At 69.5% G+C, this 57671-nt stretch carries 44 protein-coding genes, 2 tRNA genes and 2 pseudogenes (2 of these 48 cut by a window edge); 24 read left to right on the forward strand and 24 right to left on the reverse strand.

Annotated features, from left to right (window positions below; translation table 11 throughout):
• Positions 1 to 572, forward strand: partial view of a L,D-transpeptidase gene (locus tag V5F61_RS04365; protein WP_393989558.1) — the 3' portion only. 88 nt of this gene lie to the left of the window's left edge; only the last 572 of its 660 coding nucleotides appear in the window; its start codon lies beyond the left edge, outside the window; the stop codon is at positions 570 to 572.
• A 123-nt stretch (positions 573 to 695) separates the two neighbouring features.
• Positions 696 to 2225 carry a histidine--tRNA ligase gene (hisS, locus tag V5F61_RS04370; protein WP_393989559.1) on the forward strand — a complete coding sequence of 510 codons (1530 nt, stop codon included), beginning with the start codon at positions 696 to 698 and terminating at the stop codon, positions 2223 to 2225.
• A gap of 364 nt (positions 2226 to 2589) precedes the next feature.
• Here hisS and V5F61_RS04375 read toward each other — a convergent pair.
• Positions 2590 to 2679 (reverse strand) — tRNA-Ser (locus V5F61_RS04375).
• Positions 2680 to 3085: 406 nt separating this feature from the next.
• On the opposite strand from V5F61_RS04375, the gene V5F61_RS04380 reads away from it, so the two are divergent.
• From V5F61_RS04380 to V5F61_RS04400, 5 genes are all read left to right on the forward strand, one after another.
• Complete coding sequence (locus V5F61_RS04380) at positions 3086 to 3754, forward strand: GntR family transcriptional regulator (RefSeq protein WP_393989560.1); 669 nt, start codon at positions 3086 to 3088, stop codon at positions 3752 to 3754.
• Between the two features lie 167 nt (positions 3755 to 3921).
• On the forward strand, positions 3922 to 5535 hold the full coding sequence (locus V5F61_RS04385; RefSeq protein ID WP_393989561.1) for an ABC transporter substrate-binding protein: 1614 nt from the start codon (positions 3922 to 3924) through the stop codon (positions 5533 to 5535).
• 160 nt (positions 5536 to 5695) lie between these two features.
• A complete protein-coding gene (locus V5F61_RS04390) occupies positions 5696 to 6721 on the forward strand; it encodes an ABC transporter permease (protein ID WP_393989562.1) in 1026 nt (341 codons plus the stop codon).
• 23 nt (positions 6722 to 6744) lie between these two features.
• Entirely contained in the window at positions 6745 to 7611 is an 867-nt protein-coding gene (locus V5F61_RS04395; RefSeq protein WP_393989563.1) for an ABC transporter permease, read from the forward strand.
• A gap of 11 nt (positions 7612 to 7622) precedes the next feature.
• Positions 7623 to 9290: a dipeptide ABC transporter ATP-binding protein gene (locus V5F61_RS04400; protein ID WP_393989564.1), complete on the forward strand. Its 1668-nt coding sequence runs from the start codon at positions 7623 to 7625 to the stop codon at positions 9288 to 9290.
• A gap of 39 nt (positions 9291 to 9329) precedes the next feature.
• Here the strand turns inward: V5F61_RS04400 and V5F61_RS04405 are convergent, their stop codons facing one another.
• From V5F61_RS04405 to V5F61_RS04420, 4 genes are all read right to left on the reverse strand, one after another.
• On the reverse strand, positions 9330 to 11177 hold the full coding sequence (locus tag V5F61_RS04405; protein WP_393989565.1) for an aminopeptidase P family protein: 1848 nt from the start codon (positions 11175 to 11177) through the stop codon (positions 9330 to 9332).
• 360 nt (positions 11178 to 11537) lie between these two features.
• The gene (gene purH, locus V5F61_RS04410) at positions 11538 to 13127 is read right to left on the reverse strand and encodes a bifunctional phosphoribosylaminoimidazolecarboxamide formyltransferase/IMP cyclohydrolase (RefSeq protein WP_393989566.1); all 1590 of its coding nucleotides are present in this window, start codon (positions 13125 to 13127) and stop codon (positions 11538 to 11540) included.
• A gap of 112 nt (positions 13128 to 13239) precedes the next feature.
• Positions 13240 to 15000, reverse strand: a complete 1761-nt coding sequence (locus tag V5F61_RS04415; RefSeq protein ID WP_393989567.1) for a heparinase II/III family protein — start codon at positions 14998 to 15000, stop codon at positions 13240 to 13242.
• A 227-nt stretch (positions 15001 to 15227) separates the two neighbouring features.
• Entirely contained in the window at positions 15228 to 16589 is a 1362-nt protein-coding gene (locus V5F61_RS04420; protein WP_393989568.1) for an RsmB/NOP family class I SAM-dependent RNA methyltransferase, read from the reverse strand.
• A 212-nt stretch (positions 16590 to 16801) separates the two neighbouring features.
• Here V5F61_RS04420 and V5F61_RS04425 point away from each other — a divergent pair, with 212 nt between their 5' ends.
• Both V5F61_RS04425 and V5F61_RS04430 read left to right on the forward strand, forming a co-directional pair.
• On the forward strand, positions 16802 to 18094 hold the full coding sequence (locus V5F61_RS04425; protein ID WP_393989569.1) for an adenylosuccinate synthase: 1293 nt from the start codon (positions 16802 to 16804) through the stop codon (positions 18092 to 18094).
• A 38-nt stretch (positions 18095 to 18132) separates the two neighbouring features.
• Positions 18133 to 19470 carry a hypothetical protein gene (locus tag V5F61_RS04430; protein ID WP_393989570.1) on the forward strand — a complete coding sequence of 446 codons (1338 nt, stop codon included), beginning with the start codon at positions 18133 to 18135 and terminating at the stop codon, positions 19468 to 19470.
• Between the two features lie 547 nt (positions 19471 to 20017).
• Here V5F61_RS04430 and V5F61_RS04435 read toward each other — a convergent pair.
• From V5F61_RS04435 to hisB, 8 genes and pseudogenes are all read right to left on the reverse strand, one after another.
• Positions 20018 to 20775: pseudogene (locus V5F61_RS04435) on the reverse strand (IS5 family transposase).
• 60 nt (positions 20776 to 20835) lie between these two features.
• Positions 20836 to 21807 (reverse strand): type I pantothenate kinase, encoded by a 972-nt coding sequence (gene coaA, locus V5F61_RS04440; RefSeq protein WP_393989571.1) that lies wholly within the window; start codon positions 21805 to 21807, stop codon positions 20836 to 20838.
• Between the two features lie 52 nt (positions 21808 to 21859).
• A complete protein-coding gene (locus tag V5F61_RS04445; RefSeq protein WP_393989572.1) occupies positions 21860 to 22201 on the reverse strand; it encodes a phosphoribosyl-ATP diphosphatase in 342 nt (113 codons plus the stop codon).
• Between the two features lie 95 nt (positions 22202 to 22296).
• Positions 22297 to 23073, reverse strand: a complete 777-nt coding sequence (hisF, locus tag V5F61_RS04450; protein WP_393989573.1) for an imidazole glycerol phosphate synthase subunit HisF — start codon at positions 23071 to 23073, stop codon at positions 22297 to 22299.
• A gap of 7 nt (positions 23074 to 23080) precedes the next feature.
• On the reverse strand, positions 23081 to 23809 hold the full coding sequence (hisA, locus tag V5F61_RS04455) for a 1-(5-phosphoribosyl)-5-[(5-phosphoribosylamino)methylideneamino]imidazole-4-carboxamide isomerase (RefSeq protein ID WP_393989574.1): 729 nt from the start codon (positions 23807 to 23809) through the stop codon (positions 23081 to 23083).
• Entirely contained in the window at positions 23806 to 24453 is a 648-nt protein-coding gene (gene hisH, locus V5F61_RS04460) for an imidazole glycerol phosphate synthase subunit HisH (protein WP_393989575.1), read from the reverse strand. Before hisH ends, hisA begins: the two co-directional genes overlap by 4 nt.
• A gap of 6 nt (positions 24454 to 24459) precedes the next feature.
• Entirely contained in the window at positions 24460 to 24942 is a 483-nt protein-coding gene (locus tag V5F61_RS04465; protein WP_393989576.1) for a DUF2628 domain-containing protein, read from the reverse strand.
• A gap of 23 nt (positions 24943 to 24965) precedes the next feature.
• Complete coding sequence (gene hisB / locus V5F61_RS04470; RefSeq protein WP_393989577.1) at positions 24966 to 25559, reverse strand: imidazoleglycerol-phosphate dehydratase HisB; 594 nt, start codon at positions 25557 to 25559, stop codon at positions 24966 to 24968.
• A 150-nt stretch (positions 25560 to 25709) separates the two neighbouring features.
• Here hisB and V5F61_RS04475 point away from each other — a divergent pair, with 150 nt between their 5' ends.
• From V5F61_RS04475 to hslU, 3 genes are all read left to right on the forward strand, one after another.
• Positions 25710 to 26507 (forward strand): alpha/beta fold hydrolase, encoded by a 798-nt coding sequence (locus V5F61_RS04475; RefSeq protein ID WP_393989578.1) that lies wholly within the window; start codon positions 25710 to 25712, stop codon positions 26505 to 26507.
• A gap of 148 nt (positions 26508 to 26655) precedes the next feature.
• Positions 26656 to 27204 carry an ATP-dependent protease subunit HslV gene (hslV, locus tag V5F61_RS04480; protein ID WP_393989579.1) on the forward strand — a complete coding sequence of 183 codons (549 nt, stop codon included), beginning with the start codon at positions 26656 to 26658 and terminating at the stop codon, positions 27202 to 27204.
• Positions 27205 to 27254: 50 nt separating this feature from the next.
• Positions 27255 to 28565 (forward strand): ATP-dependent protease ATPase subunit HslU, encoded by a 1311-nt coding sequence (hslU, locus tag V5F61_RS04485; protein WP_393989580.1) that lies wholly within the window; start codon positions 27255 to 27257, stop codon positions 28563 to 28565.
• A gap of 52 nt (positions 28566 to 28617) precedes the next feature.
• Here hslU and V5F61_RS04490 read toward each other — a convergent pair whose 3' ends face one another.
• The 3 genes from V5F61_RS04490 to V5F61_RS04500 all read right to left on the reverse strand — a co-directional run bounded on the left by V5F61_RS04490 (position 28618) and on the right by V5F61_RS04500 (position 31709).
• Positions 28618 to 29751: a hypothetical protein gene (locus V5F61_RS04490; RefSeq protein WP_393989581.1), complete on the reverse strand. Its 1134-nt coding sequence runs from the start codon at positions 29749 to 29751 to the stop codon at positions 28618 to 28620.
• A 9-nt stretch (positions 29752 to 29760) separates the two neighbouring features.
• Positions 29761 to 30138 carry a hypothetical protein gene (locus tag V5F61_RS04495; protein ID WP_393989582.1) on the reverse strand — a complete coding sequence of 126 codons (378 nt, stop codon included), beginning with the start codon at positions 30136 to 30138 and terminating at the stop codon, positions 29761 to 29763.
• A gap of 233 nt (positions 30139 to 30371) precedes the next feature.
• Positions 30372 to 31709 carry a lytic murein transglycosylase gene (locus V5F61_RS04500; protein WP_393989583.1) on the reverse strand — a complete coding sequence of 446 codons (1338 nt, stop codon included), beginning with the start codon at positions 31707 to 31709 and terminating at the stop codon, positions 30372 to 30374.
• Positions 31710 to 32034: 325 nt separating this feature from the next.
• Between V5F61_RS04500 and galU the strand changes: the two genes are divergently transcribed.
• The 5 genes and pseudogenes from galU to V5F61_RS04525 all read left to right on the forward strand — a co-directional run bounded on the left by galU (position 32035) and on the right by V5F61_RS04525 (position 35844).
• Entirely contained in the window at positions 32035 to 32919 is an 885-nt protein-coding gene (gene galU / locus V5F61_RS04505) for a UTP--glucose-1-phosphate uridylyltransferase GalU (protein ID WP_393989584.1), read from the forward strand.
• 166 nt (positions 32920 to 33085) lie between these two features.
• Positions 33086 to 33724 (forward strand): DUF1007 family protein, encoded by a 639-nt coding sequence (locus V5F61_RS04510; protein WP_393989585.1) that lies wholly within the window; start codon positions 33086 to 33088, stop codon positions 33722 to 33724.
• Entirely contained in the window at positions 33721 to 34779 is a 1059-nt protein-coding gene (locus V5F61_RS04515) for a nickel/cobalt transporter (protein ID WP_393989586.1), read from the forward strand. The genes V5F61_RS04510 and V5F61_RS04515 overlap by 4 nt, the downstream gene beginning before the upstream one ends.
• Positions 34780 to 35153: 374 nt before the next feature.
• Positions 35154 to 35444, forward strand: a pseudogene (locus V5F61_RS04520) (class I SAM-dependent methyltransferase); the annotation flags it as partial.
• 133 nt (positions 35445 to 35577) lie between these two features.
• Positions 35578 to 35844, forward strand: a complete 267-nt coding sequence (locus V5F61_RS04525) for a hypothetical protein (protein WP_393989606.1) — start codon at positions 35578 to 35580, stop codon at positions 35842 to 35844.
• A gap of 110 nt (positions 35845 to 35954) precedes the next feature.
• Here the strand turns inward: V5F61_RS04525 and V5F61_RS04530 are convergent, their stop codons facing one another.
• Positions 35955 to 39491, reverse strand: coding sequence for a glycosyltransferase (locus tag V5F61_RS04530; RefSeq protein ID WP_393989587.1), 3537 nt, complete (start codon positions 39489 to 39491; stop codon positions 35955 to 35957).
• Between the two features lie 618 nt (positions 39492 to 40109).
• On the opposite strand from V5F61_RS04530, the gene V5F61_RS04535 reads away from it, so the two are divergent.
• Both V5F61_RS04535 and V5F61_RS04540 read left to right on the forward strand, forming a co-directional pair.
• Entirely contained in the window at positions 40110 to 43589 is a 3480-nt protein-coding gene (locus V5F61_RS04535; RefSeq protein WP_393989588.1) for an indolepyruvate ferredoxin oxidoreductase family protein, read from the forward strand.
• Positions 43590 to 44026: 437 nt separating this feature from the next.
• Positions 44027 to 45256: an ArgE/DapE family deacylase gene (locus tag V5F61_RS04540; RefSeq protein WP_393989589.1), complete on the forward strand. Its 1230-nt coding sequence runs from the start codon at positions 44027 to 44029 to the stop codon at positions 45254 to 45256.
• Between the two features lie 391 nt (positions 45257 to 45647).
• Here V5F61_RS04540 and V5F61_RS04545 read toward each other — a convergent pair.
• A tRNA-Lys gene (locus V5F61_RS04545) sits at positions 45648 to 45723 on the reverse strand.
• 146 nt (positions 45724 to 45869) lie between these two features.
• Positions 45870 to 46634, reverse strand: a complete 765-nt coding sequence (locus tag V5F61_RS04550) for an SDR family NAD(P)-dependent oxidoreductase (RefSeq protein ID WP_393989590.1) — start codon at positions 46632 to 46634, stop codon at positions 45870 to 45872.
• 318 nt (positions 46635 to 46952) lie between these two features.
• Here V5F61_RS04550 and fabI point away from each other — a divergent pair, with 318 nt between their 5' ends.
• From fabI to V5F61_RS04575, 5 genes are all read left to right on the forward strand, one after another.
• Positions 46953 to 47717, forward strand: a complete 765-nt coding sequence (gene fabI / locus V5F61_RS04555) for an enoyl-ACP reductase FabI (protein ID WP_393989591.1) — start codon at positions 46953 to 46955, stop codon at positions 47715 to 47717.
• 97 nt (positions 47718 to 47814) lie between these two features.
• The gene (locus tag V5F61_RS04560; RefSeq protein WP_445329455.1) at positions 47815 to 49224 is read left to right on the forward strand and encodes a bifunctional enoyl-CoA hydratase/phosphate acetyltransferase; all 1410 of its coding nucleotides are present in this window, start codon (positions 47815 to 47817) and stop codon (positions 49222 to 49224) included.
• A gap of 1 nt (position 49225) precedes the next feature.
• On the forward strand, positions 49226 to 50437 hold the full coding sequence (locus tag V5F61_RS04565) for an acetate/propionate family kinase (RefSeq protein WP_393989593.1): 1212 nt from the start codon (positions 49226 to 49228) through the stop codon (positions 50435 to 50437).
• A gap of 117 nt (positions 50438 to 50554) precedes the next feature.
• A complete protein-coding gene (locus V5F61_RS04570; RefSeq protein ID WP_393989594.1) occupies positions 50555 to 51208 on the forward strand; it encodes a CoA transferase subunit A in 654 nt (217 codons plus the stop codon).
• Positions 51208 to 51906 carry a 3-oxoacid CoA-transferase subunit B gene (locus tag V5F61_RS04575; RefSeq protein ID WP_393989595.1) on the forward strand — a complete coding sequence of 233 codons (699 nt, stop codon included), beginning with the start codon at positions 51208 to 51210 and terminating at the stop codon, positions 51904 to 51906. The genes V5F61_RS04570 and V5F61_RS04575 overlap by 1 nt, the downstream gene beginning before the upstream one ends.
• A gap of 106 nt (positions 51907 to 52012) precedes the next feature.
• Here the strand turns inward: V5F61_RS04575 and V5F61_RS04580 are convergent, their stop codons facing one another.
• From V5F61_RS04580 to V5F61_RS04600, 5 genes are all read right to left on the reverse strand, one after another.
• The gene (locus tag V5F61_RS04580) at positions 52013 to 52327 is read right to left on the reverse strand and encodes a hypothetical protein (protein WP_393989596.1); all 315 of its coding nucleotides are present in this window, start codon (positions 52325 to 52327) and stop codon (positions 52013 to 52015) included.
• A gap of 341 nt (positions 52328 to 52668) precedes the next feature.
• Positions 52669 to 54468 (reverse strand): BatD family protein, encoded by a 1800-nt coding sequence (locus V5F61_RS04585; RefSeq protein WP_393989597.1) that lies wholly within the window; start codon positions 54466 to 54468, stop codon positions 52669 to 52671.
• A gap of 64 nt (positions 54469 to 54532) precedes the next feature.
• Positions 54533 to 56629: a VWA domain-containing protein gene (locus V5F61_RS04590; protein WP_393989598.1), complete on the reverse strand. Its 2097-nt coding sequence runs from the start codon at positions 56627 to 56629 to the stop codon at positions 54533 to 54535.
• The gene (locus tag V5F61_RS04595; RefSeq protein ID WP_393989599.1) at positions 56626 to 57651 is read right to left on the reverse strand and encodes a vWA domain-containing protein; all 1026 of its coding nucleotides are present in this window, start codon (positions 57649 to 57651) and stop codon (positions 56626 to 56628) included. Before V5F61_RS04595 ends, V5F61_RS04590 begins: the two co-directional genes overlap by 4 nt.
• Positions 57648 to 57671 carry the final stretch of a DUF4381 domain-containing protein gene (locus V5F61_RS04600; protein ID WP_393989600.1) on the reverse strand. Its footprint extends 489 nt past the window's final position, so only the last 24 of its 513 coding nucleotides appear in the window; its start codon lies off the right edge, out of view; it ends in the stop codon at positions 57648 to 57650. The genes V5F61_RS04595 and V5F61_RS04600 overlap by 4 nt, the downstream gene beginning before the upstream one ends.

The raw sequence follows: 57671 nt of genomic DNA on the forward strand, positions 1-57671 counted from the left end.
GCTCGCCGCCGCCGGTGAGCCCCATGGCGCGCATGTACGGCCCCATCGACAGCGAGCCGCACCCGGTGGACGCCACCGACATCAGCGAAGTGGACCCGAAGTTCCTGCGCCAGGAGGTGGCCTATCCGCGCCACCTGCCCCCGGTCGCGCCCGGCACCATCGTGGTCGACATCAACGAGAAGTACCTCTACCTCGTCCAGAAGGACGGCAAGGCGCTGCGCTACGGCGTGGGCGTGGGCAAGCAGGGCTACTCCTTCAAGGGCTGGGCCGCCATCAAGCGCAAGGAGAAGTGGCCGCACTGGACGCCCACGGCCAACATGATCAAGCTCCAGCCCCAGCGCTACGGCCCCTATGCCGCCGGCCTGCCGGGCGGCGAGGACAACCCGCTCGGCCCGCGCGCGCTCTACCTGTATGACGGCGACCGCGACACCATGTTCCGCATCCACGGCACCATCGAGCCCTGGAGCATCGGCCAGCAGGTGTCCTCCGGCTGCATCCGCCTGCTCAACCAGGACATCATCGACCTCTACGACCGCGTGCCCAGCGGCACCCGCGTCTACGTGGCCGGCTGAGGCGGCAAATCTCCGGCCGGCGCCCGCGCCGGCCCCCTCGGGCGCGGCGCCGCCTTGCCCCGCAAGGCCCCGTCCTCTAAGACCCCGTTCGATTCCCTTTCGAGACGAGCGTTGAAGAGTGTCATGGCGAAAGATCTGAAGCCGAAGGCCCGCCTGCCCCGCGGCCTTGCCGACCGCACCGGCGCGGAGCTTGCCGCCACCCATGCCACGCTGGCGCGGATCCGCGCCGTCTACGCGCTCTACGGCTTCGAGGCGCTGGAAACCCCGGCGATCGAATACACCGATGCGCTCGGCAAGTTCCTGCCCGACCAGGACCGCCCCAACGCGGGCGTGTTCTCCTTCCAAGACGACGACGAGCAGTGGCTCTCCCTGCGCTATGACCTCACGGCGCCCCTCGCCCGCCACGTGGCCGAGCACTACGACGCTTTGCCCAAGCCCTTCCGCTCGCACCGCGCCGGCTACGTGTTCCGCAATGAGAAGCCCGGCCCCGGCCGCTTCCGCCAGTTCATGCAGTGCGACGCCGATATCGTGGGCGCGCCGTCCGTCGCCGCCGATGCCGAGATCTGCATGATGGCGGCCGACGCGCTGGAGGCGGTGGGCGTGCCGCGCGGCGACTATGTGATCCGCGTCAACAACCGTAAGGTGCTCGACGGCGTCATGGAGGCCATCGGCCTCGGCGGCGAGGAGAATGCCGCGCGCCGGCTCACCGTGCTGCGCGCCATCGACAAGTTCGACAAGTTCGGCGTCGAGGGCGTGCGCCTGCTGCTCGGCACCGGCCGCAAGGATGAAAGCGGCGACTTCACCAAGGGCGCTGGGCTCGATGAGCGCCAGAGCGCCGTCGTGCTCGCCATGCTCACCGGCGAGGGCGTGTCCGCCGATGCCGACGGCGTGAAGGTGGAGCTTTCCGGGGACGTGGCGCTCGCGGCCGCCCTCGCCAGCAACGCCGCCTTCCTCACGGGCATGGAGGAGCTGAACCTGATCCGCGCCCTGGTGGCCGCTGCCGGCTACCAGGACCGCGTGAAGATCGACCCCTCCGTGGTGCGCGGGCTCGAATACTACACCGGCCCCGTCTACGAGGCGGAGCTGACCTTCGAGATCAAGGACGAGGACGGCCGCCCCGTGCGCTTCGGCTCGGTGGCCGGCGGCGGGCGCTATGACGGCCTCGTGGCCCGCTTCCGCGGCGAGACGGTGCCGGCCACCGGCTTTTCCATCGGCGTATCGCGCCTGCTCTCCGCCCTCGCCTTCCTCGGCAAGATGGACGGCGAGGCGGAGCTCGGCCCGGTGGTGGTGCTGGTGATGGACAAGGAGCCGGCGCGCATCGCCGACTACATGAAGATGGTGTCGGACCTGCGCGCCAACGGCATCCGCGCCGAGATGTACCAGGGCGGCGGCGGCATGAAGGCGCAGATGAAATATGCCGACAAGCGCGGCGCCCCGGCGGTGGTGATCCAGGGCTCCAACGAGAAGGCGGCGGGCGAGATCCAGATCAAGGACCTGGTGGAGGGGGCGCGAATCGCCGCCTCCATCGCCGACAATGCCGAATACCGCGCCGCCCGCCCCGCCCAGCTCGCTGTGAAGGAAACGGAGCTGGTGGCCACCATCCGCGACATCCTGGAACGCCGCGCCGCCCCGAGCCTCGGCCTCGACGACTGAGTCTGGCCTCCGCCACCGCGAATCGTGAGCGGGCGGGCAGAGATCCCGGACAGAGCCGCCGGCGCCACGGGCGCCGGCCGGCACGCATGCTGACAAAGCCGTGCGCAGGCCCATGCCGGAACCATCACCCGCCGGCCTCTGACAGGCAGCCGCAGGAGTGAACGATAGACGCGCCCGCTCCTTGGCATGAGCATGCGCGGTGCTACCTCGGCGCTATTGCAGATCGGGGCCGAGCAGGAAACCCGCCGCCCAGCCCCCTCGGGGCCATTCCTGCGAAGCGACCGCATTCGAAATGCAAGACAATGCCCTGCGGCTCCTCAAGCGATCAGCCCTGAAAGCTCATTGACTATTGAAAGCAGGGATCTGGCGGAGAGGGGGGGATTCGAACCCCCGATAGACTTGCGCCTATGCCGCATTTCGAGTGCGGTGCATTCGACCACTCTGCCACCTCTCCGCAGAGGTGCGCACGCCGGCAGAAGGCCGGCTGAACGCCGTGAGTGGATCGCGCGCTTCTAGCGGACCGGGGCGTCGCGTTCAAGGTCCTTCATGCGCTCCTCCCCGACCTTTCTCCTCCCCAGCCTCAAAAAGGCGCCCGGCGGCACGGCGATCTCCCGGAGATGACCGTGCCGCCTCGTGCTCCCCCACGTCCATCGTCCCGAAGGGCGAACTCGCGCGGGATCACCAGGCGTCGGGCATCGACACCGGCGGACGCCTTCCGCCGGGCGAGCGCCAACGGGCCTATTGCGCCGGCGCGGCGGGCTCCTTCATCATGGAGCATGTTGCGCGCGCCGCCACCGGCGCGCGCCTTGGGTTTTCGGTCCGGATATTCGGTGATGTCGCAGGCGCCACGGGCGGCAAAAATGGATGAAAAGCGCGAGTTGATCGTGGATCAGCTCCGGCGGGTCCTCTCGGAGGAGATCGTCACCGGCGTGCTCGGCCCGGGCGTGAAGCTGGACGAGCAGGCGTTGGCGGATCGCTTCCAGGTGTCGCGCACCCCGGTGCGGGAGGTACTGAGCCAGCTCTCGGTGCTCGGCTTGGTCGAACGCCGGCCCCATCGCGGTGTGGTGGTCCTGCAGCAGTCCCAGGAGCGGCTCCTGCAGCTGTTCGAGGTGATGGCGGAACTGGAGGGCGCCTGCGCCCGCTTCGCGGCCGAGCGTATGTCGCCGGAGGAGAAAGCGCTGCTGGCGGCGGTGCACGCCGAGGCGGCGGCGCTGGCAGCGGCGGAGGACGCGGCCGGCTACGATGCCCTCAACAGCCATTTCCACCAGATCGTCTATGACGGCACCCACAATCCCGCGCTGGTGGAGCTGGCGCTGGACGCGCGGCGGCGGGTCTTCCACTTCCGCCACGCACAGTTCCGCATCGCCAACCGGGTCCGCAGTTCGCACCAGGAGCACTGCCGGGTGGTGGATGCCATCCTGGCGGGCGACGGCGGGGCGGCCTATGAGGCCATGAAGGCCCACATCCTGACGGTGAAGGACGTCTCCGCCGCCATGGTGGCGCGGCGGCCATTGCGCAGCGTGTCCTGAGCGACGATTCTGCTGATTATTCGGGCGACTGCACCGGAGATGGGCAGCGATTCCATTCGCCCGCCCCGCAGAAGGCGTGTCATCGTCGCTTTCAAGTGGCCCGAACCTTGCTTCATAAGATTGCATGTAATCTTGCATCCAATCCAGATGCCGCAAGGAGGCTGGCCATGCAGCGCCGGGAGTTCCTGAAGTCCACGCTCGCCGTCGCGCTCGGCGCCGGGGTCCTGCCGCTGGCGCGGGTGCTCCCCGCTGCGGCCGCGCCGGCCGACACGATCGTGGTGGCCACCGGCGCCACCGTCAACTCGCTGGACCTGCACCGCCAGGGCACCAACCGCGCCAGCTACCAGGTGGCGGTGAACGCCTACGACCGGCTCGTGAAGTTCGGCACCAAGACCCTGCCGGACGGCAGCGTCAGCTACGATTCCAGCGTCATCGAGCCGGACCTCGCCGAGAGCTGGACCGCGAGCGATGACGGCCGCACCATCACCTTCAAGCTGCGTCCGAACGCCGTGTTCGCCGACGGCACGCCGGTGACGGCGCAGGACGTGAAATGGTCCCTCGACCGCGCGGTGAGCCTGGGCGGCTTCCCCACCACCCAGATGAAGGCGGGCCTGCTGGAGAAGCCCGCCCAGTTCGAGGCGGTGGACGACAAGACCTTCCGCATCACCCTGCCGCGCGCCTCCAAGCTGACGCTGCCGGACCTCGCGGTGCCCGTGCCGTTCATCATCAACTCCAAGGTGGCCAAGGCCCATGCCACGGCGGAGGACCCCTGGGCGACGGAATATCTCCACCGCAACACTGCCGGCTCCGGCGCCTTCGTGGTGGAGCGGTGGGACCCCGGCCAGCAGCTCGTCTATGCCAGCAACGATAAGTGGACCTCCGGCAAGCTGCCCCAGGCCAAGCGCGTCATCATGCGTGAGATTCCCTCGGCCGCCACGCGGCGCGCGCTGATCGAGCGCGGGGACGTGGACCTCGTGTTCAACATCCCCGACAAGGATGCCAACGAGCTGAAGGCCTCCGGCAAGGCCAAGGTAGTCTCCACCCCTATCGAGAACTGCCTCTACGTGCTCGCGCTGAACGAGAATTTCGAGCCCTTCAAGAACAAGAAGGTGCGCCAGGCCATCGCTTATGCGGTGCCCTACGAGGCCATCTTCAAGACCGCCGCCTACGAGGCGGGGGTACCCATGTGGGGCGGCACGCAGAAGGCCGAGAGCATCGCCTGGCCCCAGCCCTCGCCCTACAAGCTCGACCTGGAGAAGGCGAAGGCGCTGCTGGCCGAGGCCGGCTACAAGGACGGCTTCACGGTGCCGTTCTACATCAATCTCGACCTCGCCTCGTGGATGGAGCCCACCGCGCTGCTGATCCAGGAGAGCCTGGCCAAGATCGGCATCAAGGCGCCCATCGAGAAGATCCCCGGCGCCAACTGGCGCACCGCCGCCTCGGTGGAAAAGCGCCTGCCCATGCACCTCGACGATTTCGGCGGCTGGCTGAACTATCCCGATTACTATTTCTTCTGGGCCTACACCCCCGGCACCATCTTCAACTCCTCCAACTACGACAATCCGGAGGTGGTGAAGCTGGTGAACGAGACCCTCGACACGCCGGTGACAGACCCCGCCTACGCGCCCAAGATCCGGCAGATCATCGACATCGTCTATGACGACGTGCCGCGCATCCCGCTCTACCAGCCGGCCCTCTCCTCGGCCATGACACCGAAAATCGGCGGCTATGAATACTGGTTCCACCGCCAGCCGGACGCCCGGCCCCTCACCAAGTCCTGACCGTTTCCGGGCGGGCCGCTCCCGGCCCGCCCGAAGCGTTTTCGAGCGAAGTGGACACCGGTTCGGGTGAGGAAAGCACGTTAAATCAAACTGTTATCGCGCGTCAGCGTTTCCCCGGAAACGACGACGCGCGATAACGCCACGGGAAAGGAGCGCGGCGATGGCATCGTCCCGGATCGTGATCGTCCTCAAGCGCCTCGCGCAGGCGGTGCCGACGCTGTTCGGCGTCGTGGTCGTCACCTTCATCCTCACGCGGGCGCTGCCGGGCGATCCGGCGGCCTATTTCGCGGGCCCGGCGGCGACGCCGGAATCCATTGCCCAGGTGCGTGCGGCGCTGGGGCTCGACAAGCCGCTCCCCGCCCAGTTCGTGCGCTACCTCCAGGATCTGGCCACCGGCAATCTCGGCCAGTCCATCTCCACCGGCCAGAGCGTACTCTCCGATATCGCCTCCCGCCTGCCGGCCTCCCTGGAGCTGACCCTTTCGGCGCTCGCGCTCTCGCTCGCCATCGCCGTGCCGCTCGGCATCCTCGCGGCCACGCGGCCGGGCAGCCTCGTCGACCATGCCTGCCGGGTGGTGGTGACGGCCGGCGTCTCGCTGCCGGTGTTCTTCACTGGCCTCGCCCTGGTCTATGTGTTCTACTACCAGCTCGGGATCGCGCCGGCGCCCGTGGGCCGGCTCGACTTCGCCTATCTCCCGCCGCCCACCGTCACCGGCTTCTTCGTGGCGGACGCGCTCCTCGCGGGGGATGCGGAAACGGCTGGGGCGGCCTTCGGCCAGCTCGTGCTGCCGGCGGTGACGCTGGCCATCTTCACCCTGGCGCCGCTGGCGCGCATGACGCGGGCGGCGATGCTCCAGGTGCTGGCGGCGGATTTCGTGCGCACCGCGCGGGCGGCGGGCCTCTCCCGGCGCAAGGTGCTGCTCGGCTATGCCCTGCGCAACGCGCTGCTGCCCCTCATCACCACCTTCGGCATGGTGTTCTCCTTCGCGCTCGGCGCCAACGTGCTGGTGGAAAAGGTCTTTGCCTGGCCCGGCATCGGCTCCTACGCGGTCGAGGCGCTGGTGGTCTCCGACTATGCCGCCGTGCAGGGCTTCGTGCTGGTGATGGCGATCCTGTTCGTCATCATCAACCTCCTGATCGACCTCTCCTACACGCTGATCGACCCGCGCGTCGGCTTCGACGGATGAGCCGCATGGACGGAGCGCACCACATGACGCCTCTCGCCGCCCGCACCGGGGGCATCGGCCGCCACATGCTCTATGTGCTGCGCGCCAACCCGATGACGCTCATCGCCTTCACCTTTTTGGTGATGCTGGTGCTGGCCGCCCTCGCCGGGCCGCTCCTGGTGCCGCACGATCCGCTCGCCACCGATGCCGCCAACGCCCTGAAGCCGCCCTCGTGGCGCAACTGGTTCGGCACCGACGACCTCGGCCGGGATGTCTTCTCCCGCGTGGTGGTGGCGACGCGGCTTGATCTCGCCATCTCGCTCTCGGCTGTGGCGCTGTCGTTCGCGGCGGGCGCGGTGATGGGGTCGCTGGCGGGCTTCTACGGCGGCTGGACCGACCGCATAATCTCGCGCGTGCTCGATACGCTGATGGCGTTCCCGCTGTTCGTGCTGGCCATGGGCATCGTGGCGGCGCTGGGCAATTCAGTGGGCAACATCGTGCTCGCCACCGCCATCGTGAACCTGCCCTTCTATGCCCGCCTCAGCCGCACCGAGGTGAACATCCGCCGCGAGGCCGGCTTCGTGCAGGCGGCGCGCCTTTCCGGCAACTCGAACCTGCGCATCCTGTTCGGCCAGATCTTCCCCAATGCGCTGCCGCCCATGATGGTGCAGATCTCGCTCAACCTCGGCTGGGCGATCCTGAATGCGGCGGGCCTGTCCTTCATCGGCCTCGGGGTGCGCCCGCCCGCCCCCGAGTGGGGCATCATGGTGGCCGAGGGCGCGCGCTTCATCGTTTCGGGCGAATGGTGGCTGGCCCTGTTCCCCGGCGCGGCGCTGATGCTCGCGGTGTTCACCTTCAACATGCTGGGCGACGGGCTGCGCGACATCGTCGATCCCCGCGCCCGCAGCTGAGGAGGAAAGCCATGGCCACATTCCTGGACGTGCGCGACCTCAGCGTCGATTTCCGCACCCGCAACGGCGTGGTGCACGCGGTGCGCCATGTCAGCTTCACCCTGGAGAAGGGGCGCACGCTGGGCATCGTGGGCGAATCGGGCTCCGGCAAGTCGGTGACCTCCTATTCGCTCCTGCGCATCCTCGACGCGGCGGGCGTGATCGCCGGCGGCGGCATCAGCTTCGACGGGGTCGACATCGCCGCAGCTTCCGAGCGCGCCATGCGCGACATCCGGGGCCGGGAGATCTCCATGATCTTCCAGAACCCGCGCGCGGCCCTCGACCCCATCCGCAAGGTGGGCCACCAGATCGAGGACGTGCTGCGCCAGCACGTGCAGGCCGATGCCTCCAACGCCTACGAGAAGGCCATCGACGCGCTCAAGGCGGTGCGCATCAACAATCCGCAGGAGCGCTACCACGCCTATCCGTTCGAGCTTTCGGGCGGCATGTGCCAGCGGGTGGTGATCGCGCTGGCCCTCGCGTGCCGGCCCCAGCTCCTCATCGCCGACGAGCCCACCACCGGGCTCGACGTGACCACCCAGAAGGCGGTGATGGACCTCGTGGCCGAGCTGACGCGCGCGCGCGGCATGGCCATGATCCTCATCACCCACGATCTCGGCCTCGCCGCCGCCTATTGCGACCACCTCATCGTGATGAAGGACGGGGAGGTGGTGGAATCGGCGCCCGCGCAGGAGCTGTTCCGCCATCCGCGGCATGCCTATACGCGCAGGCTGCTGCGCGCGACGCCCCACGGCTCCGCCAGCGTGCGCGACCTGCTGCCCGAGGACGCGGCTCCGCCGCCCGCCGCCCCTCCCCCACCGGCGGCGAAGGCACCGGCCGAGCCGCTGCTCGTGGTCCGGAACCTGGTGAAGGAATATCCGCTGAAATCGGCGCGTTCGGGCGTGTTCCGCGCGGTGGATGGCATCTCCTTCAGCGTGGGGCGGGGCGAGAGCGTGGGGCTGGTGGGCGAATCGGGCTGCGGCAAGTCCACCACCTCGGCCATGATCATGCGCCTTGCGGACCCCACCTCCGGCAGCATCCTGTTCGACGGGGCGGACGTGGGCGCGGTGCCGGCCGCGCAATTCGCCCGCTCGCCCTGGCGCGGGCGGCTGCAGATGGTGTTCCAAGACGCCACCGACAGCCTCAACCCGCGCTTCACCGCCCGCCGCGCCATCGCCGATCCGCTCCTGCGCCTCGGCGCGCGGGGCGACGGTGCGGCCATGCCAAAGGCGGCGATGGCAGCGCGGGTGGAGGAGCTGGCGGCGCTGTGCGGCCTGCCGGCCCATCTGCTGGACCGCTTCCCGCACCAGCTCTCGGGCGGGCAGAAGGCGCGCGTGGGCATAGCCCGCGCCATCGCGGTCTCGCCCGACCTGCTGGTGCTGGACGAGCCCACGGCGGCGCTCGACGTATCCGTGCAGGCGGTGGTGCTGAACCTGCTGGTGGACCTGAAGGAGAAGCTCGGCATGAGCTATCTCTTCGTGTCCCACGACCTCGCGGTGGTGAGGCTGCTGTGCGACCGCGTCATCGTCATGCAGAGCGGGCGCATCATCGAGGAGGGCGATTGCGCCACGGTGCTCGGCGCCCCGCGCCAGGACTACACGCGCGCCCTCCTCGCCGCCATTCCGCACCCGCCGTTCTGAGCACACCCGCGGCGCCGGCCGTAACCGGCGCCCTTGCCATCACAGGGGCGCGGTGGCGCGGATCAGCCAGGCGAGGGCGTCGCCCTCGAGCAAGGGCGAGAGCGCGTTGCGCACCAGCCGGTGATAGGCGTCGATGGCGCCGCGCTCCGCCACGGTGATGAGGCTGAGGTCGACCAGCCGGCGGTCATAGGGCACCAGCGTGAGCGTGGAGAAGCCGAGGCAGGGCCGCTCCGCCCCCGGCACCGAGCGCGGCTCCACCAGCACCAGATTCTCGATGCGGATGCCGTAGGCGCCTTCCTTGTAGTAGCCCGGCTCGTTGGAGAGGATCATGCCCGCCTGGAGCGGGACGTGGCCGAGCTGGGAAATGCGCGCCGGCCCCTCGTGCACGGACAGGCCCGCGCCCACCCCGTGGCCGGTGCCATGGTCGAAATCGAGCCCCGCCGCCCACAGGAACTGCCGCGCGAAGGGGTCGAGCTGGGCGCCCGTGGTGCCCTTCGGAAACACCGCGTGGGTGAGGGCGAGGTGGCCCTTCAGCACCAGCGTATAGCGGGCCCGCATCTCCTCGGAGGGCATGCCCACCGCGAGGGTGCGCGTCACGTCGGTGGTGCCGTCGGGATACTGGGCGCCGGAATCCAGCAGGAACAGCTCGTGGGGGTGGATGGCCCGGTTGGTGGCCCGCGTCACCCGGTAATGCACGATGGCCCCGTTCTCGCCCGCGCCGGCGATGGTGGGGAAGGAGATGTCGGAGAGCTCGCCGGTCTCGCGCCGGAAGGTCTCCAGCGCCTCCACGGCGTCGATCTCGGTAAGGGTGCCCGAGGGGGCGGCGAATTCGAACCAGGCGAGGAAGCGCGTGAGCGCCACCGCGTCGCGCACATGGGCGGCGCGCATGCCGGCGATCTCCGCCGGATTCTTGCACGCCTTCAGCAGCGCGATGGGGTCGGCGCCCTTGCTCACGGTGCCGCCGGCGCCCTCGATCACCTGGGCGAGGTGCACCGGCGCCGTGGCCTGGTCCACGCGGAAGACGCGCCCCGCGGCGAGCGCGGCAAGGGTGCTCTCCAGGTCGGCGGCCGTATGGATGTGGGCCTGGGCGCCGAGGGTGCCGCGGACCTCGTGGGAGAGCTTGGCATGGTCCACGAACAGGTGCGGTAGCCCGCTCGCCGGCACGATGCACCAGGAGAGCGGCAGCGGCGTGTGGTCCACGTCCGCGCCGCGGATGTTGAACAGCCACGCGGTGCCGTGGGGATCGGAAATGAGCGCGCCGTCGAGCTTCTGCTCCGCCAGCGCCTCCTGGACCCGGCGCAGCTTGGAGGAGGCATCCTCCCCGGCCACCGCGAGGTCGAGCAGGCGGACGGCCGCGCGCGGCGGCTCGGGCCGGTCGTTCCAGATGGCGTCGAAGGGGTCCTCGGGCACGCTCGCCAGGATGCCGCCGGCCGCCGCCACCGCCTTGGCGAAGCGCTCGCGCCCGTCGAGGGTGGTGCGCCACGGGTCGAAGCCCAGGCTTGCGCCCCTGGGCAGGTGGGTTTCCAGCCACGCCTCGGGCTTCAGCTGCGAGAGGGGCACGACGGTGAAGGCGGTGGTGTCCACCTGCGCGGGCGCCTGCAGGGTGTAGCGGCCGTCCACGAACAAAGCGGCCCGGTCCTTCAGGACGATCAGCAGCCCCGCCGAGCCGGTGAAGCCCGTGAGCCAGGACAGGCGCTCCTCGCGGGCCGGCACGTATTCGTTCTGATGGGCGTCGGCGCGGGGCACCACATAGCCGTCGAGGCCGCGGCGGGACAGCTCGGCCCGCAGCGCCGCGAGCCGGCCGGGGCCGGCGGCGCCGTCGGCGAGGTCGTCGAACGACTGGAAGACGGCTTTGAAATGGTCGGGCTTCTGATGATGGACGGTCATGGCAATGGGGGCCTGCAGGGAGATCGACGGCCGATGCTCCAGCCTAGAGCGTTTTCGCGCGAAGTGGAAACCGGTTCGCGTGAAGAAAAGGCGTCAACTCAATGGCCTGGAGCGTTTCCCCGCTTCCGTGAGGCACGGAAGCACTCCTGAGACATTTGAGGCGATGTGGCTCCGGTCGCACGAGACAAGGGAGCGGCCGTCGTCAGGGCAGGAGAGAGAGGCGCGGCACGATGCGCGCCGGCCCGTCCGATGGCCCGCAAGGCAGCGCGGCGTGCGGGCCGCGGCGCGCCGGAAGCGCAACCGCGAGCGTTCTCCACACCCGTCGCCGCTGGGCTCATGCGCCCGCGCCCCGCACGGGCCTCAGTGGCGGAAGTGGCGCACGCCCGTGAAGACCATGGCGAGGCCGGCTTCGTCGGCGGCGGCGATCACCTCCGCGTCGCGCATGGAGCCGCCGGGCTGGATCACCGCCGTGGCGCCCGCCTCCACCGCCGCCAGCAGACCGTCGGCGAAGGGGAAGAAGGCGTCGGAAGCCACCACCGAGCCCTTGGTCAGCGGCACCGCGAGGCCGGCGGCCGCCGCCGCGTCCTCGGCCTTGCGGGCGGCGATGCGGGCGGAATCCACGCGGCTCATCTGGCCGGCGCCGATACCCACGGTCGCGAGGTCCTTGGCATAGATGATGGTGTTGGACTTCACGTGCTTGGCCACGCGGAAGGCGAAGCGCAGGTCGGTGAGCTCGGCCTCGGTGGGCGCGCGCTTCGTCACCACCTTCAGCTCCAGGTCGTCGGCGCTGATGTTGTCGCGGCCCTGCACCAGGAAGCCGCCGGCCACCGTCTTCACCACGAGGCCGGCGGCCCGCACGTCCGGCAGGCCGCCGGTGATGAGCAGGCGCAGGTTCTTCTTGGCGCCCACCACCGCGATGGCCTCCTCGGTGGCGTCGGGGGCGACGATCACCTCGGTGAAGATGTCCACCATGGCGCGGGCAGCCTCGGCATCCAGGGTGCGGTTGACGGCGATGATGCCGCCGAAGGCAGAGACGGGATCACACGCCAGCGCCTTGCGGTAGGCTTCCTCCAGGCTCGCCCCCTCGGCCACGCCGCAGGGGTTGGCGTGCTTCACGATCACCACCGCCGCGGTGCGGGCCGGGTGGAACTCGGCCACCGCCTCGAAGGCGGCGTCGGTGTCGTTGATGTTGTTGTAGGAGAGCTGCTTGCCCTGCACCTGCCGGGCGGTGGCGACGCCGGGGCGGATCTCGTCGGACGCATAGAAGGCGGCGGACTGGTGCGGGTTCTCGCCGTAGCGCAGGGCCTCGATGAGCTTGCCGCCGAGGGCGCGGTAGGCGGGGGCCTCCTCCTTCAGCTCGCGGGCGAACCAGTTGGAGATGGCCGCGTCATAGGCGGCGGTGCGGGCATAGGCCTTCTGGGCGAGGCGGCGGCGCAGGGCCAGCGTGGTGCCGCCGTGCTCGGCAATCTCCTTCAGCACGGCTTCATAGTCGGCGGCGTCCACCACCACCGCCACGTCGTTATGGTTCTTGGCCGCGCCGCGGATCATGGAGGGGCCGCCGATATCGATGTTCTCGATGGTCTCCTCGAAGTCCGCCTTGCGGGCGACGGTAGCCTCGAACGGATAGAGGTTCACCACCACGAGGTCGATGGGGGCGATGGCGTGCTCGGCCATGGCGGCCTGGTGGCCGGCGTCGTCGCGGATGGCGAGGATGCCGCCGTGGACCTTGGGGTGCAGGGTCTTCACCCGGCCGTCCATCATCTCGGGAAAGCCGGTGAGCTCGGAGACGTCCTTCACCTTCAGCCCCGCATCGGCGATGGCCTTGGAGGTGCCGCCGGTGGACACCAGCTCCACCCCGTGCCCGGCGAGGGCGGTGGCGAACGGCACCAGACCCGTCTTGTCCGACACCGAGATCAGGGCACGGGTCACGGGACGGATATCGGCAGGCATGGGGGCGGCTCCGGTGAACGAAAAGTGCCGTTCGCCTAGCACTAATGGGCGCCGCCCGAAAGGGCGCCGCGCGCCGGCCACCCCTGCGGTGGGCTCAACCTTGCCGCCCGCCTCAGCGCGGGCGGGCGGTGCCGCGATTGCCGATATACGTGCCGTTGAGGTTGCCGCTCGGGGCCTCGCGGGTGCGCATGAAGGTCCACACCAGGCGCGGGGTATCCCTCACGTCGCCGATCAGCACCAGCTGCGAGGTGCGGCGCGGGCCGCCGGAGGCGGCGAGGTAGATGCTCTCCTCCACCGCCAGCGGCACATGCGGCGCGGCGAAGGCCCAGGCCTCCCCGTTGGGCAGGCTGAGCAAGGCGGTGTGGGGATCGTCGAAGCGCTCCACCGCCACCTGAGGGTGAAGGTGGAAGCGGACGGCGAAGGCGTGGGAAGAAAGCTGCGCCCCCTCGGCCGCCGCGCGGAACACGTCCTCGCCGTCGAGCCGGTTGCCTTCCAGGGCGAGGCGCCAGGAGCGCTGGTGGATGACGCCGAACTCCGGCGCGTAGCCGTCGTGGCTGGCACGCAGCAAGATGGCCTCGTTGCGGGTGCCGCGCTGCACGTCCACGGTCTTCGGCCCGTCCACGATGGGCAGGCCGACAAGCCGCATGAGGTGGGAGCCCTTGAGGAAGCGGCAGGAAGAGGTGTCGGCGATGACGGCGGTGGAATGGGCCGCGGTGGAGCGCGCCACCTGCCGCCACTGCTCGCGATTGGTGGCGGGCACACCGCAATTGACCACGATGCGGTTGCGCCCGGTGGAGAATTCGAAGGCGAGGCAGCTCGCGTGCGCCTCCCAGCTCACCGACATGGGCGGCGGAGGCCCGGTGTCGGCGATCAGCACGGCGCCCTTGGCGTCGAGCCGCTGGTAGCCGGAATAGGGCGCGTTCGCCACCGGCGCGCCGCGTGCGTCGTCATAGGCGAGAATGGTGGCGAGCTGGTCCGCCGCAGTGAAACCCATGCCGTGGAAATGGGCGAAGGCGCCGTCCCCGTGGCGGAAGAAGCGCAGCATGGGCATCATGCGGTCCACCGCGTTCATCAGCGCGGCCGGGGCCTGATGGTTGCGCGCGGTGAAGGCCTGGCGCAGGGGCAGCAGATCCAGCAGCAGCTCGATGAGCATGCCGGGATTGCGGGTGATGGGCCCGCCGTCGGGCAGGATCTGTCGGTCGAGCTCCTCGCCGAGCCGGCGCTGCGCGGCCTTCAGCAGTCGGCCCTGGTCCGACATGCACAGCCCAGCGAAGGTGAGGGCGACGATGACCAGCAGGCGCGGATAGCCGTCCGGCGCCTCGCTGGCTCCGCGGCGGAGCTGGCGCACCTGCCGGGCCAGGGAGCGCATGAAGCGGCGGTAGAAGTCGAGCTCGGCATCCTGCAGCAGGAAGGTCGCCTGGGTGAGCCAGGAGATGACCCGGCGGGCGGTGACCTCCGGCCGGCCGGCGACGGCGCGGGCGACGCCGGGGTTGCGGACCCAGTCGCCCACCAGGGCGCGGGCATTGGCGCGGGCGATGGTGGTGTTGGCGGCGTGCAGGTGCCGCAGCCAGCCGAAGCCGTGCAGCGCCTCGGCCCAGTCCACCGAGGGCGGCACCACCTCGAACGGGGTGCGCCCGTCGAGCTGCACCGCCTTGCCGGCGAAGGCAAAGCGGCCGGAATAGATCTCGGCCGCGAGGGTGGGGTCGCCGGTGCGCAGGTCGTGGGGGGCGATGAGCAGGCGCTCGGGCACCGGCACCGGCGCGTAGGCGAGGCCAAGCGCGCTTGCGTCGGCGCGCCCCAGCAGCGCGCGCAGCCACTGGCCCGCCACCAGCGTGGCGAGGCGGAGACGCTCGGCGAGGCTGTCTCGGCTCACGTGGGTCCTCCGGCTCCCCGGTCGCACCGTGGAGAGGGACGCCGTGGTATGGAAGCGCCCGGCTAGGCCATGCCACATGACGGTGTCTCTCCCTCGGCACATCAGGCGGCGAATCATCAGGCCGGCGACACGGGGCTCCGTTCCGGGCCGGGCACAGGGGGCGTGCCGCCGCCCCGCGCGGCGGCCACGGCACCCCTGGAACCCTTGTGAAGAAAGGTTTCCCTAGGTCACCCGATGCGCCGGAGACGAGCCGCGAAGAAGCCGTCGAGCCCCGAGCGTTCCTTCTCCCCGCGCATCCATTGACTGGGTAGAGTGCGCACATCCCCTTGAGGAGTTATGAACGGCGCGATGCCTTCCATCTCCAGCGCCGTCACCGGCACGCGCGCCACGTCGCTGCGGGCCGCGAGCAGGCGCTCGACCTGCGCCTCGCCCTCCTCCGGCTCCAGCGAGCAGGTGGAGTAGACGATGAGCCCGCCCGCCTTCACGAGGTCCACCGCGTGGTCGAGCAGCCGGCCCTGCAGGGCGGCGAGGGTGGCGATGTCAGCCGGGCGCTTGGAAAGGGCGATGTCGGGGTGCCGGCGCAGGGTGCCGGTGGCCGAGCACGGGGCGTCCAGCAGAACTGCATCGTAGGGGCCGCCGGCGAACTGGAGGGTGTCGGCCTCCACCACGGACGCCGAGAGCTGCAGGCGGGCGAGGTTCTCCTTCAGCCGGGCGAGGCGGGCCGCCGAGCGGTCCACCGCCGTGACGGTGGCGCCGGAGGCGGCGAGCTGGGCGGTCTTGCCACCCGGCGCGGCGCACAGATCTGCCACCGCGAGGCCCCGCACCTCGCCCAGGAGGCGAGCGGGCAGCGCGGCGGCGGCGTCCTGCACCCACCAGTCGCCCTCGGCGAAGCCGGGCAGGAGGCGCACAGGGCCGGCCTGGAGAACCCGCACCGTGCCGGTGGGCAGCACCTCACCCGCGAGCTTCTCCGCCCACGACGCCGGGTCGGCCTTCACGGTAATGTCGAGGGGCGGCTCCACCGCATGCATGGCGGCGATGGCACGGGCGGCGTCGGCCCCATAGGCGGCGGTCCAGCGCTCGCGCAGCCAGGCCGGGGTGTCGGCGAGGAAGGGGTCGATGCCGTCCAGCGCGCCGTCCTTGTCGCGGGCGATCCGCCGCAGCACGGCATTGACGAGCCCGGCGAAGCCGGCAGTGGCGCGGTCGGCGCGGGCGAGGTCCACGCTGAGACCGACCGCCGCATGGTCCGGCACGTCCATGAACAGGAGCTGGGTCGCGCCCGCAAGCAGCACCGGCTCCAGGCGGGGCGCGGACTTGGGCAGGCCGCGCTCCATCAGCCGGCCGAGCGCGGCACGCAGCGTGCCGATCCGCCGCAGGGCGGTGGCCACGATACGGTAGGCGAGCGCCCGGTCGCGCGGATCGAGCCCCTGGGGCGCGGTCTCGAAGGCATCTTCCAGCGTGGTGCCGTGGTGGAGGATGCGGTCGAGCCCGTCCACGGCGAGGCGGCGGGCGGCGAAGCCGGCGGGCACGGCGGCACGGGGCGGATGGGGCGGATGGGGAGAACGCGAGGGCGCTTTCACGGGCGGTTTCATCGCGCGAGATAGAGCACGAACCCGGCGATCCCGCCAGCGGCGCGCCGCCCGGCGCGGTTCCGGAACACCATTTTACCGCCTGACATGGCGGTACCTTGCCTCGAAAGCCCCGATCCCGTAAGAGACATGGGCAACGCCCCGGACCAAAGCCGGGGCTTTGCTTTGTTCGCGCGGGCCGATGTGACCCGCGCCGCGCGAGGAGGCAATTCAGCGTGGCCAACGTGGTCGTGGTCGGCTCTCAGTGGGGCGACGAAGGCAAGGGTAAGATCGTCGACTGGCTCTCCGAGCAGGCCGACGTGGTCGTGCGGTTCCAGGGCGGGCACAATGCCGGCCATACCCTGGTGGTGAACGGCGTCACCTACAAATTGTCGCTGCTGCCTTCGGGGGTCGTGCGCCCCGGCAAGCTCTCCGTCATCGGCAACGGCGTGGTGCTCGATCCCCAGGCGCTGGTGGATGAGCTGGCCCGCCTCGCGGCCCAGGGCGTGGTGGTCGGCCCCGACCGGCTGCGCATCGCCGAGACGACGCCCCTCATCCTGCCCCTCCACCGCGAGCTCGACGCCCTGCGCGAGGCAGGCGCCGCCGGCACCCGCATCGGCACCACCAAGCGCGGCATCGGCCCCGCCTACGAAGATAAGGTGGGCCGCCGCGCGATCCGCCTCATCGACCTGGTGGACGCCACGACTCTGCCGTCCAAGGTGGACCGCCTGCTCTCCCACCACAACGCCCTGCGCCGCGGCCTCGGCCTCGAGGCGCTGGACGGCGCCGCGCTGGTGAACGAGCTGCTCGCCATCGCGCCCAAGGTGCTGCCCTTCATGGACCGGGTGTGGGAGCTGCTCGACAAGGCGCGCCGCGACGGCAAGCGCATCCTGTTCGAGGGCGCCCAGGGCGCGCTGCTCGACATCGACCACGGCACCTATCCGTTCGTGACCTCATCCAACACGGTGGCGGGCTCGGCCTCCAGCGGCACCGGCATCGGCCCCGGCGCGCTCGACTACGTGCTCGGCATCACCAAGGCCTACACCACCCGCGTGGGCGAGGGCCCCTTCCCCACCGAGCTCACCGACGAGATCGGCAAGACCCTCGGCAGCAAGGGCCGCGAATTCGGCGTGGTCACCGGTCGCGCCCGCCGCTGCGGCTGGTTCGACGCGGTGCTGGTGCGCCAGACCGTGCGCACCTGCGGCATCCACGGCATCGCCCTCACCAAGCTCGACGTGCTGGACGGCTTTACCGAACTGAAAGTCTGCGTGGGCTACAAAGTCGACGGCCAGACCATCGACCACCTCCCGGCGGAAAGCGGAGCCCAGGCACGGGCCGAGCCCATCTACGAGGTGATGGCGGGGTGGCAGGAATCCACGATGGGCGCCCGCTCCTGGGCCGACCTGCCTGCGGAAGCGGTCAAGTATGTGCGGCGGGTCGAGGAATTGATCGGCTGCCCGGTGGCGGTGTTGTCCACGAGCCCGGAGCGGGATGACACGATTCTGGTACACAATCCGTTCCAGGATTGACCGGAATCCTCGAACTCGAAGGCGAAGCTTAGGCGCTGATGGCTGATTACTACCCGCTCCTCGCACGTGCCGTCTCCAGCTTGCCGCAGAACACGGCGGAGGCGCGCAAGGCCGTGTTCGACCGCGCGCGCACCGCGCTGCTGCGGCAGCTGCGGGGCGTGGACCCTCCGCTGCCGGAGGGCGAGATCACGCGGGAGCGCCTCGGCCTCGAGGAGGCGATCCGCCGTCTGGAAGCCGAGCACGCGCCCCAGGACAATGTGAAGGCTGAGGCCGGGCCTCAGGACGTCGCGGCGCCCGCAAGCGTGGAGCCGCAGCGTCCTGGTCCCGCGCCGGAAGACGCGCGCGCGGCCGAGCCCGCCCCGGCCGCCCCCCCTCAGGAGGAGACAGCGCCTGCGGAAACGCCGGCCGCCTCCTCCCAGCCCGCAGAAGAGTCATCAGCCGAGGCCGCTCCCCCCCGCCGCGGCGTCGTGCGCCGGGGCGAGGTGCGCAGCCGCGAGCCGGCGGCGCCGGTGCGCCCCAGCGTGCGCGCGGCCGAGCCCCGCAAGGCCTCTGGGCTGCGCTTCGCCCTTTGGGCGGTGCTGGCGCTGGTGGTGCTGGGCGGCATCGTGGCGGCGGTGGTGGGCCTCGGCCTGTTTTCCTCCGGCACCCAGCAGACCGCGCAGACCCCTCCCGCCGCCGCCCCCGCGGCGCCGGCGGAGCAGCCCAAGAGCGAAGATCGCGTGGCTTCCACCACCGGCGAGGCCGCGCGCCGCGCGCCCGCCCCGACCAGCCGGGCCGTGGGCACCCAGCGTGCCGTGCTGCTGGAGGAGAGCCCGGGTGGCGCAAGCCCGCCGCAGACCTTCGAAGGCACCGTCACCTGGAAGACCGAAACCTTCAACGCCGGTCCCGGCCTGCCGCCCGATATCGGCATCCACGGCGAGATCGTGATTCCCGAGCGGCAGATCTCCGTGGGCTTCGTGCTCCGCCGCAACACGGACCAGACGCTGCCGGCCACCCACACCATCGAGATTTCGTTCAAGCTACCGCAGGATTTCGCCTTCGGCGGCGTCGCCAACGTGCCCGGCGTGCGGGCGAAGCAGAGCCAGCAGGCCCAGGGCGTTCCGCTTGCCGGCCTCGCGGTGAAGGTCAGCCCCACCCTGTTCCTGGTTGGCCTTTCGACCGCACCGTCGGATCGCCAGCGCAACCTCGCGCTGCTCCAGCTCTATCCCTGGTTCGACGTGCCCGTGGTCTACACCAACAACAAGAAGGCCGTGATCGTCTTCGAGAAGGGCACCCCCGGCCAGCAGGCCTTCAACGACGCCTTCTCCGCCTGGGGGGAGCTGATCCAGGCTCCGCCCCAGCAGGATGCGCCCGCCGCGCAGAAAAATGGCGAGTGAGCTTTCTGGTACCGCATGATTTCGAAAGGGCCGACGGACCGTTCCGCCGGCCCTTTTTCTTTGGCGGCGCCGCGTGGGGATGTGGGGCCGCGCGCTGTCGCTTGCGGCACCCTGCGGGATGAGCGGTGCCGCCGGGCTCATCGCATGATGGGGGAACATGAAATGCCCGCCCGCAACGCGCGGGCTCGGCCCAAAGACCCCTGAGCGTTTCTCATGGGCCGGTTTCCTGGATCCTTGGTCAAATCCGCACGACGCTCGAGCGAAACTGAACCGGCGCCGCTCAAAGACCGGACCCGATGGCACAATACCGAATGACCCGAGGAACCGCCGGGCCTCGCGACGCCTCGGCCCCATGAGCCGGGCCCGCCGTTTGCGGGCTTCGATGCGCACTCGCGCCGGCCGACGAGCCGATTGCGCCGGGAGAAGCCCAGCGCTTTCATCCGAAGTGGGAACCCGTTCGCATGAAGAAAATGCAGTATTCAATATTGTAGAGTGATTGCCGCACGCCGGTGCGAGCGGAAAACACTCTAGGCTCAGGACTCGTTGATCACAGCCAGAAGAGCACGGAGGCAGCGAGGGCGAGCACGGAGAAGAAGACGGTAGGGCATCGGTCGTAGCGGGTTGCGACGCGGCGCTAATCCTTGAGACGGCCGAACATGATCTCGATGCGGTTGCGGCGCTTGTATCGGCGCTTGTCGTATTTGACGGGCATGGAGCGGGATTTGCGGCCTGGAATGCAGGGCTTGATACCCTTTTGCTCGAGCGCGTCCCTGAACCATTCGGCGTCATAGCCCCGATCAGCCAGCATCCACTGCGCCTTGGGAAGATCGTCGAGCAAGGCTGCCGCGCCAGTGTAATCGCTGATTTGGCCGGCTGTGATGAAGAAACTCAGGGGGCGGCCGTTGGCATCGGTGATAGCGTGAAGCTTGGTGTTCATACCGCCTTTGGTCCGTCCGATCAGGCGTCCGAGATCCCCTTTTTTATCCCAAGGCTGGAAGCCGTGCGGTGGGCCTTGAGATAGGTCGCATCGATCATGACGGCCTGGGGTTCGGCTCGCTGGCCGGACAGACCTTCCATTATCCGAGCGAACACGCCCATCTCACTCCACCGTTTCCAGCGGTTATACAATGTCTTGTGCGGCCCGTATTCCCTCGGCGCATCCCGCCAGCGCAGACCGTTGCGGTTGACAAAAATGATCCCGCTCAGCACCCGCCGGTCGTCTACCCGGGGCTTGCCGTGGCTCTTGGGAAAATACGGCGACAGCCGCGCCATCTGCTCGTCCGTCAGCCAATACAGGTTGCTCATGCCCAGTCTCCTTGCAGAGCCTGAATCACAGCACCCGCGCCAAATCAATGGGTCCTGAGCCTAGAGCCGGCGCAGGCTCACCTCCGCCACCTCGTGGTCGCCCGCCTTGCGCAGGATGAGATCCGCCCGCTGGCGTGTTGGCAGGATATTGTCCTTGAGGTTCGGCAGGTTGATGGTGCGCCAGATGGACAAAGCCCGCTCCCGCGCCCCGTCCTCGGTGAGTTTCGAGTAGCGGTGGAAATAGGAGAGCGGATCGAGGAAGGCGGTGGAGCGCAGCCGCATGAAGCGCGACACGTACCAGTCTTCCAGCACCTCCTCCTCGCCGTCGATGTAGATGGAGAAGTCGAAGAAATCGGAGACGAAGGGGATCGCCTTGCCGTCCTTGGGCGGACGCGTGGTCTGCAGCACGTTCAGCCCCTCGACGATGAGAATGTCGGGGCGGTCCACCTCCACCACCTGGTCGGGCATCACATCATAGAAGAAGTGGGAGTAGAGAGGTGCACGCACCTTGCGGCGGCCGGCCTTGATGTCGGTGAGGAAGCGCAGCAGCGCCGGCAGGTCGTAGCTCTCCGGAAAGCCCTTCTTCTCCATCAGCCCCTCGCGCTTCAGCACTGCGTTGGGGAAGAGGAAGCCGTCGGTGGTCAACAGGTCCACCTTCGGCGTGTTCGGCCACCGGGCGAGCAGGGCCTGCAGCACGCGCGCGGTGGTGGACTTGCCCACCGCCACCGAGCCGGCGATGCCAATGATGTAGGGCATCTTGCCCTCGCCCTCGCGCTCGCCATCCTTCTGGTCGAGGAAGTAGCTCATGGCGCGGAACAATTTCTGCGTCGCCGCCACATAGAGCGAGAGCAGTCGCGAGAGCGGCAGGTAGATCTCCTCCACCTCCCGGATGGAGAGATGGGCGTTGAGGCCCTCCAGGCGCGCGATCTCGTCGGGCCGCAGCGTCATGGGCGTGTCGCGGCGCAGCGCGGCCCATTCATCGCGCGAGAAGGTCCGGTAGGGAGAGAGGCTGGCGTCGATCCGGCGGTCCATCCTGGTGCCCCCGCTCTTGCTTTGGTCTTGGCTCTGGTCCGGCTTCCGGTTCTCAGCTCTTGGCCCGGCCCGCCTTCTCGGCGAGGCCCGACTGCCCGGTGCGCCGGGCGAGCTCGGCATGGATCTCGCTCAAGGCGATCCCGCGGGCCTTCAGCACCACCAGGAGATGGTAGAGGAGGTCCGATGTCTCGCCGATGACCTCCTCGCGCGCGCCGGAAACGGCGGCGATCACGGTCTCCACCGCCTCCTCGCCCAGTTTCTGGGCGCACTTGGGCACGCCCTTGTCCAGCAGCGAGCGGGTGTAGGAGGAGCCGGCATCCGCCCCGGCGCGGGCGGCGATGATGGTCTCCAGCTCCGCGAGGGTGAAGGCGTCGCTGGTGGCGTTCTCACTCATGGGGCACCCCGATGTTCCCCGCCGCGGATGCGGACGGAGGGGGAAGGGAGCGAACCGCCCGTGCCGCGCGGGCGGCGGGCGGAGCGGCGCGGCGCTCACACATCCAGGCGAACCGGCAGGCCGGCCTCTGCAAGGCATTCCTTGGCCTCGCGGATGGTGAAGGTGCCGAAGTGGAAGATGGAGGCGGCGAGCACCGCCGAGGCCCCGCCCTCGCGGATGCCGTCCACCAGATGGTCGAGGGTGCCCACCCCGCCGGAGGCGATGACGGGCACGTGCACCGCGTCCGACACCGCGCGGGTCAGCGCGCAGTCGAAGCCCTGGCCGGTGCCGTCGCGATCCATGGAGGTGAGCAGGATCTCGCCGGCGCCGAGGTCCACCACCTCCCGGGCATATTGGATGGCGTCGATGCCGGTGGGCTTACGGCCGCCGTGGGTGAAGATCTCCCAGCGGTCCTCTTCGCCCGGCGCGCTCACCTTCTTGGCGTCGATGGCGACCACGATGCACTGCTCGCCGAACTTCTCGGCCGCCTCGCCCACGAAGGCGCGGCGGTTCACGGCGGCGGTGTTGATGGAGACCTTGTCCGCCCCCGCATGGAGCAGGGTGCGCACGTCGTCCACGGTGCGCACGCCGCCGCCCACGGTGAGGGGCATGAAGCACTGCTCGGCGGTGCGGCGCACCACGTCGAGGATGGTGCCCCGGTTCTCGTGGCTGGCGGTGATGTCGAGGAAGGTCAGCTCGTCGGCGCCGGCGGCGTCGTAGGCGCGGGCGGCCTCCACCGGGTCCCCGGCGTCGCGCAGGTCCACGAACTGGACACCCTTCACCACGCGGCCGTCCTTCACGTCGAGGCAGGGGATGACGCGGACTTTCAGCATGGCACACCTACCGTCCGGCCACCAGGGCCAGCGCCTCGCGGGGATCGAGCCGGCCGTCGTAGAGGGCGCGGCCGGTGATAGCGCCCTCCAGCTTCGCGGCGCGCGGCTCCAGCAGCGCCTCGATATCCTGGAGCGAGGCGAGGCCGCCAGAGGCTATGACCGGGATGGAGACCGCGTCCGCCAGCGCGATGGTCGCCTCCAGGTTGAGGCCCTTCAGCAGGCCGTCGCGGGCGATGTCGGTGTAGATGATGGCGCAGACGCCCGCATCCTCGAAGCGCCTGGCGATGTCCTCCGCCGGCAGGTCCGAGGTCTCGGCCCAGCCCTGGACGGCCACTCGCCCGTCGCGGGCATCAAGACCCACCACCACGCGGCCGGGATGGGCCCTGGCGGCGGCCTTCACGAAATCCGGGTCGCGCACGGCGGCGGTGCCGAGGATGACGCGGGTGACGCCCTTGCCCAGCCACGTCTCCACGGTCGCCATGTCGCGGATGCCGCCGCCGAGCTGCACCGGGATGGAGACCGTCTCCAGGATGCGCTCCACGGCGGCGGCGTTCACCGGCTTGCCGGCGAAGGCGCCGTTGAGGTCCACCAGGTGGAGATAGCGGAAGCCGAGGGTCTCGAACTCCCCGGCCTGGGCGGCGGGGTCGTGGTTGAACACGGTGGCGCGCGCCATGTCGCCCTGTTCGAGGCGAACGGCGAGGCCGTCCTTCAGATCGATGGCCGGAAAAAGGATCACGGGTGCCACTTCAGGAAATTCGCGAGCAGGGCCAGACCCAGGGTCTGGCTCTTCTCCGGGTGGAACTGGGTGCCGGCCACGTTGTCGCGGGCCACCATGGCGGTGATGGTGCCGCCATAATCCGTGGTGGCCACGAGGTCGAGCCCCTCGGCCGGCTTGAGATGGTAGGAATGCACGAAATAGGCGTTGAGCCCGCCCTCACCGGTGCGGATGCCCGCCAGCAGCGGGTGCTCGCGCGCCGGGTTCAGCGTGTTCCAGCCCATGTGCGGGATCTTCAGGTGCGGATCGGCGGGGGCGATGCGGACCACCTCGCCCTTGATCCAGCCGAGGCCGTCGGTGACCTTGTGCTCCAGCCCGCGCTCGGCGAGGAGCTGGGCGCCCACGCAGATGCCGAGGAAGGGGCGGCCCTTCTCCTGCACCGCCTCGGTCATGGCCTCCACCATGCCGGGCACGGCGTCGAGGCCGGCGCGGCAATCGGCGAAAGCGCCGACGCCGGGCAGCACCACACGGTCGGCGGCGCGCACCACGTCGGGGTCGGAGGTGACGACGACGTTCTCGCCGCCGACGCTCTGCGCGGCCCGCTCCATGGCCTTGGCGGCCGAGTGCAGGTTGCCCGAATTATAATCGATGATGGCGACGGTCATGGGACCTCAATTCCCCGGAAAGGCGCCGATGACGGACGGCCCCGACACCATCGCGGGCACGGCGGCGATCGGGCGCGGCGCGAGGGCCTCAGGCGCCACCGGGCGGCGCGGCGTCCAGGCCGCGAAGAAGCGCTGCTCGGCAAGGTCCCGCCGGGGCGCGATCACCACGCCTTCCTCCACATAGCCGAGGCGCGCGAGCTTGCGCGCCCGGAGCGCGGGCAGCTCGAAGGCGACCAGCAGGTTGAAGCCGATCATCACCACCTCGACGCTCGCCTCGGGCGCGCCCGCGTGGGCGACCGCCACCGCGAGCAGGATCGAGACCGCCACATACGCCGCGAGCACCAGCCACAGCCGGTGATAGAGCAGCACCAGCGGCGCGAACAGGAGCGCGGGCCAGGAGAAGGCCTCGCGCACGAACACCACGCGCCCCTCCGCTGCCGCCGCGGTATCCTGCGGGCGGGTGCGGGAAAAGACCGTGAAGGTCGCCATTGATGTGCTCCCCGTCCGTTCCGTCAGGTTCCGAGCGCGCCCTTGGTGGAGGGGATCTCCCCCGCCGCCGCCGGGTCGATGGCCACCGCCGCGCGCAGCACGCGGGCAAGGCCCTTGAAGCAGCTTTCCGAGATGTGGTGCGCATTGACCCCGTAGAGGGTCTCCACATGGAGCGTCACGCCGGCGTTCATGGCGAACGCCTGGAAGAACTCGCGCACCAGCTCGGTGTCGAAGGCGCCGATCTTGGCCACCGGGAATTCGGTGCGGAACACCAGGAACGGCCGGCCGGAGATGTCGATGGCGACGCGGGTGAGCGTCTCGTCCATGGGCATCAGGCAATCGGCGTAGCGGGTGATGCCGCGCAGGTCACCCAGCGCCTTCTTCACCGCCTGGCCGAGCACGATGCCCACGTCCTCGGTGGTGTGGTGGAAATCGATGTGGAGATCGCCCGTGGCCTTGATGGCGAGGTCGAAGCGGGCATGACGGGCGATGGCATCCAGCATATGGTCGAGGAAGCCGATACCGGTGGAGATGTCAGATTTCCCCGTTCCGTCGAGATCGACGGACAGGGAGATTTTCGTCTCCTTCGTCTCGCGAACGATGTCTGCCTTGCGCATGACCGCCTCTGGACCGCTTCGGGAGGCCGCTGGAACCCCTCCAAGGCAGCGGGTTCTAGCAGCATCCCTGCTGCATTGCCATATGGCGATGAGATGACGCCCGCGCGAGTCCTCGTTGCCATGACACCGCTCATTTGAACGGGAGCCCCCATGCCAACGACTGCGAATGACGGAATCCTCCTGGATTATCAGGTGAGCGGCGAAGGGCCGCCCGTGCTTCTCCTCTCTGGCCTTTCCGCCCAGCGGGCGTTCTGGGGGCTCACCCGACCACTGCTCTCCGGCTTCACCCTGGTGGAGTTCGACAACCGCGACATCGGCGCGAGCGGGCAGGCCCCCGGCCCCTACACGGTGGCGGACATGGCCCGTGATGCGCGCGCCGTGCTCGACGCGGCGGGAGTGGAGAAGGCCCATGTGATCGGCCATTCCATGGGCGGGGCCATCGCCCAGGAACTCGCCATCGCCGCCCCGGAACGGGTGGACCGGCTGGTGCTCGCCAACAGCTACGCCCGGCATGACCTCTACAGCCGCGGCGTCCTGCGCCTGCTCGGCGACCTGCGCCGGCGGCTCGACGACGAGCTGGTGTTCGGCGCCGCCCTCACCAGCTTCGTGATCGGCGCGCACACGCTGCGCCGGCTCGATCTCTATGATTTCGTCCAGGCTGCCCTCGATGCCGGGCTCCAGCAGCCGAAGGCCGCCTTCCTGCGCCAGCTCGACGCCTGCGCCACGGCGGACACGGCGGACCGGCTCCACCACATCAGGGCGCCGACCCTGGTGGTCTACGGCGACGGCGACCGCCTGTTCTCCCAGGCCATGGCGCGGGCGCTCGCGGCCGGTATTCCCGGCCGCGCCGACCTCGACGAGATCGTGGACGCCGGCCACTGCCCGATGGTGGAGCAGCCGGAGGCGTTCGCGGACGTGGTCCGCCGCTTCCTTGGCGGCGGGCGGTGAGGCCCCGGCCCGCCGCTGCTTTGCAATCGCGCATTGCGTCGGCGGCGGAACGGCCTAAGTAAGCCCCAGGGTGGAGCCCACCCGCAGAAGGTCATGCGCCGTGCCCCACCCCGCCGCCGGGGGAGACGCGGCCCGAGCGGAGCGCTTGATGCATTCTTCCCCGGATACCATTTACGGCACCACCATCGTCTCCATCCGCAAGGGCAACCGGGTCGCCATCGCAGGCGACGGGCAGGTGACGCTCGGCAACACGGTGCTGAAGGCCAACGCCCGCAAGGTGCGCCGGCTCGGCCGGGGCGACGTGATCGGCGGCTTCGCCGGCGCCACCGCCGACGCCTTCACCCTGTTCGAGCGCTTGGAAGCGAAGCTGGAGCAGTATCCCGGCCAGCTCCAGCGCGCGGCCGTGGAGCTGGCGAAGGACTGGCGCACCGACCGCTACCTCAGGCGCCTGGAAGCCATGATGATCGTGGCGGATGCCTCCGTCACGCTGGTGCTCACCGGCACCGGCGACGTGCTGGAGCCGGAGGCGGGCATCGCCGGCATCGGCTCGGGCGGGAGCTATGCGCTCGCGGCCGCCCGGGCGCTCGCCGACCACCAGGACGATCCGGAAGCCATCGCCCGGCGCGCGCTGGAGATCGCCGCCGACATCTGCATCTACACCAACCGCAACATCGTCATCGAGACCATCGGCGCCTGAGGGCCGCCGGGTTTCGGGCCGAACGCCCCGCGAACGGAAGCCATACCCGCATGAGCAGCGACTTTTCCCCCCGCGAGATCGTCTCCGAGCTCGACCGCCACATCGTCGGCCAGGCAAACGCCAAGCGGGCGGTGGCCATCGCCCTGCGCAACCGCTGGCGCCGGCTGAAGCTGGACGACAAGCTGCGCGAGGAGGTTCTGCCCAAGAACATCCTGATGATCGGCCCCACCGGCGTCGGCAAGACCGAGATCTCCCGCCGCCTCGCCAAGCTTGCCGGCGCGCCTTTCCTGAAGGTGGAGGCCACCAAGTTCACGGAAGTCGGCTATGTGGGCCGCGACGTGGAGCAGATCGTGCGCGACCTCGTGGAGGTGGGCATCGCCCTGGTGCGCGAAGCCAAGCGCAAGGACGTGCAGGCGAAGGCGCACCTCGCCGCCGAAGGCCGCGTGCTCGACGCATTGGTGGGCGCCGGCGCCTCCCCCGCCACCCGCGACGCGTTCCGCAAGCGCCTGCGGGCCGGGGAGCTGGACGACAAGGAAGTGGAGATCGAGGTGCAGGCGGGCGGCGCCGGCATGCCGCTGTTCGACATCCCCGGCATGCCGGGCGCGCAGATGGGCGCCGTCTCCCTCGGCGACATGCTCGGCAAGGCCTTCGGCGGGCGCACCAAGTCCCGCCGCGTGACCGTCAAGGAGGCCCACCCCCTCCTCCTCACCGAGGAGGCCGACAAGCTCATCGACCAGGACGCCACGGTGCAGGACGCCATCCACGCGGTGGAGAACAACGGCATCGTCTTCCTCGACGAGATCGACAAGATCGCCGGCCGCGAGGGCCGCTCGGGCGCCGACGTCTCCCGCGAGGGCGTGCAGCGCGACCTGCTACCGCTGATCGAGGGCACCACCGTCTCCACCAAGCACGGGCCGGTGAAGACGGACCACATCCTGTTCATCGCCTCCGGCGCGTTCCACGTCTCCAAGCCGTCGGACCTGCTGCCGGAGCTTCAGGGCCGCCTGCCCATCCGCGTGGAGCTGGAGGCGCTCACCCGTGCCGATTTCGTGCGCATCCTCACCGAGACCGAGGCGAGCCTCGTCAAGCAGTCGGTGGCGCTGATGGCCACGGAGGGCGTCAGCCTCACCGTCACGCCGGATGCGGTGGAGGCCATCGCCGACGTGGCGGTGGAGGTGAACGCGAGCGTGGAGAACATCGGCGCCCGCCGCCTCCAGACCGTGATCGAGCGGGTTCTGGACGACCTCTCCTTCACCGCACCCGACCGCTCCGGCGAGGAGGTGGTGATCGACGCGGAATACGTCCGCTCCCGCGTCGCAGATCTCGCCAAGAACGCGGACCTCAGCCGCTTCATCCTGTGATGCCTACGGCCCGTGAGCATGTCTCACGGGCGCTTTCGAGCCGGCCCGGAGCTCAGGCCGCCTCGCCGGCGGCCATGATGGCGCCGATGGCCGGAACCACGTGGGCGCGCATGGCGCGGCCGTAGAACAGGGCGAAATGCCCCGCCTGCGGCACCACCAGCCGGGCGCGCTTCGCCGACGGCACGTTCCCGCACAAATCGTGGGCCGCTGCGGTCTGGCCCAGCGCCGAGATGTCGTCCTCCGCGCCCTCGATGGTGAGAAGGGCGGTATGCCGCAGGGCGGCGGGGTCCACCGCGCGCCCGGCCACCGCGAGGGTGCCGAGGGCCAGGGCGTTGGCCCGGAAGATGGTGGCGACATTCTCCATGAAGAACTCGCCGGGAACGTCCATCAGCGTCCAGCACAGCCGCGCCAGGGGAAAGCGGATGGGGTCGTCGCCCTCGTCGAAGGCGAGCTGGAGCGGCAGGCGGCCGCCGGTGAGGCTCTGCCGGAAGAGATAGAGGGCGAAGGTGTCGGTCTGCCGCCACGCCGGGAACACCCGGCGCCCGGCACCGGGAAAGCGCTCGGCCACGGTCTCGATGACCTGCGCGCCCAGCGCCTCCAGGGAGCGGCCCTGCAGGATGCGCCACAGCCGGGTCGGATTGCGCGCGGGATCGATGGGTCCGCCGATGAGGGTGAGGCTCGCGGGCGGCAGGCCCGCCTCCGTCAGCAGCAGCGACCCCACCAGTGCCGGCACGGTGCCCTGGCACACGCCCACCACATGGGTGGTGCCCCCTGCCTCGGCGAGGGCGCGAATCATCTGCGCGGTCTCGATGCAGTCGTCATCAAAGCCGAACGGGCCGACGGCGGCGGGCACGTAGCGGGCGTCCGGCCAGTCGGTGATGGCGACCTCGTCAGCCACGCAGAGCAGCGCCACCACCAGGTCGCGCATGAGGAAGGGGAACCCGCCGGCCAGCGGCGCCACCACCAGCACCCGGCGCCCGTTCGCGGCCGGCGCATCCGCGCCCCGGCGGCGGAAGCTGCGCAGGCGGCCGAACGGCAGATGGGCGCGAATCGTCTCCTCGATGGCGCAGTCCGTATCCGGCAGGCAGACGCGGCCGATGCCGAAGGCACGGAACGCGTCCTCGTCGAAGCGCCGGTCAGGGGCCGGCGCGCCGGAGACGAGGGGACGATGGTCGTCGAACCACATGACCCACTCCTAAGGCAGCTCGCCCGATGGTAGCAAGGGGCGAGCCTTCACCGCGAGAGGGCATATGTGTGGCTGTCGGTCCGCCGCACGCTCACGCGGGCGGGTGGAGCAGGGCCGAGAGCCCGGCCCTGAGACCCGCGCCGCGCCCAGTAGCCTGGGCGCCCAGCCCATGATGACGATGCGCCACGGGTCGATGGTGTGCCCTTCACCGGCGAGGCCGAAGCCGAGGGGCTCGTCCCGCCGCGCGCCCGCGAAGGGGCAGGGCAGGCGGTCGAACACGATCGGCGCGGCGTCGAGGTTCCGGTCGAGGCAGGAGACCGCGGAGGCTTGGTGCGCCAAGTGGTGGCGCGGCATGTTCGGCACCCGTTCCGGCGGGTCGAGACCCAAGCCCGCGAGCCTGCCACGGGCTTCGGACCTTCGGCGCAGGACGCGCGGCACCGGTCAGGGACAGGGGGGGGTGTGCGGGGACCCGCCTCGCCGGGCGCATGCCGGTGGGAATAGGAATCCGGGCGCGGCAGCTTCAGGCACCCGGCGCGCCCCCGCTGCGCATGGGAACCGTGCGGGGCGCGGAAGCGCGGCGCACCACGACGGCGGGAACCGCCACGGCGCGCCCGGCGCGCTCAGCGCCGCATCTGCTCCAGGAGGGCAACATCGGGGTAGCCGTCTGGCAGCAGGCCGCGGCGCACCTGAAAATCCTGGATGGCGTTCTTGGTCTTCTGGCCGAGGATGCCGTCCACATTGCCGATGTCGTAGCCCATCTGCGCGAGCCGGCCCTGGATCTCCTGGCGCTCCGCCTTGGAAAGTCCGCGCTCCTCCTTGGGCCACGCCTGGGCGAAGTCGCCACCGCCGCGCAGCTTGTCGGCGAGGTGGCCGATGGCGAGGGCGTAGGCGTCGGCGGGGTTGTACTTCAGGATGGCGTTGAAATTGCCCATCATCAGGAAGGCCGGGCCGTTGGCGCCCGCCGGCAGCAGCAGGTAGGCCTGGTCCGACGCGCGCGGGAAGCCCTTGCCGCCGGGCCGGGTGACGCCCAGGCTCGCCCACTGGCCGAGCGACTGCTTGAAGGTGCGGTTGGCGTAGCGGTAGTCGAAGCCCTGCGGCAGCGTCACCTCGTAGCCCCACGGCTTGCCCAGCTCCCAGCCGTCCAGCTTCAGGTTGTTGGCGGTGGAGGCGATGATGTCGGGAATGGAATCCACCACGTTGCGCTTGCCGTCGCCGTCGAAGTCCACGGCGAAGCGCTGGAACGAGGTGGGCATGAACTGGGTGGGGCCGAACGCGCCCGCCCACGACCCCTTCAGGTGGTCATAGGGCACATCGTCCTTCTCCAGGATCTGGAGGGTGGCGATGAACTCCTCGCGGAAATAGTCCTGCCGCCGGCCGATGCACGCCAGGGTGGCGGTGGAGACCAGCACGTTGCGGTTGCCGATGCCCTTGGGATCGCCATAGGTGGATTCGATGCCCCAAATGGCCGCCACCGCGTAGCGGTCCACGCCGTAGGCCTTCTCCACCTTGTCGAAGACGGGCTTGTAGCGGGCCAGGATCTCCTTGCCCTTCTTCACGCGCCAGTCGCTCACCAGCATGGTCACGTACGCGCCGATGGGCTTCGAGAACTCCGGCTGACTGTCCAGGAAGTCCATGATCTTCATGTCAGGCTCAAGCGCGCTGGTGTAGCGCTCGAACGTGCGGCGGGAGACGCCCTTGGACTGGGCCAGCGGCCACATGGAGGCGATGCAGGTGGGGAAGTTCGCCTGCGCGGCGGCGATGGCCTGGGGCGTCATCTCCGGATGGCCGCCGCCCGCCGGCGGCTGCTGGGGCGCGCCGAAGCCGGAGAAGCCGCCGAAGATGGAGCCGGTGGTCTGGGCCTGGGCGCCCGCCGGCGTGATGAGCGAGATCGCCGCGAGAGCCAGCGCGGCGCCGAGGAGACCCTTCGCCGCGGTGCCCCTGGTGGTCGTGGAAGCCATCTCGTGAACCCTCGTCGCGTCGTGATGCCGCCCTGCGGCGGCGCGTTGTGCGTATCGTCCCTAGTGGGCGCGGGTTTGGTTGCGCCACGGTTAACATGGGCCTTGAATTTGTGCCTTTTACAGGGCATCGCCGGGCGCGCGGGCCGTCACGGGCGGCCCGCGCCCGCCTCCGGCCCTCGGGGATCACCGGGCTCGGGTGCGGTTAGGGAAACATCAACCATGCGGCGCCAGATTTCAGCCCGCATTCTGATCGATAGCTGCGCGGCGCTCCTGCGCCCCGGTGGGCCTGCGGCCTCCGGAGAAGAGTCAAGGCGGACTTCACGAGATGCGTAAGCCCATTCGCAAGGCCATCCTGCCCGTGGCAGGCCTCGGCACCCGTTTCCTGCCCGCCACCAAGGCGGTGCCGAAGGAGATGCTGACCGTGGTCGACCGGCCCGTCGTCCAGCACGTGGTGGACGAGGCCCGCGCCGCGGGCATCGAGCACATCGTGTTCGTGACCGGGCGCAACAAGGCCGTCATCGAGGACCATTTCGACCGCCAGTTCGAGCTGGAGCGCACCCTGCAGGAGCGCGGCAAGACCAAGGAGCTGGAGCAGCTCGACCGCGACACCCCGAAGGCCGGCACCACCTCCTTCACCCGCCAGCAGCTGCCCCTCGGCCTCGGCCATGCGGTGTGGTGCGCGCGCGACCTCATCGGCGACGAGCCGTTCGCGCTGCTGCTGCCCGACATGCTGCACATGTCCCGCAACGGCAAGGGCTGCCTCGCCACCATGGTGGAGGCCTACAACGAGACCGGCGGCAACATGCTGGCCGTCTATGAAGTGCCGGACGACCAGACCCACCAGTACGGCATCGTCGGCACCGGCGCCTCCCACGGCAAGGCCCAGGCCATCACCCAGATGGTGGAGAAGCCCAAGGCCGGCACCGCCCCCAGCAACCTCGCCATCTCCGGCCGCTACATCCTCCAGCCCACCATCTTCGACCTCCTGGCGAAGCAGGAGCGCGGCGCCGGCGGCGAGATCCAGCTCACCGATTCCATGCTGAAGCTGAAGGAAAGCGAGAGCTTCTACGCGGTCACCTTCGACGGCGCCATCTACGACTGCGGCTCCAAGATCGGCTTCCTCATGGCCAACGTGGCCTATGCCCTCTCGCGGCCCGACATCTCGGACGAATTCCGCACGGCGCTCGGCGAGATGCTTGCCCGCAACTGATGCCATCGGCCCCAGTCGAAGGCCGGGGCCGAGCGGGCTTCGCTCAAAGATTCGCAGGCTTGACCAAGGCCCGGCGGCGCGGATGCGCGCCGCCACCATGCGGCCGCCGCATTTGGCCGCCTTCCTGGGCCTCCATTCCGGGCCCGGCCGCGATGAGGAAACGAGGATGAGGATGCGTTTCGCGCTGCTGGCCGTTGTCCTGGCCCTCGCCGCCCTGTCGCCGCGACCGGCGGCCGCCCACCCCCACGTGTGGGTGACCATGCGAACCGAGCTCGTCTACGGCCCCGACGGCGCCCTCACCGGCCTCCGGCAGGCCTGGACCTTCGACGAAGCCTTCACCGCCTTCGCGCTCCAGGGTCTGGAGAAGCAGAAGGACGGCACCTATGGCGAGGACGTGCTGAAGCCACTCGCCCAGGTGAACGTGGAATCGCTGAAGGAATACGATTATTTCGTCACCGCCAAATCGGCCACCACGAAGCTCGCCCTCAACGAGCCCGTCGACTACTATCTCACCTATTCCGACGATGCCTTGACGCTGCACTTCACGCTGCCGCTGAAGAAGCCGCAGCCCGCCAAGGGCACCGTCTCCGTGGACATCTACGACCCCACCTATTTCATCTCCTTCACCTTCGCGGACAAGGACCCGGTGAAGATGGTGAACGCCCCGGCCGGGTGCACCGAGCAGGTGGTATCCCCCGAGCAGCCCCAGAACCTCCAGTTCGGCGAGAGCTTCTTTGCCAACCTCAGCGCCTCCAGCAATTTCGGCGCGCAATATGCCGACAAGATCACGGTGAAGTGCCCGTGACGCCCGGCCTCCGGCTCTCCCCTGCATCGTCTTCCGCGCGGGGGGTCTCGGGGTGGCTCCTCACCGCGATCGTGATTGCGCTGAGCGTCACGGCCTTCGCGCTGCTGCTGGCGCTGCTCCTGTTTCCCGATTTCGCCTTCGCCCAGTCGCTCGGGCAGGCGGTGAGCCAGGGCAATGCCCATCCCGGCGCGAAACCCACCCCCTTCGGCCTCGGCGGCGTGCCGGCTTCCGGCATCGGCGGCTATATCATCGCCCGGCAGGCGGAGTTCTACCGCGCCCTGGTGCAGGCGGTGCGCGCCGCCAAGGCGGATGGCCATGGCGCCTTCGTGCTGGTCGGCCTCTCCTTCGCCTACGGGGTGTTCCATGCCGCCGGGCCCGGCCACGGCAAGGCGGTGATCTCCTCCTATCTCCTGGCGGATGGCGGGACGCTGCGGCGCGGCGCGCTGCTCTCGCTGGCCTCCGGCGTGATGCAGGCGCTGGCGGCCATCGCCTTCGTGGGCATCCTGGCGCTGGCGCTCGGGGCCACCGCGGTCTCCATGGCGCGGGCCATGAATGTGGTGGAGATCGCGGCCTATGCCGGCATCGCGCTGTTCGGGCTCTATCTGACGCTCACCAAGGGGCGCGCCCTTGTCCGCACCATGCGGGGAGAAGAGATTCACGGGGCGGACTGCGACTGCGGCGACGCCCACGCGCCCGATCCCGCACTGCTGGCACAGGGGGGCTGGCGGCGCGCCGCCGTGGCGGTGGTTTCGGCCGGCGCCCGGCCGTGCTCAGGCGCCATCCTGGTGCTCACCTTCGCGCTGTCGCAGGGGGTGTTCATGACCGGCGTGCTGTCGGCCTTCGCCATGGGCCTCGGCACGGCGCTGACCGTGAGCGCCATCGCCGCCCTCGCGATCTACGGCAAGCGCCTCGCGGTGCGCCTCGCCGGCCGCGACACCCGCTGGGCGACGATCGCCCGCGGCGCGGTGGAGGTTGGCGCCGCCATCCTGGTGATGCTGTTCGGCCTCGCCCTGCTCACCGGCTACCTGGAAAGCGAGCGCCTTCTGCCGGGCTGAGGCCGGACCTGCCGTTGGCGTGGGTCGCGGCCCCAGCGGGGGCGAAATGCAGCGCCGGTGGAGAGGCGCCCGGCCGGATTTGACCCGCGAAACCCCAATTGGTATTCGATCAAGCAGATGCTTCATTCATGGCGGGGGAATGCGGGATGGAACACGGGCGCGTCTGCTCCGTCTGCAATCATTCAGCTCAAAAGCCTTTCGATGTAATCGATAATGTTCCGTATTTTATTTGCGAGAATTGTGGATCGATACTGGCCGATACCGCATTCCTTGAGCAGACCATGAAGGGCAAAGCCCGCGTTTATGATGACGACTATTGGTCGGATGAGATCAAGGCCGCGCAAGAACGTGGGTACGGCGGAAACCTGGTGCGCATGGCCGAGGTTTTTTATTACGCCAAAAGGCCTATAAACCGCTTTCTCGACATAAGCTGCGGCCCCGGCCTGCTGCTTAACGCAGTGTCAGAACTTCTGCCTGAGGTCAGTCATCGGTTCTGGGGCGTGGAGCCCTTTCCGCCTCCTGCGCAATTTTGCTCGAAGCATCCGAATTTCACGGTCGGCTTCCTGCATGACCTTGATCTCAAGTTCGACGCCGGCGTCTGCATCGAGGTCATCGAGCACCTGACGCCCGACATCCTGCGCACCATGGCGCGGGAGCTTGCCGCCGTCTCTCAGCCAGGAGCGGTCTATATACTTCAATTCCTCTCAGCCGAGCTTTGTCATCAACAGCGATCCAGGCTATCTCGACCCTCACAAGAGAGGGCATATCGCGAGCTACTCCATCGAAGGGCTTCGGCTCATGTTCGGGGAAGCCGGTTTCACGATTCATCCGCTTCCGGGCCGCGATTGGGGCTTCCTGGCGGAATACGGCCCCGGCCCCGCGGAAGACAGCAACGGCATTTCCAACCGGATCTGGGCCATCCTCCCCGAAAATCGTGACATGCTGTCCTCGGGCCGATTCGGCAATCTGCTGCTGACCGCGGGGCTTGAGGGCGCGCGATGCTATCTCGAAGCGGCCGTCGCGAACTGGGCCGTGGGCGAGCTCAGGAAGGCGCGGCAGCAATAGCGCTGCGCCCAGCCCTGCCGAAGCTGGATTTGACCCCGCCCGGCTTGCCGATCCGCATTCGCCTTTCAAGATGGCGCCGCCTTCTCAAGGCCGCGCCATCCTGCTTCCGCTCATCCGAGCTCGGCGATGCACTGAGACAGCATTCTGCGCACGGAAGCGATGGAATGCTGATCCCGTGAGAATGCCAGCGCGGCGCGGGCGCGGTTGGCGGCGGCGGAACGATCTTCCAGCACCGACCGGATCGCAGCGGCGAAATCCGCCGGCGCGTCCGCCACCAGCGCGACATGGTTCAGGTCGGGCAGCCCCTGGACGCCGGTGCCGGTGGTGACGACCGGCACACCGCGCGTGAAGGCCTCGATGACCTTGCCCTTGACACCCGCGCCATAGCGCAGCGGCACCACCGCCGCGTCCGCCGCCTGATAAAGGGAGGCGAGCTCGTCGTCCGTCACCCATCCGCGCACGTCGATATCCGGCCCCGCCAGCGCCTTCACCTGGTCCGGCGCACTGGAGCCGACGATGGTCATATGGAACGGGACATTCGCCGCGCGCAGCAGGGGCAGCACCTCCCGTTCCAGCCAGATCACGCCGTCGAGGTTCGGCGGATGGCCGAAACCGCCGACGAACAGCAGGTTCGATGATTTACTGGCGGCAACGGCGTCGATCTTCCGCTCGCCGACGGCGAACTCGTCCTCGCTGAAGACGCAGATCGGCAGCTGCAGCGCCTGCACGTGCGGCGCCTTTTGCCGGACATAGCCGACTTCCTCATGCCCGGGATAAAGGACCACATCGCAGCTGGAGAACACCCTCTCCTCCAGCTCCCGCATCTCCGCGATCTGCGGCTCCAGGGCCGGGTCTCGCGTCAGTTCAAGCTCGCGCTCCATGCGCATGAAGTGCAGATCGTGACCATAATAGATCTGCTTCACCTGCGGGAACCGGCGCAGCGCTTCAAGATAATTGACCGCAATATGAGGTCGGCTCAGGAAGACATAATCAAGCTTGTCGGCGCGCTCGGCCAGCCAATCGGAAAAACGCTGATAATACGTAATTCCGTATATGACCTCCACACCAAGCTGCTGATACTCTTTCGTATATATGGGATCCTGATAAAGATTATCCGGCCAGAACGTCACCTGGAACCCACTATCCACGAGCAGCTTGATGTACATGTACATCGTGCGGGACCCGGCATCGCGATCCTTCTGCGGAACGTAATGATCGACGACGACGATGTGCGGCTTGCCGGAACTGCGGTCGCGGGCCTCGAAGACGTTGACGGCATTCGCGAAATGCTCTCTCTCCAGCGTCTCCTTCCAGCGCGCGAGCAGCTTCTCCTGGTTGGCGACCTGGTAGGCCTTGATGCCGGAGCCGGTATCGCGACCGTGGCTTTGTCCCTCGTGGTGAAAGACCTCCGAAAGCGGCTGATAGACGACCCTCAGTCCACGGGCCCGAATGCGGAAGGCGAGATCAGAATCCTCGCAATACGCGGGAGAAAACAGCGCGTCGAAACCGCCCACCGCCGTCCAGATCTCCCTGGGCAGCGCAATCGACGCGCCGGAGATATAGTCGACATCCTTCAGGTAGTTGAACTCCGGCAGGCGCGGATCCTGATTGCGGCCGAAGTTCCAGGCGGAACCGTCGCGCCAGAAAATGCCGCCGGCCTCCTGCAGCGTTCCGTCGCCGTTGAGCAGCTTCGAGCCGACCATACCGACCGCCGGGTCCGCTTCCGTGACCCGCAGCAGCGCCGACAGCCAGCCCGGGAGAACCAGCGTGTCATTGTTGAGAAGCACCACGTGGCGACCGGTGGCCGACCGGGCCGTGACATTGCAATTGCCGAGGAACCCGAGGTTCTTCTCGTGCCGGATCACCCGTACCGGCCCACCGATGGCCGAGAGCACATCCGCAGAGCCGTCGGGGGAATGGTCGTCGCCGACCAGGATCTCGAAGCGGCGATCGGTCTGCGTCGCCAGGATCGAGACGATGCAGGTCAGCGTCAGATGCAGGTTTTCATAGACGGGAATGATGATCGAGGCATCGGGCTTGTCTGTCGGCAGCGCGGCAGCGAGCCGCTGCGCTGTCTCCAGCAACTGGGCGCAATCCTCGCTGACGCGGAACGCCGCCCTGTCCGAGGCGAACCGATCGACCACGCCGAAGAGATCGTGGTAGAGCGGGCAGTATTCTTCGCCATAACGTTCCCGAACATAACGGTCGGCCCCCGATTCCTTCGACGGGGGCGCGGCAGGCCTTGCCTCGGGCTCCGGTCGTGGCTCGGGGTTCGAGGATTCGGACGTGTCTGTGAGAGCAGCCTGTGGCGTCGCGTCCTTGCGACCTCGCACGGCCCATCGGATGCTGCGCTCAACCTCCCGCATGGCCTGGTATGCACGGCTCGACTTGAGGCGCCGGACCGGACTGCGCCGAGCCTTCGCGAGCTCCACGTCCATACCGGACACCCGATGCAGGAGCTCGTCAAGGCGCTGCTCAAAGCGCCCTTGCGCTTCCTGCTTTTCCGCCGCCAACTGGGCGTAACCGCCATCCTTGCGTTCGATTTCGGCCAGGAGCGCCTTGATGCGCAGGTGGAATCGCTCCTCCGCCTGCTGCTTCGCCGTCGCCAGCTGCGTATAGTTGCTGTCCCTGAGCTCGATCTCGGCGAGGAGCGCTTTGACGTGCGGATTGTGTGGGCTGTTCGCCTCCTCCGCTAGGCGCTCGCACTTGGACTGGCGCTCATAAAGTTCCGCCTCGAGTTCGGCCACACGTGCATCAAGCTCGCGTTTCTCGCCTTCTTTCGTCGCTCGGATTTCCTCGATGCGGCGGCCCTCCTGTTCCAGATCGCCGATCTTCTGCTCCAGCTCGTATCGCTGCTGGCGCAGGCGCGGCAGTTCGATCAGGAAGTCGTCGAGCCCGCCGCGCTCGAAATAGAAGCTGTCGCTGAGAGGCGGCAGATCACCGTCGGTGGCGATCGCGATCCAGTACAGCACGCGCCCGAGACCATTGTCGGCCTCGATCCGGTCCTCATCCCGTTTCTCGAAGCAGGCGAGGCCCGTATCCGACGCACCGCCTTCTCGAACGATGATGGAGCCGATCAAAGGCCGCTGGCCGAAGAGCCGGACCTGCCGAAAATTGTCGCTCAGAAGCGCGGCGAACTCATCGTGGGTCAGCTCGCGCACGTGATGCGGATTGGGCGTGAGGCCGAACGGAGAATAGATGTCGCGGTTCGGCGAGCTCATCAGCAGAAAACCGCCCGGACGCAGCACACGCCGGATTTCGCTCAGAAACTGCTCCTGCTCGTAGAAGTGCTCGATGGTCTCGAAGGAGACCACGCAGTCAACCGACTGGTCCTCCAGCGGAATGGCCTGCGCGCGGCCCTGCTCGAACCTCAGGTTGGCGGCGGCATACGCGCTGCGGGCGTGCTCGACCGCGGCCGTGTCTACCTCGACGCCGACGACCGACCGTGCCGCCTGGGACAGGAGCGCGCTGCCGTATCCTTCTCCGGAAGCAATGTCGAGCACATCGAGCCCCCGGCACATCTGCCGGGCCAGGAAGTAGCGATGGAGATGCTCGACCTCGACCTGGCCGCTGATCCCCATGATCATCCGCTCGCCAGTCCAATCCAGGCCATGGCTCGGCTTCGGCGTCTGAAACAACTCACCCATGGCCCTTTAGTCCCTCACAGCGAGCGGGCAAGAACCCGGACGGCCGAATATGGTCGCAGGCATGCTAATGGCTCATTACAAGCTCGGACAGCCGAAGGCGTACCCGCCAACAGAAGTTTAGGCCCCAGCACTGCACAGCACAGCGAAATCGGGACGCACTTCAACATAGCAACGAGATCATGCGACAACCTGTACCTGTCGGTTGCATAGCCTGTCCCCGAATACCTTGTCCATCCTGCATCGGTCACATTGTCCGCGTGATGTGACCCGAAGATGGTGAGCCGGCAATATAATTGGACCTCTTCGGGAGCTGCTGCAATCAGCTTACAATCTTAGTTTGTAGGCCGCGCGCCCGACTTGTGCACGATATCCGCAAGGCTGCCCACCGGACATGCCGCGGTGCGGTGCGATCCATGCCGCGGTGCGCCAAAATGCGTCACGCCCGCTTCTGAGGCAATTTCATTGCGAATCGGCAGGGAACAACGAAATTGCAGGGTGCGACACTCCATGTCAGCCTAAAGTCGAACGGCTGAGGGCCGCCGTTCCGGCGGGACCCGGCATCGCTCCAGGTGCCCCGCCGCAGCGGCCGAAAAGACGAGCCGGCACGGAGGCGCCAAAATGGCATTGAAGCCCGTCTCGCTGGAGGACAAGTACGACCTCGGCCAGGAGCGCGTGCTCGTCTCGGGCACCCAGGCGCTGGTGCGCCTCGCCCTCATGCAGAAGGCGCGCGACCAGCGCGCCGGTCTGAACACGGCGGGCTACGTCACCGGGTATCGCGGCTCGCCGCTCGGCGGGCTGGACCAGCAGTTCACGCGCGCCGAAAAGGTGCTCGCGGCCAACGACATCCGCTTCCAGCCGGGGCTCAACGAGGACCTCGCCGCCACCGCCCTGTGGGGCTCCCAGCAGGCGGAGCTGCGCGGCGAGGGCCGGTTCGACGGCGTGTTCGGCCTCTGGTACGGCAAGGGGCCGGGGGTGGACCGCTCCGGCGACGTGTTCCGCCACGCCAACAATGCCGGCACCTCCCGCCATGGCGGCGTCATCGCTTTGATGGGCGACGACCACACCTGCGAATCATCCACCACCGCCCACCAGAGCGAGTTCCACTTCGTGGACGTGATGATCCCCGTGCTGAACCCTGCCGGGGTGCAGGAGATCATCGACTACGGGCTTTATGCATGGGCGCTCTCGCGCTTTTCCGGTGCCTGGGTGGGCCTCAAGGCGGTGAAGGACACCATCGAATCCACCGCCGTGGTGGACGGCCGGCTCGACCGCGTGGGCATCGTGCTGCCCGAGGATGTGGTGATGCCCCCTGGCGGCCTCAACATCCGCCTCGGCGACACGCCGGTGGCCCAGGAGGAGCGGCTGCAGGAATACAAGCGCGACGCGGTGCTCGCATTCCTGCGCGCGAACGCGCTCAACCGCCTGGTCACCTCCGGCGGGCCGCGCGCGCGCATCGGCATCGCCACCGTGGGCAAGAGCTATCTCGACGTGCGCCTCGCCCTCGACGAGCTGGGCATCGACGAAGTGCGCGCCAACGCTCTCGGCATCCGCATCTGGAAGGTGGGCTGCCCCTGGCCGCTGGAGCCCGAGGGCCTCAGGGCATTCGCGCGCGGCCTCGACCTCATCATGGTGGTGGAGGAGAAGCGCTCCCTCATCGAGGTGCAGCTGCGCGAGGAGCTCTACGGCACGGCCGACCAGCCCCGCTGCATCGGCAAGAAGGACGAGGCGGGGCGCTGGCTGTTCCCGGTGAAGGGCGCGCTCGACCCCAACGACATCGCCATCGCCCTCGGCCGGCGCCTCATCGCCTATGGCCCCATCCCCGACATCGCAGCCCGCGTGGCGAAGCTCGAGGAAGCACAGGCAGCGCTGTCGACCACGGCGGACGTGGCCGCCCGCATCCCCTATTTCTGCTCCGGCTGCCCGCACAATTCCTCCACGCGGGTGCCTGCGGGCATGCGCGCCTATGCGGGCATCGGCTGCCACTACATGGTGCAGTGGATGGACCGGCAGACCACCGGCTTCACCCAGATGGGCGGGGAAGGCGCCAACTGGATCGGCGAAGCGCCGTTCTCGAAGCGCACCCATGTGTTCCAAAATCTCGGCGACGGCACCTACAACCATTCGGGCGTTCTCGCCCTGCGCGCCGCCTGCGCGGCCAGGGTGAATGTCACCTACAAGATCCTGTTCAACGACGCGGTGGCCATGACCGGCGGCCAGCGCCACGAGGGCGGCCTCACCGTGCCCGTCATCGCCCGGCAGGTGGCGGCGGAAGGCGTGGAGCGGGTGGTGGTGGTCACCGACGAGCCCGGCAAGTATCCGCCCAACACCTTCTGGCCGGCGGGCCTCACCATCCATCACCGCGACGCGCTGGACGACGTGCAGCGCGAGCTCGCGGCCGTGCCGGGCGTGACCGTGCTCATCTACGACCAGACCTGCGCCGCCGAGAAGCGGCGCCGGCGCAAGCGCGGCGCCTTCCCGGACCCGGACCGGCGCGTCATCATCAACGAGCGGGTGTGCGAAGGCTGCGGCGACTGCGGAGTGAAATCCAACTGCGTCTCGGTGCAGCCGCTGGAGACCGAGTGGGGGCGCAAGCGGGAGATCGACCAGTCCTCCTGCAACAAGGACTTCTCCTGCGTGAACGGCTTCTGTCCCTCGTTCGTCACCGTGCACGGGGCAAGGCCCAGAAAAGCCGAGGCTGCGGTGGCCGGCGCCGCGCCCTGGCCGGAGCTGCCGGAACCGCGGCGGCCCGAGATCCGCGGCACCTATTCCATCATCGCCACCGGGGTCGGCGGCACCGGGGTCGTCACCATCGGCGCCATCCTCGGCATGGCCGCGCACCTGGAAGGCAAGGCCTGCGGCATGATCGACATGGCCGGGCTCGCCCAGAAGGGCGGCGCGGTCTTCAGCCACATCCGCCTCGCACAGGACCCCGCAGACATCACCGCCATCCGCGTGCCGGCGCGCGGAGCTGACCTGGTTCTGGGCGGCGACATGGTGGTGGCGGGCACGCGCAAGGTGCTGGCGGCGGTGAAGCCCGGCGAGACGGTGATGGTGGTGAACACCCACGAGGTGATGCCCGGCGACTTCACCCGCAACCCCGATTATTCCCTGCCGGTGGAGCGCCTGCGCCGCGTCATCTCCGCCTCCGCCGGGGCCGGCAACACGCACTTCGTGGAGGCGAGCCGCCTTGCCGCCGCGCTGTTCGGCAATGCGCTGGCGCAGAACATCTTCCTCCTGGGCTACGCCTGCCAGCTCGGCGCGCTGCCGGTCTCCGCCCAGGCGCTGGAGCAGGCCATCACGCTCAATGGCGAGGCGGTGGCCATGAACCAGGCCGCCTTCCTCTGGGGCCGGCGCGCCGCCCATGACCTTTCCGCCGTGGAGGCGGTGGCCGCGCCGAAGGGCGAGGCGCGCAGCGATGCGCGTCGCCTGTCGGCGAGCCTGGACGAGATCATCGCCCGGCGGGTGGAGGAGCTGACGCGCTACCAGGACGCCGCCTATGCCGCGCGCTACCGGCTGCTGGCGGAGCGCGCCCGCCGCCGCGAGGCGGAAGCCGCGCCCGGCCGCTCCGGCCTGGCCGAGGCCGTGGCGCGCGGCTTCTTCAAGCTGATGGCCTACAAGGACGAATACGAGGTGGCCCGCCTCTACGCCGATGGCGACTTCCGGCGACAGGTGGACGCCGCCTTCGAGGGCAACCTGAAGCTGGAATTCCACCTCGCCCCGCCCCTCTTCGCCCGGCCCGATCCGCAGACCGGCGAGCCGCGCAAGCTTTCCTTCGGCCCCTGGATGCTCAAGGCGCTGGCGCTGCTGGCGAAGCTCAGGGGGCTGCGCGGCACGCCCCTCGACATCTTCGGCTACGGCGCCGAGCGGCGCATGGAACGCGCGCTGATCGCCGACTACGAGCGGCTGATGGACGAGGTGCTGGCCGGACTCGACCGGGACAATCATGCCCTGGCCACGGCGCTGGCCGCCATCCCCGAGAAGATCCGGGGCTACGGGCCTGTGAAGGCCCGCCATCTGGCGGCGGCGAAGGCGGAGGAAGCGGAGCTTCTGGCGCGCTTCCGCGCCCCGCCGGCGGCACGAGCGCAGGCGGCCGAGTAATGCTGGAGGCCCGTGAGCTTGCTTCCTGGGCCGTCGCCCCGGCCCGCACGGCGCTGGAGCGAAACTGAACGGGCGCTGGTCGAAGGCCGAGGGGCGACGGCATAAGGCCCCGCCCGCGTTTCACCGGGAGCAAAACACCTTTGCCCGCCGACGGGGAGATCCCCTCCAGGATGCACCTGGGCAACGCCCTCCCCCGCCCCGCCGACGAGAGCGGGTGGGACGACAAGGCCTTGCAGTGGCTGGAAAATCCGCGTGACGATAGGGAGCGCTCGGGCGCCGGGCCCGCGCCGCCCGGCGGCCGGTCGGTCCGCGCCGCTCCCGCCCGGCGCCGCGAGAGGGCCGTTGCGCGGCCGGCGGGTGCATGCCATGCCGCCGGGCCTGCCGCGCCCCCTTATCCTGAGCCGAAGCCGCGGCGCCCGCCATTCGAGGATCGATCCATGCCCGCCACCGAAGCCGACCTGCTGCGCCGCCTCATCGCCGAACGGGCCGAGGACCGGCGCCGCTTCCTGGCCGAGCTGGTGAAGGTGCCCTCCGACAACCCGCCCGGCGACTGCGCCCCCCACGCGGCCCGCGCCGCCGCGCTGCTGGAGGAACTCGGCTTCACGGTGGAGCGCCATGCGGTGCCCGAGGCGACGGTGAAGGCGGCGGGCATGGTCTCGGTGACCAACCTCATCGTGCGCCATCGCTTCGGTGCCGGACCCACCGTCGCCCTCAACGCCCATGGCGACGTGGTGCCCCCCGGCGAGGGCTGGACCCACGACCCCTACGGCGCCGAGGTGGTGGACGGGGTGATGTATGGCCGGGGCGTCGCGGTCTCGAAATCCGATTTCGCCACCTATGCCTTCGCCCTCGACGCGCTGAAGCGCTCGGGCCTGCCGCTGAGGGGCGCGGTGGAACTGCACCTCACTTATGACGAGGAGATCGGCGGCGAGGTGGGGCCGGGCTGGCTGCTGGCGCAGGGCCTCACGAAGCCCGATTATGCCGTTTCGGCCGGCTTCAGCTATGCCGTGGTGTGGGCCCACAACGGCTGCCTGCACCTGGAGGTGGAGGTGAGCGGCCGTTCCGCCCACGCCGCCATTCCCGCCACCGGCATCGACGCCCTGGAGGCGGCGACGCACATCCTCTCGGCCCTCTATGCCTATCGCGACACGCTGAAGGGCAAGCTCTCGGAGGTGGCGGGCATTGGCGCGCCACAGCTCAACGTGGGGCTCATCTCCGGCGGCATCAACACCAATGTGGTGCCGGACCGGGTGGTGTTCCGCCTCGACCGGCGCATCGTGCCGGGCGAGAGCCCGGAGCAGGTGGAGGAAGAAGTGCGCGCGGTGATCGCCCGCGCCGCGGCCGATTTCCCGCAGGCGCGGGTGGCGGTCCGCCGCATCCTGCTGGCACGGCCGCTGGTGCCGGGCGAAGGCGCGCGGCACCTCGCCTCCGTCATCTGCCGCAACGCCTCGGCCGTGGTGGGAGAGGAGGTGCGCCCCACCGGCGTGCCACTCTACACCGACGCGCGGCTCTATGCGGAAGCGGGCGTGCCCGTGGTGCTCTACGGCGCCGGCCCCCGCACCATCGAGGAGGCCAACGGCCACCGCGCGGATGAGAACCTGCGCCTGTCCGACCTCGACAAGGCGACCGAGGTCATGGCCCTGACCCTGCGGGACCTGCTGGGCTGAGGGCGGAGGAAGGACGGCGCCTTCCGCGAACGGAAGGGCAGGCGCCGATGGCGACAGCGGCGTGAAAGACCGAAGGCCCGCGAGCTTTTCTCACGGGCCGTTCTTTTGGGCGGCTGGCCATGGCCGCGCTGCGCTTCAAGGGGAGCTCAACCGGCACCGGCGAGGATCGGGGAAGACGGCTGAACCGCACGCCGCTCCGCCGCCGCACGGCTTTTGCCATCGTGTGCACCAGGAAAACACCCGCCGGACAACGCCGGGAACGGCGGCCTTCAGGCAGCACCGCCAAAGCCCTTCACGGGCTCAGGGCCCGCCGGACATGAAGAATGACGTCCGCGCGCCCCAGGCTTTCGCCGGAGCGCGACTTGCCGTCGACTTTTTTGATTTCTGGAAGTGGTGGGCGCACTAGGGCTCGAACCTAGGACCCGCTGATTAAGAGTCAGCTGCTCTACCAACTGAGCTATGCGCCCGTCCGAGGTGTCTCGGAAGAGGGCGTCGATGTAACAAACCCCCGGGGGCCTGGCAACCCCCTCCCCCCGGGAAAATGCGCAGGCCTGGGGATAACTCGGTTCGGAGCGATGTCCCTCCGCCGCAAGGAAACCTGCAGGCGCAAGCCTTACAGTGAGGAAACCAGGTGCCCGCCATCCACCACCAGTGAGGTACCGTTCATGTAGGCGGACGCCTCCGAGCACAGGAACAGCAGCGGCCCGGCGAGGTCCTCAAGGCGGCCGAGCCGGCGGCTCGGGATTCGCCGCACCAGCGCCTGCCCGGCCTCGGTGGAGAAGAAGTCGCTGTTGATGTCGGTTTCCACATAGCCGGGGCACAGCGCATTGGCGCGGATGCCGTGGCGTGCCCATTCGAGCGCCATGGAGCGGGTGAGCTGCACCAGCCCGGCCTTGGAGGCCGCATAGGCCGCCACCTGCCCCGCCACCCGATGGCCGAGGATGGAGGCGACATTGACGATGACGCCCCCGCCCTGCCGCTCCATCTGCCGTGCCGCCCCCTGGGCGCAGAGAAACGCCCCCTTGAGGTTGGTGTCGACGACGCGGTCCCAGCTCTCCTCGCTCATATCCATGAGCGGCACGGTGGCGGTGACGCCGGCATTGTTGACGAGCACGTCGAGCCGCCCGAACGCGCCGGCCGTGGCGGCCACGCCCGCCGCCACTGAAGCGGCGTCGGTGACATCGAGCGCCAGCGGCAGGGCCGTGCCGCCGGCGGCGGCGATGCGGTCGGCGACCGCGGCGCAGGCGTCCTGCTTGCGGGCGCCGAGGGCCACCTTCGCCCCGGCCGCCGCCAGCTGCTCGGCAAAGTACGCGCCAAGCCCCTGCGATGCTCCGGTGACGAGCACCGCCCGCCCCTCCAGGGATACCTGAAATGCCATGGACGCCTCCCGTGCGTTGCGCCCGCCGGAGCCGCGTGGAGCCACGGCCCCTTTTCTGAACGAGCGCTCGCTTTTTTAATGGAGCGGGACCCGCCCGGCAAGCGCCACCTCCCGCACCCCGCCGCGCGGCGACGTATTGCCAACGTCCGCGCCTGCTCTTCTTCGCTGTGGAGGAAGGCGCCACGAAACAGGGAAGCTTTCGGCAGATTTGTGCTAAGCACAATTCCGTACTTGCGTATGCTGCAGTGCCGTCATCCTTTTGCAGTGGATTTGCTCTAGGCGTGAGCGCCGTGCAAAGCAGCCGGGAGAGGGTCTCTCATGTTTTCGCTGGCCGGAAAAAAGGCGCTCGTCGTGGGCGTGGCGAACGATCAATCCATTGCCTGGGGCTGCGCAAGGGCCCTCCGCGAGCAGGGCGCGGACTTGGCCATCACCTATCTCAACGACAAGGCCGAGCACCATGTGCGGCCGCTGGCGGAGTCGATCGGGGCGGAGCTGATCCTGCCCCTGGACGTGACCGACGACGTCCAGCTCGAGGCCGTCTACGCCACCATCACCGAGCGGTGGGGTCGGCTCGACACGGTGCTGCATTCCATTGCCTTCTGCCCGCGCGAGGACCTGCACGGGCGCGTGGTCGATTCCTCACGCCAGGGCTTCGCCATGGCGATGGACGTGTCGGTGCACTCGTTCCTGCGCATGGTGCGCCTCGCCGAGCCACTGATGGGCGCCGGCGGCACCTGCATGACCGTCTCCTTCTACGGCTCCGAGAAGGTGGTGGAGAATTACAACATCATGGGCCCCGTGAAGGCGGCGCTGGAAGCCTCGGTGCGCTATGTCGCCGCGGAGCTGGGCGAGAAGCGCATCTCCGTGCACGCCCTCTCGCCCGGACCGCTGAAAACCCGCGCCGCCTCCGGCATCGCGGAGTTCGACGAGTTGCTGGAGCTCGCAGCCGCGCGCGCGCCCACCCACCTGCTCGCCACCATCGAGGACGTGGGCGCCTATGCCGCCTTCCTCGCCAGCCGCGAGGCTGCCAACGTGACCGGCGGCGTGCACCTCATCGACGGCGGCTACAGCATCATCGGCTGAGCGCACCGCCGTGCCCGCTTTTCCCGGCCAGCCGGCGCAAGGCCCGGAAACGAGCGTTTCCTCTCGGACCACTCCAAGGTAAGGTTCCACCGCAATGATGCGCGAAAACAAGACCTTCGACGAGCTCAAGCCGGGCGATAGCGCCGAGCTGCGCCGCGCCTGCACCACCGACGACCTCATCGTCTTCGCCAATGTCTCCGGCAACCACAATCCGATGCACCTGCCGAACCAGGACATCGACGGCGACGGCAAGGCCGACGTGGTGGTGGCGCCTTCCATGTGGGTGGGCTCGCTGATTTCCGCGGTGCTGGGCAATGTGCTGCCCGGCCCCGGCACCCTCTACCGCACCCAGGCATTCCGCTTCCACGCCCGCGCCTCCGCCGGCGACGAGCTGGATGCGAAGGTGACCGTGATCGACAAGGACCCGGACGGGTCCGTGCGCCTCTCCACTGAGGTCAGGCGCGTCGCCGACGGCAAGCTGCTGCTGGAAGGCGAAGCCGTGGTGGAGGCCCCCCGGGCCAAGTACACCTACGAAGAGCAGGAGCTGCCCGGCCTCGTGGTGCAGCGCCACCGCCACTTCGACGCCCTGCTGGAACGCGCCGAGAGCCTGCCGCCCCTGTCGGTGGCCGTGGTGGCGCCCGAGGAGCCCGCCTCCCTGGGCGGCGCGCTCCTGGCCATGAGGGAAAAGCTCATCACGCCGATCCTGGTGGGCAGCGCGCGCAAGATCGAGGCCGCCGCCAAAAGCCTCGGCCTGAGCCTCGACGGCGTCGAGGTCATCGACGTCCCCGAGCACGCCGCGGCCGCCAACACGGCGGTGGACGTGGTGGCCGATGGCCGCGCCCAGGTGCTCATGAAGGGCCACCTGCACACGGACGAGCTGCTGAAGGCGGCCCTGCGCAAGGAGCGCGGCCTCAGGATCGGCCGCCGCTTCACCCATATCTTCGTCATGGACGTGCCGGGCCTCGCCCATCCCCTGCTGGTGACGGACGCCGCCATCAACATCGCGCCCGACCTGCTCACCAAGGTGGACATCTGCCAGAACGCCATCGACCTCGCCATCTCGCTGGGCATCGAGACCCCCAAGGTGGGCGTGCTCTCGGCGGTGGAGACGGTGAACCCGGCCATCGCCTCCTCGGTGGACGCGGCGCTGCTCTCCAAGATGGCCGAGCGCGGTCAGATCACCGGCGGCCTCGTGGACGGGCCGCTCGCCATGGACAATGCGGTGGACATCACCGCCGCCCGCATCAAGGGCATCCGCTCGCCGGTGGCGGGCCGGGCCGAGGTGCTGGTGGTGCCGGACCTCGACGCCGGCAACATGCTGGCCAAGCAGCTCACCTTCATCTCCCACGCCGAGGCCGCCGGCCTCGTCATGGGCGCGAAGGTTCCGATCATCCTCACCTCGCGCGCCGACGGCGAGAAGGCGCGCCTTGCCTCCTGCGCGGTGGCGGTAGTGCATCAGGCCCGCGTCATGGCCGAGAAGGCTGCCGCCGAGAAGGAGGGCGTGTGACATGGTGCGTCCCGTCGCCCTCACGCTGAACGCCGGCTCGTCGTCCCTGAAGTTCAGCCTCTACGACATCTCCCAGGGCTCGGTGGAGCCGACCCTGATGGCGGTTGGCCAGGTGGACAGCATCGGCGGCAAGCCGAAGCTGAAGGCCACCCTGTCCCCGGCCTCGCCCGCCATCACCCGCGAACTCACGCTCACCGACGCGCGTGACCACACCTCCGCCCTCGCCACCGCCCTCGGCGTGCTGCGCGTGCAGTATCCCGAAGCGCGCGCCTGCGTGGTGGGTCACCGGGTGGTGCACGGCGGCCCGCACTTCGCCGCCCCCGTGGTGGTGACCGACGCGGTGATGAACGAGATGCGCGAGCTCTCGCCGTTCGCGCCCATCCACCAGCCGCACAACCTCGCCGGCATCGAGGCCGCCAAGGCCGCCTTCCCCGAGGCGCTCCAGGTGGCCTGCTTCGACACCGCCTTCCACCGCGCCCACCCCAAGGTGAACGACGTCTTCGCCCTGCCGCGCGAATATTATGACAAGGGCGTGCGCCGCTACGGCTTCCACGGCCTCAGCTACGAGTACATCACCGGCGAGCTGAAGAGCATCGCGCCGCTGCTGCACGACGGTCGCGTGGTGGTGGCGCACCTGGGCAACGGCGCCTCCATGTGCGCCATCCTGGGCGGGCGCTCGGTGGCGTCCACCATGGGCTTCACCGCCCTCGATGGCCTGCCCATGGGCACCCGCTGTGGCCAGATCGACCCCGGCGTGATCTTCTACATGGTGCAGCAGGAGGGGAAGACCATCGACGAGGTCCGCGACCTCTTCTACTATAAAAGCGGCCTGCTCGGCATGTCCGGCATCTCCAACGACATGCGCACCCTGGAGGCGGCCGACGTGCCGGAGGCCCACGAGGCCATCGACTACTTCGTGTTCCGCATCCGCCGCGAGCTGGGCGGCCTCGCCGCCGCCCTGGGCGGCCTCGACGCGCTCATCTTCTGCGGCGGCATCGGCGAGAATTCGCGCAAGATCCGTCGCCGCATCTGCGAGGGCATGAGCTGGATCGGCCTCGAGCTCGACCACGACCAGAACGACGTGGGCGCCCGCGTCATTTCCACCGAGTTCAGCCGCGCCCGCATCATGGTGATCCCCACCAACGAGGAGCTGGTGATCGCCCGGGCCTGCAAGACCCTCCTGGCCAACCAGCACGCGAAGGCCGCCGAATAGCCACGGACGCGGCCGGGCGGAACCTTCCGCGCCGGTCGCGGCCATCGAGCGAAGCCGCCCCCGAACGGCGGCATGTCCGGCCCGGCCGGCCTGCCGCGCGAGACGAGAGGAAACTCCATGAAGAAGGCCATCAAACCGGAAGACGCCGCCGCGCTCATCCCCGACGGGGCGAGCGTGCTCATCGGCGGCTTCATGGCGGTCGGCAGCCCCCTGCGCCTCATCGACGCCCTGGTCGAGCGCGGCGCGCGCGGCCTCACCGTCATCGCCAACGACGCCGGCCTGCCCACCAAGGGCATCGGCCGCCTGGTGCATGCGGGCGTCGTGAAGCACGCCATCATGTCCCACATCGGCCTCAACCCGGAGATCCAGCAGAAGATGATCTCCGGCGAGGTGACCGTGGAGCTGGTGCCCCAGGGCACGTTGGTGGAGCGCATCCGCGCTGCCGGCATGGGCCTCGGCGGCGTGCTCACCGCCACCGGCATCGGCACCCCCGTGGAAGAGGGCAAGCAGGTGGTCGAGGTCGACGGCAAGCGCTACCTGCTCGAAAAGCCCATCCACGCGGATTTCGCCCTCATCGCCGCACGGCAGGCGGACTATGTGGGCAACCTCGAATATTCGCTCACGGCGCAGAACTTCAACCCCATCATGGCGCTCGCGGGCAAGACCGTGATCGCCGAGCCTGACGTGATCGTGCCCGTGGGCGTCATTCCGCCCGACGAGGTGCGCACCCCCGGCGTGCTGGTGGATCATCTTCTGGCGAGGGCCGCGTGATGAACGAAATGACAAAGCCGACCCCGGCCGCCGCCGGCAGGGAATGGAACCCCAAGTCCATCATCGCCGCGCGCGTGGCGCAGGAGCTGAAGCCGGGCATGCTGGTGAACCTGGGCATCGGCCTGCCGAGCCTCGTCGCCAACTTCCTCAAGCCCGGTGCCGACGTGTTCTTCCAGGCGGAGAATGGCGTCATCGGCCTCGGCGCGCACCCGCCGGAGGGCATGGAAGACCCCTACCTCACCGATGCCGGCGGCGGATTCGTCTCCGCCGTGCCGGGCGCGGCCTCCATCGACAGCTCCATGAGCTTCGGCCTCATCCGCGGCGGCCATCTTGACCTCACCGTGCTGGGCGGCCTGCAGGTGGACGAGCGCGGCTACCTCGCCAACTGGATGGTCCCCGGCCAGAAGGTGCCCGGCATGGGCGGCGCCATGGACCTCGTGGCCGGCGCCAAGTCGGTGATCGTCGCCATGCAGCACGCCGCCAAGGGCGACCCGAAGATCGTGCCGGAATGCACCCTTCCGCTCACCGCCGCCCGCCGCGTGACGCTGATCGTCACCGAGATGGCGGTGATCCGCCCCACCGACGACGGCCTCGTGCTGCAGGAGCGCGGGCCCGGCGTGTCGGTGGAGGAGATCTTGGCCGCCACCTCCGCCAGGCTCATCGTGCCGGACGACGTGCCGGAGATGGTGCTGGACTGAGCCCCACGGGGCGCCCGCCCCGGCGGGCGCCTTTCATCCCCCCGGACAGCCCGACAACAGGCGGCGCCTGCAACGGCGAGCGCGGGCCGTCATCATGTATTGCCGCTCACAGGTCCACGTAAACGAACCTGTCGGCCTTGAGTGTGGGGTAGTTCGCCCGCAGCGCGACGGCGAGCTTGCCGATCAGGGCCTTGTCCCCGGCGGCGGAGGGGCCGACGAAGTCCGTGCCCGCCATCCAAGTCTCGAAGAAGCAATGCAGGGTCTCGTCATAGTCCGCCCCGGTGGGGTTCGCGGTCTTGTCGGCGAGATCCGCGACACCGAGGGCGCTGACCTCCAGCCGCCAGTCACGGTCATCCGACACAGAGGCGATGAGCCGGGCAAGATCGGCGTCGGTCCATTCGGTCTTGAGATCGAGGGGCATGGCAATCTCCTAAGCGGGCGCGCGACATCCTCTGCGCGCGCCAATGGCAATGCCCCCTCTCCAAGCAAATTCCGGTCCAGCAGGACAAGCGCCGGCGGCGGCCGTAGGGCGCCAGGGTCCGGCAGGCGCCGGCCACTTTGGCCCACGGCCGGCGCGCCCGACTCACGGCGCTTTGGTCCAGACCGCGCAGCGTTTGCACGAAAACGATCAGCCCCAGCGGAAACCGGGGCTGAAGCACCATGCCGAAGGCTCGCGTGCCGTCTCGATCGCCTGTGTGCAGCCCCCCGCACGGAGCGTAACCAAGGCCGTTCCGGCGGCGCTCGAAGACCGGCTCGACGGCGTCAGCGCGCGCCGGGATAAAGCGGCGCGAGCCGGGCGCCGGAGAGCCGCTTGACCGCGCGCGCCTGCCGCCGCGCCCGCTCCAGCGCGCGCAGCATCGCCCGCCCGTCCCAGTCGCGGCGATCCCCGCCATAGAGGTGCCGGGCCAGCGCCTCGGCGGCGGCATCGAGCTCCGGAGCCGGAGCGGCGAAGGCGCCGAGGCTCAGGAGGCGCCCATAGGCCGCATGGGCGGCGCCGGCCTCGCCCTTGCGGCAGGCGGCGATGAGGTCGCTCATCACCTGCACGGGATCTTGCGGCACGGGCCGGAGCGGCGGGCGGCGGCGCCGGCGGGCGGCGGCCGGCGCGGCGATTTCCGCCCTCGCTCCGCGCGCCGCCCGCGTGCGGCGGCGCCAGACGAGGGCCAACACCAGCGCGCCGGCGAGCGCCGCCCCCAGCAGGCTCGCGGAAAGCCTGTGGGTCTGCAGCCAGCCGAGAACAGAGGGGCCCTCCCCTTCCATCGCGGCGTCGGGCACCGGCGCAGGGGCTGGCGACGCGGCCTGGATCGGGGCAGCCTGCGGCGCAAGCGACGCGGAGCTGTCGACGCCCGGCCGGATGTCGAGCGTCACCGCCGGCAGCACCGCCTTTTCCTGCCGGGCGGCGGCAAGGTTCCACCAGGGCACTTCGATCGCCGGCAGGCTCACCGGGCCGGGCCGGGTGGGCACCACCGAGAAGCGCTTGGTGAGCACGGTTCCCGCCACGCCGTCGATGAGGGTCGCCTCGGCGTGGCTGTCCTCCTCATACTGGCGCAGGCCGTCCACCGGCGCCGCCTCGATGGGCGGGAGCTGGTTCGCGCTCGCGCCCTTGGCGGTGACGGTGATGGTGCGGGTGAGCGTGTCGCCCACCTTCATCTGCCCGGGCGGAACCGACCACTCCTGCGAGATGGTGACGCCCTGCGCCGGCAGGAACCAGCCGCTCACGCCCTCCGGCCGGGCCTGCACGGTGACGGTCACCGGCTGCGACTTCACGGTAACGGCGCGCTCCGCGAGGCCGCCCATGGCCCCGCGCCCCAGCAGGCCTGGCAGATCCGACGCCGCGCCGCTGCCTGCGAAGCCGGGCACGCTGGCCTTGAGGCTGACCGGCGCGACGGTGATGACACCACTGCGCTGCGGCCGCATCAGGTAGCTCTGCTCGATGACCCGGTAGCGGCGCCGGCCGATGGTCTTCACATAGCTGCGCTGGCCGCCGTCCTCGGTGAAGGTGGCGCCCTCCGCCACCGGCTTTTCCATGGACCCGGCGCGCATGCCGAGGCTGTCGTAGATGCGCAGGGTGACCGGCACGTCGCTCTGCACGAAGGCCGGTGTGTCCGCCGCTTCGACGCGCACGAACAGGGGCTCGTCCGAAGCCTGGGCCCTGCCCGTGGCCGGGGCGGGCACCACCTGCACCTGCGCCGGCGGCGAGGCGAGGCCGCCCACGGTGAGCGAAGGCAGGGTCAGCGTGCCCGTGCGCTTTGGCGCCAGCGTCATCACCCATTGGTCCACGTGCACCGGCTTGCCGTTCACCATGGCGGCGTGACTGGCACGGCGGCGGTCGACGATGTCGAAGTCGCGCGTCAGCGCGGAGACGTCCGGCGGCTGCCAGCTCTCACCGTCGGTGAGGCTCAGAACCAAATCGAAGGTCTCGCCGGCCGTGACCACGAACCGGTCCGGCGCGGCGGTGAGGCTCGCGGCCCGCGCGGCGGCGCCAAGAGTGGCCGCCAGCAGCATGGCAGGGAGAAGGAAGAAACGGTGGCGCCGCTTCCCCGTCTCTTGGAATCGCAGCGGCACTCCAGATTCTGGAGTTGACGCGCCTTCTTCACGCGAACCGGTGTCCACTTCGCTCGAAAACGCTCTAGTCATCGTCGCGCACCGCCGCTCCGCTGCCGCCGTAATAGGTGCGAATGCGCGCACGCAGCAGCCCGGCCGGATCGTCCGGCACCATGCGCAGCGCCTGCTCGCTGTTCTGCTCCTGCTCGCTCATGGGCCGCAGCGCCACGGCGCCCGGTTGTCCCTGATCCGCCTTCTCGCCCGCTTCGCCGCCCGGGCGGGCAGCCTGAGGCGGAACTTGAGGCGCTCGCGGCGACTGCGGGCCGGGCCCCTGCGGCGGAGCCTGGGGCGGGGAAGGCTCGGCCTTCGGGGGGGCGGGCGGCGGGCTCTGCGCGGCGCCGGCCTGCTCCGGCTTCTGCGGCGGCTCGGCGCCCTTGGGTCCGGGGGGAGCGTTCTTGCCGTCGGCGGCATCCGGCGTGCTGGGCGCAGGCTTGCCCTCGCCCTCCTGGCCAGGGGCCGGCTTGTCATTCCCCGCCTTCTCGTCCTGCGGCTTGCCGTCGTTGGATTTGCCGTCGCTGGGCTTGGCATCGCCGGGCTTGCCCTCGCCCGGCTTCTGCTCGCTCTTGGCGTCCGACTTACTGTCACCGGACTTGCTGTCTCCGGATTTGCCGTCAGCCTTGTTCTTATCCTGGCCGCCCTGCCCGCCACCGGAATCCTGGCCGCCGCCCTGGCCACCACCGCCGCCACCGCCCGACTGGTTCTGCTGCTGCTCCTGGCGCCGCCGCAGGAGCTGCTGCACCAGGTCGCGGTTGAACAAGGCATCGGCATTGGCGGCATCGCCCTTCAGAGCGGCGTCGTAGGCGGCGAGCGCTTCTTCCAGCTTGCCGGCGCGCGCCAGGGCGTTGCCGCGATTATAGTCGGCGCCCGGAAAGCTTCCGAAGGCGGCGGCGGCCTCATCGTAACGGCCGGCCTTGTAAAGGGCGCTCGCCTTCCAGGCAGGGTCCTCGAAATGCCCGGCGGCACCGGCGAAATCGCCGCCCGCGAAAGCGTCGGCGCCCTGCTGGTCCGGCCGCCGCCAGAGATCGGCCCAGCGCGCGCCCTGCGTCGAGGCCCCTTGCACGCGCGCCTCCTGGGCCCGCGCCTCGGCGGCGGGCAGCGCCAGCACGCCCAGCAGCAGCACGATGATGAAGCCGCGGCGGAACGCCAGCGGCGCCAGCACCAGCAGCACCGCCACCAGATAGGGGCCCGCATCGGCCCACTGGTCGGCGGTCATGCCATTGTCCTGGAGCGGATTACGAGCCGGCGCGTCGCGCGTGGCGGAGAGCACGGCGTCGAGGTCGCGGCCATCCACCGCGAGGGGCGTGAAGGTGCCGCGCCCGTCAGCCGCGAGCTGGGTGAGGCGCGCCTGGTCCATGCGGGTGAGCACCGGCGCCCCCCCGGCCCCGCGCACGATGCCGGACGGCCCCTTCAGCGGGCTGCCGGCGACGGTGCCGACGCCGATGACGCTGAGCCGGTAGCCCGCCCGCGCGGCCGCCTCCGCCGCGGCGCGGGTCTTGTCCGGGTCGTCGCCCAGGCCGTCGGTGACGAGCACGATGCGGCCTTCGCGCGCGCCGGCACCCTGCAGCAGTTCCACCGCCTTGGCGATGGCAAGATCGGGCCGGTTGGCGCCCACGGGCATCAGATCGGTGGCGAGCTCCGGCAGCATCTGGGCGATGATGCGCCCGTCCTCCGTGAGCGGGGCGGCCACGAACGGCACGTCGGCATAGACGATGAGGCCGACCTGCCCGCCCCGCATGCGGGCCACCACATCCTCGAGCTTGTGGCGGGCGGCGACGAGGCGGCTCGGGGCCTGGTCGGTGGCATCCATGGACCGGCCGAGGTTCAGCACCATCACCGTGGGGTCGAGCCGGTCGAGGGCGGGAGCAGGCAGCTTCTGCCAGGTGGGCCCGGCCATGGCGAGGCTCGCCAGCACCCACCCGGCGAGCAGGATCGCCAGCGGCCAGCGGCCGGCACCGCGCTCGCCCCGCACCGCCAGATGGCGCAGCAGGTGGGCGTCCACCACGCCGCGCCAGTCCTCGTGCCCGGCCCGCAGCGCCCGCCAGCCCGCGAAGGCAAGCAGCAGCGCCGGCACCAGCGCCAGCAGCCACAGGGGCCGCAGGAAGTGGAAATCCGCCGGGATCACGGCCGCGCCTCCCCGGCCGGAGAAGCGGACCGCCGGGGACGTGGCACCCCCGCGGGCCGCAGCAGCGCCGCGCCCGCAAGGAAGGAGAGCACCAGCGCTGCCCCGAGCGGCCACTGGAACAGCGCCACCGTGGCGTTCAGGTAGAGCGGATCGCCCGCCACCGGCTCCAGCCGGTCGATATCGGCATAGATGCCGGCAAGGCCCTGCACGTCGCGGGCGCGGAAGTAGCGCCCGCCGGTAATGGCGGCGATCTTGCGCAGGGCGTCCTCGTCCAGGTCGTTGGGCATGTTGACCATCCACGGGTTGTTCATGGCCCTGGGGTCGGCGCCCACGCCGATGGTGTAGATCTTCACATGCTCGCGCTTCGCCAGCTCCGCCGCCTGCATGGGGTCGAGCATGCCGGAGGTGTTGGCGCCGTCGGTGAGCAGGATCAGCACGCGCTGGTCGTCCGGCCGGTTGCGCAGGGTCTTGATGGCCAGGCCGATGGCGTCGCCGATGGCGGTCTCCTGCCCGGTCATGCCGATGCTGGAGGCGGCGAGCAGCTCGCGCACCACGTTGCGGTCGAAGGTGAGGGGCGCCTGCACATAGGCGCGGGTGCCGAACAGGATGAGGCCCACCCGGTCGCCGGTGCGGCGGGCGATGAAGTCGTCGGCCACCGCCTTCACCACCGAGAGCCGGTCCATGGGAATGCCGCGCACGGCGAAGTCCTGCCGCGCCATGGAGCCGGAGAGGTCCACCGCCAGCATCAGGTCCCGCCCCTCCACCGGCACGGCGATGGGCGGGCCCACATAAGTGGGCCGCGCCGCCGCCGTCACCAGCAGCAGCCAGGCGAGGGCGAGCGCCAGCATCCGCCAGGGGCGGGCCCGGCCCCGTCCGCCCACGAGCCCCTCGTCCTCCAGCTCGTGGAAGAAGGGCACCTTCAGCGCCCCCGCTTTGGGGGTGGGGGCCGCCGGCAGCAGCAGCCGCGCCAGCAGGGGCAGCGGCAGGAACAGGAAGGCCCAGAGCCATTGGAAGGTGATCATGCGTGGCCCCGGATCCAGCG

Source organism: Xanthobacter sediminis (genome assembly GCF_043195015.1).
In the GTDB taxonomy this organism is placed as follows: Bacteria; Pseudomonadota; Alphaproteobacteria; order Rhizobiales; family Xanthobacteraceae; genus Xanthobacter.

Bases quoted from the DNA above. Each gene is read 5' to 3' on its own strand.
- hisS (WP_393989559.1), top strand. From the start codon at position 696: ATGGCGAAAGATCTGAAGCCGAAGGCCCGCCTGCCCCGCGGCCTTGCC.
- V5F61_RS04380 (WP_393989560.1), top strand. From the start codon at position 3,086: ATGGATGAAAAGCGCGAGTTGATCGTGGATCAGCTCCGGCGGGTCCTC.
- V5F61_RS04385 (WP_393989561.1), top strand. From the start codon at position 3,922: ATGCAGCGCCGGGAGTTCCTGAAGTCCACGCTCGCCGTCGCGCTCGGC.
- V5F61_RS04390 (WP_393989562.1), top strand. From the start codon at position 5,696: ATGGCATCGTCCCGGATCGTGATCGTCCTCAAGCGCCTCGCGCAGGCG.
- V5F61_RS04395 (WP_393989563.1), top strand. From the start codon at position 6,745: ATGACGCCTCTCGCCGCCCGCACCGGGGGCATCGGCCGCCACATGCTC.
- V5F61_RS04400 (WP_393989564.1), top strand. From the start codon at position 7,623: ATGGCCACATTCCTGGACGTGCGCGACCTCAGCGTCGATTTCCGCACC.
- V5F61_RS04405 (WP_393989565.1), bottom strand. From the start codon at position 11,177: ATGACCGTCCATCATCAGAAGCCCGACCATTTCAAAGCCGTCTTCCAG.
- purH (WP_393989566.1), bottom strand. From the start codon at position 13,127: ATGCCTGCCGATATCCGTCCCGTGACCCGTGCCCTGATCTCGGTGTCG.
- V5F61_RS04420 (WP_393989568.1), bottom strand. From the start codon at position 16,589: ATGAAACCGCCCGTGAAAGCGCCCTCGCGTTCTCCCCATCCGCCCCAT.
- V5F61_RS04430 (WP_393989570.1), top strand. From the start codon at position 18,133: ATGGCTGATTACTACCCGCTCCTCGCACGTGCCGTCTCCAGCTTGCCG.
- coaA (WP_393989571.1), bottom strand. From the start codon at position 21,807: ATGGACCGCCGGATCGACGCCAGCCTCTCTCCCTACCGGACCTTCTCG.
- V5F61_RS04445 (WP_393989572.1), bottom strand. From the start codon at position 22,201: ATGAGTGAGAACGCCACCAGCGACGCCTTCACCCTCGCGGAGCTGGAG.
- hisF (WP_393989573.1), bottom strand. From the start codon at position 23,073: ATGCTGAAAGTCCGCGTCATCCCCTGCCTCGACGTGAAGGACGGCCGC.
- hisH (WP_393989575.1), bottom strand. From the start codon at position 24,453: ATGACCGTCGCCATCATCGATTATAATTCGGGCAACCTGCACTCGGCC.
- V5F61_RS04465 (WP_393989576.1), bottom strand. From the start codon at position 24,942: ATGGCGACCTTCACGGTCTTTTCCCGCACCCGCCCGCAGGATACCGCG.
- hisB (WP_393989577.1), bottom strand. From the start codon at position 25,559: ATGCGCAAGGCAGACATCGTTCGCGAGACGAAGGAGACGAAAATCTCC.
- V5F61_RS04475 (WP_393989578.1), top strand. From the start codon at position 25,710: ATGCCAACGACTGCGAATGACGGAATCCTCCTGGATTATCAGGTGAGC.
- hslV (WP_393989579.1), top strand. From the start codon at position 26,656: ATGCATTCTTCCCCGGATACCATTTACGGCACCACCATCGTCTCCATC.
- hslU (WP_393989580.1), top strand. From the start codon at position 27,255: ATGAGCAGCGACTTTTCCCCCCGCGAGATCGTCTCCGAGCTCGACCGC.
- V5F61_RS04490 (WP_393989581.1), bottom strand. From the start codon at position 29,751: ATGTGGTTCGACGACCATCGTCCCCTCGTCTCCGGCGCGCCGGCCCCT.
- V5F61_RS04500 (WP_393989583.1), bottom strand. From the start codon at position 31,709: ATGGCTTCCACGACCACCAGGGGCACCGCGGCGAAGGGTCTCCTCGGC.
- galU (WP_393989584.1), top strand. From the start codon at position 32,035: ATGCGTAAGCCCATTCGCAAGGCCATCCTGCCCGTGGCAGGCCTCGGC.
- V5F61_RS04510 (WP_393989585.1), top strand. From the start codon at position 33,086: ATGAGGATGCGTTTCGCGCTGCTGGCCGTTGTCCTGGCCCTCGCCGCC.
- V5F61_RS04525 (WP_393989606.1), top strand. From the start codon at position 35,578: ATGTTCGGGGAAGCCGGTTTCACGATTCATCCGCTTCCGGGCCGCGAT.
- V5F61_RS04530 (WP_393989587.1), bottom strand. From the start codon at position 39,491: ATGGGTGAGTTGTTTCAGACGCCGAAGCCGAGCCATGGCCTGGATTGG.
- V5F61_RS04535 (WP_393989588.1), top strand. From the start codon at position 40,110: ATGGCATTGAAGCCCGTCTCGCTGGAGGACAAGTACGACCTCGGCCAG.
- V5F61_RS04540 (WP_393989589.1), top strand. From the start codon at position 44,027: ATGCCCGCCACCGAAGCCGACCTGCTGCGCCGCCTCATCGCCGAACGG.
- V5F61_RS04550 (WP_393989590.1), bottom strand. From the start codon at position 46,634: ATGGCATTTCAGGTATCCCTGGAGGGGCGGGCGGTGCTCGTCACCGGA.
- fabI (WP_393989591.1), top strand. From the start codon at position 46,953: ATGTTTTCGCTGGCCGGAAAAAAGGCGCTCGTCGTGGGCGTGGCGAAC.
- V5F61_RS04560 (WP_445329455.1), top strand. From the start codon at position 47,815: ATGCGCGAAAACAAGACCTTCGACGAGCTCAAGCCGGGCGATAGCGCC.
- V5F61_RS04565 (WP_393989593.1), top strand. From the start codon at position 49,226: ATGGTGCGTCCCGTCGCCCTCACGCTGAACGCCGGCTCGTCGTCCCTG.
- V5F61_RS04570 (WP_393989594.1), top strand. From the start codon at position 50,555: ATGAAGAAGGCCATCAAACCGGAAGACGCCGCCGCGCTCATCCCCGAC.
- V5F61_RS04575 (WP_393989595.1), top strand. From the start codon at position 51,208: ATGAACGAAATGACAAAGCCGACCCCGGCCGCCGCCGGCAGGGAATGG.
- V5F61_RS04580 (WP_393989596.1), bottom strand. From the start codon at position 52,327: ATGCCCCTCGATCTCAAGACCGAATGGACCGACGCCGATCTTGCCCGG.
- V5F61_RS04595 (WP_393989599.1), bottom strand. From the start codon at position 57,651: ATGATCACCTTCCAATGGCTCTGGGCCTTCCTGTTCCTGCCGCTGCCC.